At 45.6% G+C, this 57,671-nt stretch carries 38 protein-coding genes and 2 pseudogenes (1 of these 40 running past the window's edge); 20 read left to right on the top strand and 20 right to left on the bottom strand.

The genetic code is table 11. From position 1 onward, the window contains the following. From H6F56_RS17125 to H6F56_RS17110, 4 genes are all read left to right on the top strand, one after another. Positions 1 to 592, top strand: partial view of a vWA domain-containing protein gene (locus H6F56_RS17125; protein ID WP_190670439.1) — the 3' portion only. It extends 14 nt beyond the left edge of the window; 592 of the gene's 606 nt are visible here — the last part of the coding sequence; its start codon lies beyond the left edge, outside the window; it ends in the stop codon at positions 590 to 592. 196 nt (positions 593 to 788) lie between these two features. Continuing rightward, entirely contained in the window at positions 789 to 1,403 is a 615-nt protein-coding gene (locus tag H6F56_RS17120; protein ID WP_190670435.1) for a salt stress protein, Slr1339 family, read from the top strand. A 128-nt stretch (positions 1,404 to 1,531) separates the two neighbouring features. Then, entirely contained in the window at positions 1,532 to 2,134 is a 603-nt protein-coding gene (locus H6F56_RS17115) for a vWA domain-containing protein (RefSeq protein ID WP_190670432.1), read from the top strand. A 181-nt stretch (positions 2,135 to 2,315) separates the two neighbouring features. Further along, complete coding sequence (locus H6F56_RS17110) at positions 2,316 to 2,924, top strand: vWA domain-containing protein (RefSeq protein ID WP_190670428.1); 609 nt, start codon at positions 2,316 to 2,318, stop codon at positions 2,922 to 2,924. A 226-nt stretch (positions 2,925 to 3,150) separates the two neighbouring features. On the opposite strand, the gene H6F56_RS17105 is transcribed toward H6F56_RS17110, so the two are convergent. Beyond that, positions 3,151 to 3,342, bottom strand: coding sequence for a hypothetical protein (locus tag H6F56_RS17105; protein WP_190670425.1), 192 nt, complete (start codon positions 3,340 to 3,342; stop codon positions 3,151 to 3,153). A 260-nt stretch (positions 3,343 to 3,602) separates the two neighbouring features. Between H6F56_RS17105 and H6F56_RS17100 the strand changes: the two genes are divergently transcribed. The 7 genes from H6F56_RS17100 to H6F56_RS17070 all read left to right on the top strand — a co-directional run bounded on the left by H6F56_RS17100 (position 3,603) and on the right by H6F56_RS17070 (position 19,160). Further along, positions 3,603 to 10,400: a HAMP domain-containing protein gene (locus H6F56_RS17100; RefSeq protein WP_190670422.1), complete on the top strand. Its 6,798-nt coding sequence runs from the start codon at positions 3,603 to 3,605 to the stop codon at positions 10,398 to 10,400. Between the two features lie 96 nt (positions 10,401 to 10,496). Next, positions 10,497 to 10,886, top strand: a complete 390-nt coding sequence (locus tag H6F56_RS17095; RefSeq protein WP_190670415.1) for a response regulator transcription factor — start codon at positions 10,497 to 10,499, stop codon at positions 10,884 to 10,886. Positions 10,887 to 11,261: 375 nt separating this feature from the next. Next, positions 11,262 to 12,563: a sensor histidine kinase gene (locus H6F56_RS17090; protein WP_242032057.1), complete on the top strand. Its 1,302-nt coding sequence runs from the start codon at positions 11,262 to 11,264 to the stop codon at positions 12,561 to 12,563. Positions 12,564 to 12,755: 192 nt separating this feature from the next. Beyond that, entirely contained in the window at positions 12,756 to 14,435 is a 1,680-nt protein-coding gene (locus H6F56_RS17085) for an ATP-binding protein (protein ID WP_190670411.1), read from the top strand. Between the two features lie 707 nt (positions 14,436 to 15,142). Next, positions 15,143 to 16,009: a ferredoxin:protochlorophyllide reductase (ATP-dependent) iron-sulfur ATP-binding protein gene (gene bchL / locus H6F56_RS17080; RefSeq protein ID WP_190670407.1), complete on the top strand. Its 867-nt coding sequence runs from the start codon at positions 15,143 to 15,145 to the stop codon at positions 16,007 to 16,009. Positions 16,010 to 16,148: 139 nt separating this feature from the next. Beyond that, positions 16,149 to 17,705 carry a DUF5331 domain-containing protein gene (locus tag H6F56_RS17075; protein ID WP_190670403.1) on the top strand — a complete coding sequence of 519 codons (1,557 nt, stop codon included), beginning with the start codon at positions 16,149 to 16,151 and terminating at the stop codon, positions 17,703 to 17,705. Between the two features lie 54 nt (positions 17,706 to 17,759). Beyond that, on the top strand, positions 17,760 to 19,160 hold the full coding sequence (locus tag H6F56_RS17070) for a ferredoxin:protochlorophyllide reductase (ATP-dependent) subunit N (protein WP_190670399.1): 1,401 nt from the start codon (positions 17,760 to 17,762) through the stop codon (positions 19,158 to 19,160). Between the two features lie 216 nt (positions 19,161 to 19,376). Here H6F56_RS17070 and H6F56_RS17065 read toward each other — a convergent pair whose 3' ends face one another. Both H6F56_RS17065 and cobU read right to left on the bottom strand, forming a co-directional pair. After that, positions 19,377 to 19,910 carry a hypothetical protein gene (locus H6F56_RS17065; protein WP_190670395.1) on the bottom strand — a complete coding sequence of 178 codons (534 nt, stop codon included), beginning with the start codon at positions 19,908 to 19,910 and terminating at the stop codon, positions 19,377 to 19,379. 444 nt (positions 19,911 to 20,354) lie between these two features. Beyond that, entirely contained in the window at positions 20,355 to 20,942 is a 588-nt protein-coding gene (gene cobU / locus H6F56_RS17060; protein WP_190670392.1) for a bifunctional adenosylcobinamide kinase/adenosylcobinamide-phosphate guanylyltransferase, read from the bottom strand. Between the two features lie 186 nt (positions 20,943 to 21,128). Here cobU and H6F56_RS17055 point away from each other — a divergent pair, with 186 nt between their 5' ends. From H6F56_RS17055 to hpsU, 3 genes are all read left to right on the top strand, one after another. Continuing rightward, positions 21,129 to 22,067 (top strand): glycosyltransferase, encoded by a 939-nt coding sequence (locus tag H6F56_RS17055; RefSeq protein ID WP_190670389.1) that lies wholly within the window; start codon positions 21,129 to 21,131, stop codon positions 22,065 to 22,067. Between the two features lie 143 nt (positions 22,068 to 22,210). Beyond that, complete coding sequence (locus H6F56_RS17050) at positions 22,211 to 23,149, top strand: glycosyltransferase family 2 protein (RefSeq protein ID WP_190670387.1); 939 nt, start codon at positions 22,211 to 22,213, stop codon at positions 23,147 to 23,149. A 210-nt stretch (positions 23,150 to 23,359) separates the two neighbouring features. After that, positions 23,360 to 23,944 carry a hormogonium polysaccharide biosynthesis acetyltransferase HpsU gene (gene hpsU / locus H6F56_RS17045; RefSeq protein WP_199313007.1) on the top strand — a complete coding sequence of 195 codons (585 nt, stop codon included), beginning with the start codon at positions 23,360 to 23,362 and terminating at the stop codon, positions 23,942 to 23,944. 132 nt (positions 23,945 to 24,076) lie between these two features. Here hpsU and H6F56_RS17040 read toward each other — a convergent pair whose 3' ends face one another. Beyond that, positions 24,077 to 25,468, bottom strand: coding sequence for a proton extrusion protein PcxA (locus tag H6F56_RS17040; protein WP_190670384.1), 1,392 nt, complete (start codon positions 25,466 to 25,468; stop codon positions 24,077 to 24,079). A 276-nt stretch (positions 25,469 to 25,744) separates the two neighbouring features. Between H6F56_RS17040 and H6F56_RS17035 the strand changes: the two genes are divergently transcribed. After that, positions 25,745 to 28,012, top strand: coding sequence for a recombinase family protein (locus H6F56_RS17035; RefSeq protein ID WP_199312999.1), 2,268 nt, complete (start codon positions 25,745 to 25,747; stop codon positions 28,010 to 28,012). Here the strand turns inward: H6F56_RS17035 and H6F56_RS17030 are convergent. The 4 genes from H6F56_RS17030 to H6F56_RS17015 form a co-directional block, all read right to left on the bottom strand. Continuing rightward, positions 28,005 to 29,375, bottom strand: a complete 1,371-nt coding sequence (locus H6F56_RS17030) for a serine/threonine protein kinase (protein ID WP_190670380.1) — start codon at positions 29,373 to 29,375, stop codon at positions 28,005 to 28,007. The two genes, H6F56_RS17035 and H6F56_RS17030, sit on opposite strands and share 8 nt — an antisense overlap. A gap of 275 nt (positions 29,376 to 29,650) precedes the next feature. After that, complete coding sequence (locus H6F56_RS17025) at positions 29,651 to 30,844, bottom strand: serine/threonine protein kinase (RefSeq protein ID WP_190670376.1); 1,194 nt, start codon at positions 30,842 to 30,844, stop codon at positions 29,651 to 29,653. A gap of 60 nt (positions 30,845 to 30,904) precedes the next feature. Continuing rightward, positions 30,905 to 32,245 carry a type IV pilin-like G/H family protein gene (locus H6F56_RS17020; protein ID WP_190670373.1) on the bottom strand — a complete coding sequence of 447 codons (1,341 nt, stop codon included), beginning with the start codon at positions 32,243 to 32,245 and terminating at the stop codon, positions 30,905 to 30,907. Positions 32,246 to 32,316: 71 nt separating this feature from the next. Beyond that, positions 32,317 to 33,756: a serine/threonine protein kinase gene (locus H6F56_RS17015; RefSeq protein ID WP_190670371.1), complete on the bottom strand. Its 1,440-nt coding sequence runs from the start codon at positions 33,754 to 33,756 to the stop codon at positions 32,317 to 32,319. 228 nt (positions 33,757 to 33,984) lie between these two features. Between H6F56_RS17015 and H6F56_RS17010 the strand changes: the two genes are divergently transcribed. After that, positions 33,985 to 34,638 (top strand): class I SAM-dependent methyltransferase, encoded by a 654-nt coding sequence (locus H6F56_RS17010; protein ID WP_190670368.1) that lies wholly within the window; start codon positions 33,985 to 33,987, stop codon positions 34,636 to 34,638. Between the two features lie 56 nt (positions 34,639 to 34,694). Here the strand turns inward: H6F56_RS17010 and H6F56_RS17005 are convergent, their stop codons facing one another. After that, positions 34,695 to 36,740, bottom strand: coding sequence for an FAD-dependent oxidoreductase (locus H6F56_RS17005; RefSeq protein WP_190670366.1), 2,046 nt, complete (start codon positions 36,738 to 36,740; stop codon positions 34,695 to 34,697). A 624-nt stretch (positions 36,741 to 37,364) separates the two neighbouring features. On the opposite strand from H6F56_RS17005, the gene H6F56_RS17000 reads away from it, so the two are divergent. Further along, entirely contained in the window at positions 37,365 to 42,815 is a 5,451-nt protein-coding gene (locus H6F56_RS17000; protein ID WP_190670364.1) for an ATP-binding sensor histidine kinase, read from the top strand. 128 nt (positions 42,816 to 42,943) lie between these two features. Here H6F56_RS17000 and H6F56_RS16995 read toward each other — a convergent pair whose 3' ends face one another. Further along, complete coding sequence (locus H6F56_RS16995) at positions 42,944 to 43,624, bottom strand: Uma2 family endonuclease (RefSeq protein WP_190670361.1); 681 nt, start codon at positions 43,622 to 43,624, stop codon at positions 42,944 to 42,946. A gap of 194 nt (positions 43,625 to 43,818) precedes the next feature. Between H6F56_RS16995 and H6F56_RS16990 the strand changes: the two genes are divergently transcribed. Beyond that, the gene (locus tag H6F56_RS16990; RefSeq protein WP_190670358.1) at positions 43,819 to 44,580 is read left to right on the top strand and encodes an HpcH/HpaI aldolase family protein; all 762 of its coding nucleotides are present in this window, start codon (positions 43,819 to 43,821) and stop codon (positions 44,578 to 44,580) included. 202 nt (positions 44,581 to 44,782) lie between these two features. Beyond that, positions 44,783 to 45,454 carry a 2OG-Fe dioxygenase family protein gene (locus H6F56_RS16985; RefSeq protein WP_190670354.1) on the top strand — a complete coding sequence of 224 codons (672 nt, stop codon included), beginning with the start codon at positions 44,783 to 44,785 and terminating at the stop codon, positions 45,452 to 45,454. A 32-nt stretch (positions 45,455 to 45,486) separates the two neighbouring features. On the opposite strand, the gene H6F56_RS16980 is transcribed toward H6F56_RS16985, so the two are convergent. Beyond that, positions 45,487 to 46,650: a DUF711 family protein gene (locus H6F56_RS16980; protein ID WP_323798859.1), complete on the bottom strand. Its 1,164-nt coding sequence runs from the start codon at positions 46,648 to 46,650 to the stop codon at positions 45,487 to 45,489. A gap of 47 nt (positions 46,651 to 46,697) precedes the next feature. Beyond that, the gene (locus tag H6F56_RS16975) at positions 46,698 to 48,281 is read right to left on the bottom strand and encodes a peptide ligase PGM1-related protein (protein WP_190670350.1); all 1,584 of its coding nucleotides are present in this window, start codon (positions 48,279 to 48,281) and stop codon (positions 46,698 to 46,700) included. A 193-nt stretch (positions 48,282 to 48,474) separates the two neighbouring features. Here H6F56_RS16975 and H6F56_RS16970 point away from each other — a divergent pair. Further along, positions 48,475 to 49,062 (top strand): annotated as a pseudogene (locus H6F56_RS16970) (Uma2 family endonuclease). Between the two features lie 112 nt (positions 49,063 to 49,174). On the opposite strand, the gene H6F56_RS16965 reads toward H6F56_RS16970, so the two are convergent. The 8 genes and pseudogenes from H6F56_RS16965 to galE all read right to left on the bottom strand — a co-directional run bounded on the left by H6F56_RS16965 (position 49,175) and on the right by galE (position 57,307). Continuing rightward, positions 49,175 to 49,597, bottom strand: a complete 423-nt coding sequence (locus H6F56_RS16965) for a hypothetical protein (protein WP_190670347.1) — start codon at positions 49,595 to 49,597, stop codon at positions 49,175 to 49,177. Between the two features lie 47 nt (positions 49,598 to 49,644). After that, a complete protein-coding gene (secF, locus tag H6F56_RS16960) occupies positions 49,645 to 50,670 on the bottom strand; it encodes a protein translocase subunit SecF (RefSeq protein ID WP_190670344.1) in 1,026 nt (341 codons plus the stop codon). Next, the gene (gene secD, locus H6F56_RS16955) at positions 50,667 to 52,097 is read right to left on the bottom strand and encodes a protein translocase subunit SecD (protein ID WP_190670342.1); all 1,431 of its coding nucleotides are present in this window, start codon (positions 52,095 to 52,097) and stop codon (positions 50,667 to 50,669) included. The genes secF and secD overlap by 4 nt, the downstream gene beginning before the upstream one ends. Positions 52,098 to 52,182: 85 nt before the next feature. Then, a complete protein-coding gene (locus H6F56_RS16950) occupies positions 52,183 to 53,166 on the bottom strand; it encodes an alpha-ketoacid dehydrogenase subunit beta (protein ID WP_190670340.1) in 984 nt (327 codons plus the stop codon). Positions 53,167 to 53,296: 130 nt separating this feature from the next. After that, on the bottom strand, positions 53,297 to 53,422 hold the full coding sequence (locus H6F56_RS26925) for a hypothetical protein (RefSeq protein WP_255513735.1): 126 nt from the start codon (positions 53,420 to 53,422) through the stop codon (positions 53,297 to 53,299). A 335-nt stretch (positions 53,423 to 53,757) separates the two neighbouring features. After that, the gene (locus H6F56_RS16945; protein ID WP_190670337.1) at positions 53,758 to 54,732 is read right to left on the bottom strand and encodes a WD40 repeat domain-containing protein; all 975 of its coding nucleotides are present in this window, start codon (positions 54,730 to 54,732) and stop codon (positions 53,758 to 53,760) included. Positions 54,733 to 55,070: 338 nt separating this feature from the next. After that, positions 55,071 to 56,012: a hypothetical protein gene (locus H6F56_RS16940; RefSeq protein WP_190670334.1), complete on the bottom strand. Its 942-nt coding sequence runs from the start codon at positions 56,010 to 56,012 to the stop codon at positions 55,071 to 55,073. A gap of 296 nt (positions 56,013 to 56,308) precedes the next feature. Continuing rightward, positions 56,309 to 57,307, bottom strand: a pseudogene (gene galE, locus H6F56_RS16935) (UDP-glucose 4-epimerase GalE). Positions 57,308 to 57,671 lie beyond the last annotated feature (364 nt).

Here is a 57,671-nt window from a genome sequence, read left to right as displayed (position 1 = left end):
TGACTATACCTTAATTATTGATAAAAGCGGGAGTATGTCCACGAAAGATCAACAGGGAGGTAAAAGTCGCTGGGTTGCGATGCAGGAGTCTGCCCTTGCTTTAGCGAGTAAATGTGAGGAATTTGACCCCGATGGATTGACAGTTTACCTGTTCTCAGGCCGATTTAAACGCTACGACAACGTTACATCCAACAGAGTCTCCCAGATATTTCAAGAAAATGAGCCTTCTGGAAGAACTGATTTAGCCGGCGTCTTGGTTGATGCGCTTAACAGTTATTTTCAACGCAAAGCAGCCCGCCAGACTAAATCGAATGGGGAGACAATTTTGGTGGTGACAGACGGGGAACCGGATGATCGCAAAGCCGTGATGAAAGTCATCATTGAAGCGTCTCGCCGGCTGGATCGCGATGAAGAATTGGCAATTTCGTTCGTGCAAGTCGGTACAGATGCCACTGCGACTCAGTTTCTCAAAGCGCTGGATGACGATCTGCAAGGTGCCGGCGCGAAGTTTGACATTGTCGATACTATCACAATGGATGATATGGAAGATCTGACCCTGACAGAAGTATTGCTCAATGCCATTATTGATTAAGGGAACCGACTAAAGGAAGCATTCAGCCGGCAACCACTGAAAACCGTGCCGGCAGAAGACGTGAAACTGGGGAATGATTCTGAAGCGCCAGAAACCCTCCAGTTTTCACCCCTAACAGTTGATCCCTAATAGCTGAATGCTCGCTTATCAATATCATTGTTGCAACGGTTGTTAAAAACCTTTAGGGGTTAAATGTATGGAATCGATAGAGCGCTTATTAGCTGACGTTAAAACAGAATATCAGAGTTCTGTGGAGCCAGCAGAACCAAAACCACTCACTGACTTAACTGCAAAACCCGCGACAGCATCGGCTGCAAGCGAAAACGTATTGCTCAGTAATTTCGCTACTTTACCGGAAAATAACTTATTAGCAGAACTTAAGCGCGAGTATGAAGAGACAAATGCTCTAAGTTCTGTGAAGGCGGCAAAAGTAAACGGACTGCCTAACTTAACTGAGGAAATTTCTGTATTTCCGCAACTCACATCATCTACTATACACGAAAACGGGTTGCTGAACAATTTTGTTTCCTTACCAGAAAATAACTTATTAGCGGAACTTAAAGGTGAGTACGAGGAGGAAGCCAAAGCTGAGGAACAGAAAAGACAGCAACAGCTTAAAGAAGAACAGATCCGCCAGGAAAAGCTAAAACAGCAACAGCGGGAAGCAATCAGCAAACAAGCGCAAGCTTGGTTAAAAACTTTAGATCCTCTGTCAGATGAAGGACTCTGGTTTGAAGAGTTTGCTTATAAATATCCTTCAAAACAAGAGGCGGCGATTGATTATTTGCAAGCTTTGCAAGAAACCCCGTAAAAGCGATTTTAGAAAATTGAAATTGAAAAATTTAAAATTGCTTCGGGATTGCTGGGAAAGTGGGATAGGCTAGATCCACAAGCCATAATAGCACAGGAGGTTTTCTCTTGGTCAAAGGAGGTAATACTTTGGAAGCTCGTGATTACACCTTAATCATCGATAAAAGCGGTAGTATGTCTACGCCAGAACCGGCAACTGGCAGAAGTCGTTGGGATACGGCACAAGAATCTACTCTGGCACTCGCACGGAAATGCGAGCAATTTGACCCGGATGGGATTACAGTTTACCTGTTTTCAGGCAAGTTTAAACGCTATGAAAATGTAACTTCTAGTAAAGTTGCACAGATTTTTCAAGAAAACGATCCATCAGGTACAACAAACCTGGCTGCTGTTTTACAAGATGCCACCAGTAATTACTTAAAGCGTAAAGCAGGAGGTCAAACAAAAGCCAATGGCGAAACAATTTTAGTCATAACAGATGGAGAACCCGATGATCGCAGGGCGGTGATGAAGGTAATTATTGATACCTCCCGTCAAATGGAGCGAGATGAAGAATTGGCGATCTCATTTATTCAGGTTGGCAATGATCAAACAGCAACCCGGTTTCTGAAAGCTTTGGATGATGAATTGCAAGGTGCCGGCGCAAAATTTGATATTGTCGATACAGTTACCCTGGATGACATGGAAGGGTTGACTTTAACAGAAGTGCTGCTGAATGCGATTGCAGACTAACGAGCCATGAATTCTTTGATTAATTCTCCAAATCAATAATTTAGACAAGGACGGGTTTTAAACAAAATAGACTTTCAACGAGAAAGCTAATTTCCTAAACCCGTCCTTACCGGCAGCTAGATTATGATTTTGGAGAATCCCCTTCACTCCTTGCTAACAACTAACATCTGAAAGGTCAATTATGGCAGTAGAAAATCGGGATTTTACATTAATTATTGATAAAAGCGGCAGTATGTCTACCCCAGATCAGGCAGGTGGCAGAAGTCGTTGGGAAGCAGCGCAAGAGTCTACTTTGGCACTCGCGCGCAAATGTGAGCAATTTGACCCGGATGGGATTACAGTTTACCTATTTTCCAGCCGATTTAAACGCTACGAAAATGTAACTTCTAGTAAAGTTGGACAGATTTTTCAAGAAAACGATCCTGCCGGCACAACCAACCTCGCCGCTGTGTTGCAAGATGCAACCAATCAGTATTTTCAGCGTAAAGCAGCGGGACAGATAAAAGCCGGCGGCGAAACCATTTTAGTGGTGACAGATGGGGAACCCGATGATCGCAAAGCCGTGATGAAAGCAATTATTGAAGCATCTCGCCGCATGGATCGCGATGAAGAACTCGGCATTTCTATCATACAAGTCGGATCGGACGCCACCGCCAGCCGATTTTTAAAGGCATTGGATGATGAATTGCAAGGTGCCGGCGCGAAATTCGATATTTGTGACACGATTACCATCGATGATATGGCAGATGTCACCCTAGCAGAAGTGCTGCTCAGTGCCATTAATGATTAATAAATATGCAATCAACTTGCATACTTTGTGGGAGAGAACCAGAAAAACTTTACCCAAAAGTTAAAAGCTATTTCCCCTTAAATTGTAAAAAGTGACGAACCCGAATGCAAGCTCGTCACTTTTTGCTGTCTTTTACCTTTTACCTTCATCTCCACCGCACCCGCAGCACTCCCATAGATCATCCAATTGAATATGCAAGATAAATGATTGAAAGCTTAAAAACGGCTCATCTTGCCGCTAAGCTTTTAACTTTTACACTGCACTTAACTTTTATCATCCTCCTTCCGGCAGAGATGTCTAGGTACATTTTTGCCAGATAATGAGCAGAGAAGTCACCGGCATTATCTTCCTTAAAGCCTAAGATTTCGCCAGCAATCACCGGCAGCCGGTATCCAAAGACGTAAATACAGGGTTGCAAAAAAACAGCCGTTTCCTTTCTCTAGGGTCAAGGCTATATACCACTAGACACAAGCAGAGAAGGGAAGATGGGAAAAGCCTCTATAACCCATTAACAGGCAACTCGAATCAAGACTAACTAGCAGGTTAACTGCGGTTAGTTATTCGCTTACTTAGGAGAATCATATCAAGTTTTCCTGTTAAATCGCTACGCGTAATAAGTAAATCTAATAATTATTCGCCCACCACTGCTCACTCATCAACCGGCAAAAGGAATCAGCTATGTCAAGCAATCAAGCAGTCCAAGATCGTACAGACGATTTAGATGAAAAACAGCTATTAAGAATACTCGCCGCTGTCAAGAAAGGTGATTTTTCTGTGCGGATGCCCCTCGATCAGACCGGCACGGCGGGTAAAATTGCGGATACGCTCAACGATATCATCGAACTCAATGAAAGGATGGCCGCTGAATTAGAGCGGATTGGCACCGTTGTTGGGAAAGAAGGTAAAATTACCCAGCGGGCATCACTAGGAAACGCCGGCGGTTCTTGGACAGCAAGCGTTAATTCTGTCAATACCCTCATCACAGATTTAGTCCAGCCCACAGCCGAAACTGCCAGAGTCATTCGGGCGGTTGCAAATGGTGATTTATCGCAAAAGATCGCACCCGAAATAGAAGGCCGACCCCTAAAAGGAGAATTCCTTCAAACCGCCAAAATTGTCAACACAATGGTTGATCAACTGAGTTCCTTCGCCTCAGAAGTAACACGGGTGGCGCGAGAAGTCGGTTCGGAAGGGAAATTAGGCGTGCAAGCCGAAGTTCAAGGCGTCGCCGGCACCTGGAAAGATTTAACGGATAGCGTTAATTCAATGGCCGGTAACTTAACCGCCCAAGTTCGGAATATTGCGGAAGTCACGACAGCAGTTGCAAACGGCGACCTTTCTAAGAAAATTACCGTAGATGTAAAAGGCGAAATTTTAGAGCTGAAAAACACGATCAACATCATGGTGGATCAGCTCAACTCTTTTGCCTCAGAAGTAACACGGGTAGCGAGAGAAGTCGGAACCGAAGGCAAATTAGGTGTGCAGGCAGATGTGCGCGGAGTCGCCGGCACCTGGAAAGATTTAACAGATAGCGTTAACTCAATGGCCGGTAACTTAACCGCCCAAGTTCGGAACATCGCGGAAGTGACGACGGCTGTAGCTAATGGGGATTTGTCTAAGAAAATTACGGTTGACGTAAAAGGTGAAATTTTAGAGCTGAAAAATACCGTCAACATCATGGTGGATCAGCTCAACTCCTTTGCCTCAGAAGTGACACGGGTGGCGCGAGAAGTCGGTTCGGAAGGGAAATTAGGTGTACAAGCGGAAGTTCGAGGCGTTGCCGGCACCTGGAAAGATTTAACAGATAGCGTAAATTTCATGGCCGGCTCATTAACCGCCCAAGTGCGGAATATTGCCGAAGTCACGACAGCTGTAGCTAATGGCGACCTTTCCAAGAAAATCACCGTTGACGTTAGAGGTGAAATTTTAGAGCTGAAAAACACCATCAACATCATGGTGGATCAGCTCAACTCCTTTGCCTCAGAAGTCACGCGGGTGGCGCGAGAGGTGGGAACCGAAGGCAAATTAGGCGTACAAGCGGAAGTGCGAGGGGTTGCCGGCACCTGGAAAGACTTAACGGATAGCGTTAACTCAATGGCCGGCAATCTAACCGCCCAAGTGCGGAATATTGCAGAGGTGACGACGGCTGTAGCGAACGGAGACCTTTCCAAGAAAATTACGGTTGACGTAAAAGGTGAAATTTTAGAGCTGAAAAACACCATCAACATCATGGTCGATCAGCTCAACTCCTTCGCCTCAGAAGTCACGCGGGTGGCGCGAGAGGTGGGTTCGGAAGGGAAATTAGGCGGTCAAGCAGATGTTAAGGGGGTTGCCGGCACCTGGAAAGATTTAACGGATAGCGTTAATTTCATGGCCGGCTCATTAACCGCCCAAGTGCGGAATATTGCGGAAGTGACGACGGCTGTAGCGAACGGGGATCTCTCGAAGAAAATTACGGTTGACGTTAAAGGGGAAATTTTAGAGCTGAAAAACACCATAAACATCATGGTGGATCAGCTCAACTCCTTCGCCTCAGAAGTAACACGGGTGGCGCGAGAGGTGGGAACTGAGGGGAAATTGGGTGTGCAAGCGGAAGTGCGAGGGGTTGCCGGCACCTGGAAAGACTTAACCGACAACGTGAACTCAATGGCCGGCAATCTAACCGCCCAAGTGCGGAACATTGCCGAAGTGGCAACCGCGATTGCAAATGGCGACCTCTCCAAGAAAATTACGGTTGACGTTAAAGGTGAAATTTTAGAGCTGAAAAACACGATCAACGTCATGGTGGATCAGCTTAGCTCGTTTGCCTCGGAAGTAACACGGGTGGCGCGAGAGGTGGGAACCGAAGGGAAATTAGGCGTGCAAGCGGAAGTCCGAGGCGTCGCCGGCACCTGGAAAGACTTAACCGACAACGTGAACTCAATGGCCGGTAACCTGACAGCCCAGGTGCGGAACATTGCGGAGGTGGCAACCGCAATCGCAAATGGCGACCTCTCCAAGAAAATTACCGTACAGGTGAAAGGTGAAATTTTAGAGCTGAAAAACACGATCAACGTCATGGTGGATCAGCTCAGCTCGTTTGCCTCGGAAGTAACACGGGTGGCGCGAGAGGTGGGTTCGGAAGGGAAATTAGGCGGTCAGGCAGATGTGCGCGGAGTCGCCGGCACCTGGAAAGATTTAACCGATAGCGTGAATTTCATGGCCGGCTCATTAACCGCGCAAGTGCGAAACATTGCGGCTGTAACGACGGCTGTAGCTAACGGCGACCTTTCTAAGAAGATTACGGTTGATGTTAAAGGGGAAATTTTAGAGCTGAAAAACACCGTCAACGTTATGGTGGATCAGCTCAACTCCTTCGCTTCAGAAGTCACGCGGGTGGCGCGAGAGGTGGGAACCGAAGGGAAATTAGGCGTACAAGCGGAAGTTCGAGGGGTAGCCGGCACCTGGAAAGACTTAACCGACAGCGTTAACTCAATGGCCGGTAATCTCACAGCCCAGGTGCGGAATATTGCGGAAGTGACGACGGCTGTAGCAAACGGGGATCTGTCTAAGAAAATTACGGTTGACGTTAAAGGTGAAATTTTAGAGCTGAAAAACACCATAAACATCATGGTGGATCAGCTCAGCTCGTTTGCCTCGGAAGTCACGCGGGTGGCGCGAGAGGTGGGAACCGAGGGCAAATTGGGTGTGCAGGCGTATGTTAAGGGCGTTGCCGGCACCTGGAAAGACTTAACCGACAACGTGAACTCGATGGCCGGTAACCTCACAGCCCAGGTGCGGAATATTGCCGAAGTAACCAAAGCGGTGGCAAACGGCGACCTTTCTAAGAAGATTACCGTTGATGTCAAAGGCGAGATTTTGGATCTGAAGAACACCATTAACGTTATGGTGGATCAGCTCAGCTCGTTTGCTTCAGAAGTTACACGGGTGGCGCGAGAAGTTGGTTCGGAAGGGAAATTAGGCGGTCAGGCAGATGTCAAGGGCGTCGCCGGCACCTGGAAAGACCTTACCGACAACGTGAACTCAATGGCCGGCAATCTGACAGCCCAAGTGCGAGGCATTGCCCGCGTGGTCACGGCAGTTGCTAATGGTGACTTGAAGCGGAAACTGATGCTAGAGGCAAAGGGGGAAATTGAAACCTTAGCCGACACGATCAACGAGATGATCGACACGCTGGCGACGTTTGCCGATCAAGTTACTACAGTAGCGCGAGAAGTGGGCATTGAAGGCAAACTGGGTGGTCAGGCCAAAGTGCCGGGTGCTGCGGGAACCTGGAGGGCGCTGACAGACAACGTGAACGAACTGGCAGCGAATTTAACCACCCAGATCCGAACGATTGCTGAAATTGCAACCGCCGTGACGAAGGGCGATTTGACCCGAACCATTAACGTCCAAGCCGAAGGCGAGGTGGCCGTCCTTAAAGACAACATCAACCAGATGATTGCCAACCTGCGAGAAACAACGCAGAAAAACACTGAGCAAGACTGGTTGAAGACCAATTTGGCTAAGTTTACCCGGATGCTACAGGGTCAGCGAGACTTGGAGACGGTTTCCAAACTCATCCTCTCAGAATTGGCTCCTTTGGTTTCCGCTCAACATGGGGTGTTCTACCTCATGGAAGCCGGGATCACGCATCAACCCTTTTTGAAACTCCTCAGCACTTATGCTTATCGTGAGCGCAAGCATCTGGCAAATCAGTTCCACTTGGGTGAAGGGTTAGTCGGACAGTGTGCTTTGGAGCGGGAACGAATTCTGCTAACTGAGGTGCCGAACGACTATATCAAGATCAGCTCTGGTTTAGGGGAATCGACGCCGCTTAATGCCGTTGTGCTGCCGGTGTTGTTTGAGGGGCAAGTGACGGCGGTGATTGAATTAGCCTCGTTCCGCCGCTTTAGTGAGATTCACCTGACGTTCTTCGATCAGCTCACGGAAAGTATTGCCATCGTGCTCAATACAATCGCCGCCAGTATGCGGACTGAGGAATTACTCAAACAGTCCACAGCACTGGCAGAAGAACTGCAAACCCAGCAGAAAGAACTGACAGAGACGAACAAGCGATTAGAACAGCAAGCTCAATCATTGAAAGCTTCTGAGGAACTGCTGAAAAACCAGCAGGAACAGTTGCAGCAAACCAACGAAGAACTCGAAGAAAAGGCGCGGTTGCTGTCCGATCAAAACCGGGAAGTTGAACGCAAGAATGGTGAGATTGAACAGGCGAGGCAGTCTGTGGAGGAGAAAGCCGAACAGTTGGCGCTTACTTCTAAATACAAGTCAGAGTTTTTGGCGAATATGTCGCACGAGTTGCGGACGCCGCTCAATAGCTTGTTAATTTTAGCCCGACTGCTTTCAGATAACGCCGATGGCAATCTTAGCCCCAAGCAGGTGGAATACACCCGCACCATTCATTCTGCCGGCACCGATCTGCTGGGCTTGATTAATGACATCCTCGATTTGGCCAAAATTGAATCCGGAACCATGTCAGTGGAAATTGATCCGCTGCTGTTTACAGATTTGTCCAACCAGATGGAGCGCACGTTCCGTCAAGTCGCCCAGGATAAGGGCTTGAGCTTCAGCCTTGTTTTTGATGAGAAGCTGCCGAGGGCGATCTATACCGACTCGAAACGCTTGCAGCAAGTGCTGAAAAATTTGCTCTCCAACGCCTTTAAATTTACAGACTCTGGAGAGGTGCGGTTGCGAGTAGAGCAAGCTATCCAGGGATGGAGTCCTGAGCAGGAAACATTAAATCGCGCCCAGACTGTCGTCGCTTTCGCCGTGATGGACACCGGCATCGGCATCGCCCCCGAAAAACAAAAAGTCATTTTTGAAGCGTTCCAGCAGGCAGATGGCACCACCAGCCGCAAATATGGCGGCACCGGCTTGGGCTTGTCCATCAGCCGCGAAATCGCCCGACTCCTCGGCGGAGAAATTGTCTTAGTTAGCAGCCTCGGCCACGGCAGTACCTTCACCCTCTACTTGCCCCAAACCTATATGCCGCCGGTGAACCCTCCCAAGCCTGAAGACTTGCACTACCTATCGCTGGAGCGGCGCGATTCCGACGGAGGGCGTAGCAGCAATCTCGCACAATTCCGGCAATGGAATCCAGATAAGCGTAAGGAGGAAGCCCCGTTGCTTCGCGCCCCGAGTAAAGAGAATTCTACCTCTAACGGCGCTCCTGACTCAGAATCCCTGCAAGGCTTCAACAACGATCCTTCCTCCTTCGCGATCTCGCAGCAACTAAGTGACGATCGCGATAATATTCAACCCGGCGATCAGATGCTGTTGATTGTGGAGGACGACATGAACTTCGCCCGTATCCTCTTAGATCTGGCACGACAGGTCGGCTTTAAAGGGCTTGTGGCATTGCGTAGCGAAAGCGGCTTGACGATGGCCCAGGAACTTCAACCCCACGCCATCATGCTCGATATCCGGCTGCCAGGAATGGACGGCTGGACGGTTCTTGATCGTTTAAAGCATAACCCGGCAACTCGTCATATCCCGGTTCATATCCTCACGGTTGAGGCGGCGCGGCAGCGGGGGTTGAAAATGGGAGCGCTGGCTTATCTGCAAAAGCCTGTTAGCAGCGAGGCGCTGGTTGAGGGGTTGGTGAATATCAAACGTTTTGTTGAGCGTCCGGTGAAGAACTTGCTGGTGGTGGTTGTTAACGAAAATCAGCGTCAAAATATTGTCGAATTGATCGGCAACAGCGACGTCGTCACCACTGTAGCGGGAACGGGTGAGGAGGCGCTCTCAGCTCTAAAAGTCGGGACGGATGATGCTGTAGGCCGGCCCTACGATTGTGTGGTCATCGATTTGGATCTACCTGATATGAACGGGTTGGAACTGATTGAGCAGATCACTCAGGAGTTGACCGCCGGCTCAGGCGCTGGTGTCCCTCTGCCCATTATCGTTTACACCGAGAAAACCTTAACTGAACAGCAAGCATTGGAACTCAAGCGGATTTCTGAAAGCATCATCATTAAAGTCTTGAGTTCGCCAGAAAGTCTGTTTAATGAAACGGCTTTGTTCCTACACCGGGTTCAAGAGAATTTGCCCGAACCCAAACGGCAAATGATTGAAAAGCTGTATCAAATAGACCCGCTTCTGGTCGGCAAAAAAGTCTTGATCGTAGATGACGATGTCCGCAATATCTTCGCGCTAACCAGTATGTTAGAGCGCCATCAAATGCACGTCTTAAATGCCGAAAGCGGGGCTGATGGCATTTCTAAGTTGCAAACAATACCGGACATTGATGTTGTCTTGATGGATGTGATGATGCCAACAATGGATGGGTATGAAGCCATGCGCCATATCCGCCAAATTTCTAAATTCCGCTCTCTCCCGATGATCGCCCTCACGGCTAAAGCCATGAAAGGTGATCGGGAAAAAAGCTTGGAAGCCGGTGCGTCTGACTATATTACCAAGCCGGTTGATACTGAGCAGTTGCTCTCGCTACTGCGAGTCTGGCTCTATCAGTAAACAGGGAGAAGGAAGAATTGAGAGGCTTAAAACTTTTCAATTCTTCATTTTCCAAATTTCAAAGCTCAATGTTGGAATATTAATTTTAAATCCGCCATGTATCACGTTTTATTAGTTGATGATGAAGAACCACTTCGGGCGAGTCTCACGTTTTCTTTAGTGCAAGAAGGCTATAAAGTGATGACAGCAGGAGATGGACTAACTGCACTAGAAATGGTGAAACAAAAAGTGCCAGATATTATTATTTTGGACTTAATGTTACCGGGAATGGATGGAATGGAACTTTGCTGGCGCATTCGCGCTTTCTCGGATGTTCCGATCCTGATTTTGACTGCCAAAGATCACGATGCAGACAAAGTTTGGGGGTTAAAAGCCGGGGCAGATGATTATCTCACCAAACCTTTTAACACTCGTGAGCTGCTGGCCCGAATCGAAGCTATCTTGCGCCGGTGTACCCGTAGCTCAAATTCTTCACAAATAAAATAACAATGTGATTACGATAAATGGATAAAATCGTTCATAATATTTGACGTTGAGATGTCCGCCGGCAGTAAAAACAGAAAGCTAGCTTTCGCTTTAATAAATAGTTGGTTATTAGGTTTTTACTTTGTTTGTCTGCCACAACAAAAAGCCGCAATTAATAAATTTTTAGCTGGTTGAAATCGGAAGCTGAAGGCCACAATTCAGCTTCACGATTTCATAATAAATCATCACTGACGAATCGCCTTAAGGAGGTGAGTTACCATTCGGATTAAATGGAATTCCATTCACGCCAAACTTTTAGCCACTTACCTAGGGCTAACTGCACTCGGTACATCGCTCCTAGCCGGCTACCTTTTGTGGGCTTTCCACGCCTCTTTCATGAAAACAAAACAGGCAGAATTAGAGACCTGGTCTACCCCTTTGAGCGAAAGCGTAGCCGATGCGCTTGAAGACAACGATTTGAGGCAAGTAGAATTGCTTGTAAAACGCTACGGTGCACCCGAAACCATCAATCTGCGAATCTTTGGGCCAGAAGGCCGCCTCTTGTCTACCTCCTCTCCACAAATAGATTGGCAAATAAAAGACTGGTTAAAGATTCCAGGCGTTAGAAAAGGACTTCAAAACAAGCGGGTGCTAGGCTTTGGCAAAGGTGTTCTTTCAAATGATGACAGAGTGTTCGTCGCGCAGCCACTAAACCGCAATGGTCGGCTGATCGGTCTTTTGCGGATGTCCCTAACCCTCACTCAGTTCCAGCGCCAGTTTAGAACGATCATTTCTACGGTTCTGGGAACCCTGATCTTAACGTTCTTGCTCTGTGCTGCGATTAGTTTATGGCTCGCCCGCAGCATGGCAACGCCGATCCAAGCCATGTCCCGGTTTGCCGTGCGCCTTGGCAGTGGTCATTTAGGAGAGAAGCTCAACATCTTGGGCAACGATGAACTAGGGCAATTAGCCATTGAATTGAACCGGATGAGCGAACGGCTGGCTTCACTCGATAATGAACGGCGAGCCTTCCTGGCAAATGTATCTCACGAACTCCGCACTCCCGTTAGCAATGTTACAGTGACCCTGGAAGCTCTAGAAAGAGGAGCTGCTGAAGAACCGGAGTTACGCGCCCGGTTTATCCGAACTGCACAGGATGAGACAGTGCGCCTGTCACGGCTGATCCAAGATTTGCTGGATTTAGGCCGGCTCGAAGCCGGTGTTGTTCATTTGGAGAAGCAACCTTTGAGTCTTCAATATCTCATCAACCGAGCTGAGAGTGCAATGGAACTGCGGATGCAAACCAAAGGAATGAGTATCCAGCAAGATATGCCCGACGTGCAGATCCAAGGCGATCCAGAACGGTTACTGCAAGCTTTTTTAAACATCCTAGATAATGCGATTAAGTATTCCGTGTCAAACTCTAGAATATTTGTTTCTGGGCGAGTAGAAGGCTCTAAAGTTGCTGTCCAAATCCAAGATCAGGGAGCAGGGATCAGCGAAACTGATCTCCCCCATATTTTTGAAGAGTTTTATACAGCCGATTCCTCTCGCAAGAAAGGTGGAACGGGCTTGGGACTAGCCATTGCTCGGCGTATTGTTGTAGCCCACGGAGGAAACATTAGCGTTCACAGTAAAGCGCCTGAAGGAGCGGTATTTACGATTTTTCTGCCCCTCACTTCTAAAAAGCTTGAGTGAAGCGCTTTGAATTTTTTTTTTTTATAAATTATGATTTAGCTTAAATTAAAAAAGTAGGCTTACTTTCACCCAATTTGTTTATTAACAGCAATCTTTTTCACATCCCTTTAATTAATTTAAGGTACAATTTGAAATTGAAAGTTTAACCTTATTGTTCATTTTACCTGTTTAACTATTTATCCGCTAGACAATATGCAAGCCGAACCAAAAGCTAACATTCTCCTCGTTGACGACCATCCCAAAAACTTGCTGGCCTTAGAGGCCATCCTAGAAGGACTCGGTCAGAATTTAGTCAAAGCCCAATCTGGCGAAGAAGCCTTAAGATGTCTGCTGCATCAAGATTTTGCTGTTATCCTGCTTGATGTCCAAATGCCAGGGATAGATGGATTTGAGACAGCAACGCTGATTAGAGAAAGACAGCGGACGCGGCTCACCCCGATTATTTTTCTAACAGCATTTAGCAAAAGCGATTCATTTGTATTTCAAGGTTACTCTCTGGGGGCGGTGGATTACCTGTTTAAACCCATTGAACCAGAAATCTTAATCTCTAAAGTTTCAGTATTTGTTGATCTGTTCAAGAAGACAGCAGAAGTTAAAAGACAAGCCGAAGAAATTTCCAGCCTAAATAGAGACCTAGAACAACGAGTCTTGGAGCGAACCGCCCAATTAGAAGCGGCAAACCGGCTCAAAGATCAATTGTTAAAAAGCGAGCAAACAGCACGGGGGCAAGCTGAATCTGCAGAACAGCGGTTTCGCGATTTAGTCAATGGTTTAGGTCACGCAATCTTTTGGGAAGCCGATCCCTTCACTGAGAAATTTACATTTGTCAGCCAAAGTGCTGAACAAATTCTGGGCTATCCTCTAGACAAATGGACAGAGGAACCAGATTTCTGGCTTAGCCTTTTCCATCCCGATGATCGCGACTGGGCGCAAGCTTTTGCACGAACGGAAACCCTCGCCGGCAGAGATCATCAGTTTGAGTATAGATGTGTGGCCGCAGATGGTCAGCTACTGTGGTTGCGAAACAGAGCTTATATTGTCCACGATCACGAAGGCGCTGTCGTGAAGGTGCGAGGACTGATGATTGACATCACTGAAGCCAAACAAGCACAGGAAACACTTTCATCACGCGCAGAGGAACTAGCCCGCTTGACGATTGTGCTGACGCAGACGAACACAGCTTTGGAGAAACGCAACCAAGAACTCGATCAGTTTGCTTATGTGATCTCCCACGATTTGAAAGCGCCACTGCGGGCAATTGCTAACCTCTCAATGTGGCTGGAAGAAGACTTGGAGGACAAGCTGAGTGAGGATACGCAACACCAAATGAATCTACTGCGAGGGCGCGTGCATCGCATGGAAAATTTAATTAATGGTATCCTCGAATACTCCCGTGTGGGGCGGTTGAAGACGGAATTAGAAACGGTCTCTGTTGAGGCAATCCTCAAAGATGTGATCGATTCTCTCGCCCCGCCACCCGCGTTTACGGTTGAAGTTTGCCCTGGAATGCCAACGTTAAAAACCTCGCGGTTGCTTTTAGAACAAGTCTTTTCTAATTTGCTCAGTAATGCCATAAAGCACCATGATCGCCCTGATGGTTGTGTGAAGGTTACGGTTGAAGAGAAAAAAGATTTCTATGAGTTTTCTGTAGCTGATGATGGGCCGGGGATTGCGCCGCAATATCACGAACGAGTGTTTGTCATTTTTCAAACGTTACAATCACGCGATACGACAGAGAACACCGGCATTGGGTTGTCTTTGGTCAAAAAAATTGTTGAAAGTGAAGGCGGCATGATCTCTATAGACTCTGAAGAAGGTGAAGGGACAGCCTTTCGCTTTACTTGGCCAAAGATCGGCAAGAAAACCGAATAAGCCGTAAAGGGTGCTAGCTCCATTGGGATCGGCTCATAATCAGCTGATCAGCCTAACCAGGGATTTTTGAGGGTTCCAGATGGGCCAATTCAGGATAAATTGCTCAGAATTTGCCCAGAAAGTTGTTGCCTAGACCTACGCCTCTGAAGGGTTTTCATAGATATCTTAAACATTTAAATATTCTTAACAAAAATCTCAAATAAATTGCTTAGCCCCTAAATCCGGTAGTTTCACTTGACTCGTTGCAAGGAATGTCCCCAGAGAATCGGGCTGGGATCGATAGGGATTACTGAGCCAAAATGCTTCCCCACAGGCTCTTTGAGGTGAAAATATCGCACCGGCTCGCTTGATCAGAGCAAGCCGGCTAGAGGTTGTTTGTCCTTACTTAGTAAAATTTTTGCTTTTTGTTCGTATTTTTATAAAAATTAATACATCAACTATATTTAAAATCTTTAATAAAGCTTAAAAAAGAATAGAAAGAAGATTAAGCGGTATTATGACCTGTAAGAACGGTACAAAGAGCTTTTAAGCCCTGATCTATCGATTTAACCCCTTTCTTTTCAGGGGAATATGGACAATAATGCTTTCAACAACCAGAACAGACGAAAGCAAGGCTGAACTGGAAGAGCAGCGCCAAAGTGCCGGCTAAACGTGGCATTCATAGACATTAAAGATTTGAGACGCAACTATTTAAGGAGATTACGAGAGTGAAACTAGCAGTTTACGGAAAAGGCGGAATCGGTAAATCTACAACCAGCTGTAATATCTCCGTGGCTCTAGCAAGACGCGGTAAAAAAGTGTTGCAAATCGGCTGCGATCCGAAGCACGACAGCACATTTACCCTCACCGGCTTCCTGATTCCCACGATTATTGACACGCTGCAAGAAAAGGATTATCACTACGAAGACGTTTGGCCAGAAGACGTTATTTACAAAGGCTATGGCGGCGTTGATTGCGTAGAAGCCGGCGGGCCTCCTGCGGGTGCCGGTTGTGGCGGTTACGTCGTGGGCGAAACCGTGAAACTGCTCAAAGAACTTAACGCCTTCGACGAATACGACGTAATTTTGTTTGACGTTCTCGGAGACGTGGTTTGCGGTGGATTTGCAGCCCCCCTCAACTATGCTGACTACTGCATAATTGTCACCGACAACGGATTTGACGCCTTGTTTGCCGCCAACCGAATTGCCGCATCCGTACGGGAAAAAGCCCGTACCCACCCCTTGCGCCTCGCCGGCTTAATTGGTAACCGCACCTCCAAGCGCGATTTAATCGAAAAATATATCGAAGCCGTGCCGATGCCGGTGTTAGAAGTCCTGCCGCTGATTGAAGATATTCGCGTCTCTCGCGTCAAAGGCAAAACTTTGTTTGAAATGGCAGAGACAGACCCTTCCCTCAACTACGTCTGCGACTACTACCTCAACATCGCCGACCAAATCCTAGCTCGTCCAGAAGGTGTCGTGCCCAACGATGCCCCAGATCGGGAGTTGTTCTCCTTGCTGTCTGACTTCTACCTCAACCCGACTCAGCCCAAAGCCACCAGCGAAGAAGAAAAATTAGACCTGATGATGGTATAGCTCACAGCAGTACACACCCAAACAACCAGGATAAGAGGGAGCGAGGGTAGCTGATTGGCTAGTATGATTCAGTACAAGACTGCGGTTCTTGAAACACAAAAAATCATACTTTGTTGCAGCAAGACGGGGGATAGCAACTATGGCTTTTTTCGATGACTTCTCAAGTGCTTTAAAACAAAAGTGGTTGCAATATTACCAAGCCAATCATGACTGGCTGAGCCTGCATATCAAAGTGGCAGCCGTTAAAACCCCCGATGGTGGTAGACGCCCCACTTCTTACTTCATCCTGGGCGCGATGAATGCGCTAGAACCCAAGCTAGCACAGTTAATGCTGCCCTTTTCTAAGCTAAATCCAGATGCAGAAACCCTGATAGAAGTGTTGGGGTTGAATTTCGATCCAGACATCGCACTCGGTAATAGCCCAACCGGCGAACCGGCGGTTTATGAAGAGCAACTGACAACGACATCCATCTCGGCATCGGCACCTATTAGCTCAGCTACCGAAAACTTAGATGAGTTAACGGGTGTAAACATGGGCATACCTTTGGCAGCGGTTGCCGGTGTTGGCGTGCTCGGTGTAGCTGCCGCAGTAGCAATGATGGAAGACACCACCGATGACTTTGATGAAGACTTACCCGATGATGAATTGGGAGGGATAGGTCTCAGTGGCTTGTCAGAGTCTACCCCTGACTTTGATGAAGAGTCTTCCGACGATGACGATCTGGTGGATATGGGGCTTGATCCGCTCGATGAAGAATCTTCTGCTAACTTCGGGGCGGTGGCTGTTGCTGACTTCGATGAAGATATATCCGATGATGAGCTAGGTGGCATCGGCCTTGATGAGCTTGATGAAGACTCTTCGGATGATTTTGATGCAGTGGCTCCCGCCGGCTTTGATGATGATACATCCGACGATCTCGATGATATGGGCTTGGGCACTCTAGATGACGATTCTACCGATGCCTTTGGAGTAGCCGTTGCCGATGATCTCGATGACGATATGGGCTTGGGCGCTCTCGATGACGATTCTACCGATGCGTTTGGAGTAGCCGTTGCCGACGATCTCGATGATGATATGGGCTTGGGCGCTCTCGATGACGATGCCACCGATGCCTTTGGAACCGGCGTTGCCGACGATCTCGATGATGATATGGGCTTGGGCGCTCTCGATGACGATTCTACCGATGCCTTTGGAACCGGCGTTGCCGACGATCTCGATGACGATATGGGCTTGGGCGCTCTCGATGACGATGCCACCGATGCGTTTGGAGTAGCCGTTGCCGACGATCTCGATGACGATATGGGCTTGGGCGCTCTCGATGACGATGCCACTGATGCATTTGGAGTAGCCGTTGCCGATGATCTCGATGACGATATGGGCTTGGGCGCTCTCGATGACGATGCCACTGATGCATTTGGAGCCGGCGTTTCCGACGATCTCGATGATGATATGGGCTTGGGCGCTCTCGATGACGATGCCACTGATGCCTTTGGGGACATGGATCTAGGCGATCTTGGTGATGATATGTCTTCTCTGGGCGATGAAAGTTCAGAGGATGACTTGGGTGATATGAATTTTGGCGATTTAGGTGAAGATTCCTCAGACTTGGATGAAGCGGATCTGGATGCGCTGGCGCGGGACGAATGGGATTCGGACGATGATCCAGAAATGAAAGATTTGCTGTCGGGTTTGTAAGGTCTTGTTCAACCTTCATTTTCAGCAATCCTATACGGAGAAAAGCGTTATTTTATGACTGTTGCTCAACCAGAAGCACTCAATTTTGAGTGTGAAACCGGCAATTACCATACCTTTTGTCCCATTAGCTGCGTGGCGTGGCTGTACCAAAAGATTGAAGATAGTTTCTTTTTAGTCATTGGCACGAAAACTTGCGGCTATTTTCTCCAAAACGCGATGGGGGTGATGATTTTTGCAGAACCCCGTTATGCAATGGCGGAATTGGAAGAAGGGGATATTTCAGCTCAGCTGAATGATTATGATGAGCTGAAGCGACTGTGCTTGCAAATTAAGCGAGATCGCAACCCCAGTGTGATCGTTTGGATCGGCACCTGCACGACTGAAATTATCAAGATGGATTTGGAAGGCTTGGCTCCTAAGTTGGAAGCTGAGATTGGAATTCCGATTGTGACGGCTCGTGCGAATGGGCTAGACTACGCTTTCACCCAAGGGGAAGATACGGTGCTGGCAGCAATGGCGGCTCGTTGCCCAGAAAAAGCGCCGGCGGGAGAAACCCAAAAAAATGAGGGGAATGCAATTCAAAAACTGCTCAACTTTGGCAAAAAGAAGGAAGAAGTAGCAGCAGATGAAGCAGAATATGTCAACCATACGCCGCTGGTTCTTTTTGGTTCTCTGCCTGATCCAGTAGTAACGCAGCTGACGTTGGAGCTGAAGAAGCAAGGCATTAAAGTCTCTGGGTGGCTGCCTTCCAAGCGTTATACCGAACTGCCGGTGATTGAAGAGGGCTATTTTGTCAGTGGGGTTAATCCTTTCCTCAGCCGCACCGCAACGACTTTGATGCGCCGGCGCAAGTGCAAACTAATCGGCTCTCCTTTCCCCATTGGGCCAGATGGCACCCGTGCTTGGATTGAGAAAATCTGCTCGGTACTAGGCATTGAACCGAAGGGTTTGGATGAGCGGGAAGCTAACATTTGGGCAAATCTGGAAGACTACCTCCAGATCATTCGCGGCAAGTCTGTCTTCTTTATGGGTGACAACCTGCTGGAAATTTCTCTGGCACGCTTCCTGATTCGCTGTGGCATGACTTGCCCTGAAATTGGGATTCCTTACATGGATAAGCGCTATCAGGCTGCTGAGCTGGCTTTGTTAGAGAAGACTTGCCATGAAATGGGTGTGCCACTACCTAGGATTGTCGAGAAACCGGATAATTACAACCAAATTCAGCGGATTAAAGAAATTGGTGTGGATCTGGTAATCACCGGCATGGCGCACGCCAACCCCCTAGAAGCACGCGGAATCAACACTAAGTGGTCGGTTGAGTTCACATTCGCTCAAATTCACGGCTTTACGAATGCGCGTGACATTTTGGAATTGGTAACTCGTCCGCTTCGCCGCAACAACAGTCTCAAGGATTTGGGTTGGGATAAGTTGGTTAGGGAAGAAGCTAAAATTTAAGCCTTAGCTTCGATCAAATTGCTGCTGGGGTGCGGGATGCCGCGCCCCTCTTTTTTTTGGAAATAGGGCCAGGATGGGAAGATTGGGGCGCGATCACCGTGTCAAGAAAAAATTGAAGGTTAGGGATTTCTTGAGAGGGCGTGTTTGCTACTTTTGTTTGATTCGCCTATTCGCATTCTGGGTGATTTTAATCTGCAAATTAATGCCCCGATGGCATCATTTAGAGATGTTTAGGGTCTTGTCGGGGCAATTACAAACGGGCATATCTAAAGGGAGCTTTAAAGCTGGGGATTCAGTTTCAGTAGCCTCATTCTGTTTATCTTCTTCCACGAGAGAATTGGCTTTAATTAAGCGACTACGAATGGAATTTAGATGATTTTGAGAGTTAACAGCTTCTCGTGGAACTGGAACCTCGTTGTTTGGCCAATTAGATAGATCATTACAAGGACAGGCTTCGGGTGGCATTCCCATCGTTGCCATAGGAATTGGCATAGTGCAGCGTGCACACTGCATCAGCTCCCATGTCGGTCTTAGCAACTGCGCGATGGTTTCATGTGTGCCTTGCAAATAGCAGTCTCCTGAACTGGGGGCAATAATTTTCTGCCAGCACTCTTCAAATTCATTACTGTATTGGTTGCCATTGAAAACTTGTTTGGGTTGCAAAGCTTCTTGGCCGTTGCGAATCAAAACCTTCTTACCCAACTGAAACCAATATGCAAGATATTGTCTGACGTGATTTTCGGATGCCATAAGTAATTTTTGTTAAGTTGCTCGACAAAAAAACGAAAGCCCCTGCCTATTCTGTACAAATACGAAGTCTCTCAATTATAAGCGTAAAGCCCTTTCCCTATTCTTACTTCAAATTTTTAATTTTGCAATCCTCCATAAGGTGTATTTAAATAATCGTACTTAAAAAATTATTGTTTGATGAGGTTTAGTAAAAATCTTTTCACCGGCTCACTTAAGGCTTTCTGCTGTCTGAAGCTATATTTTCTTACTTTAATATTCAATTTATGGCTTATATTGACCTTTAACGGGGAGAAAAAAGATTATTGATTAACAATCAATTTAATTTAACTAGCTCCAACAATAAGGTACGAGCTACATTCAATTTCTTTTTAAAGGTTGTCGTTATTAACGATTGTAAAAGACAATCCCCTTAGCTTCATACCTTGAGATAAAACAGAAAATTTCTTAATACTGCGGCGGGAGGTTTTTCGACACCGGCAGTGGGGAACCAAGGACGCATAAATTTAAAACATGACCGCCTGTAACCAGATAAACAGGATTAGCAATTGCACCCAATCGGCGAACTAACTGGCCAAGCCGATCACGAAAGGTGCGACCGAGGGGGTATGCCGGCACCACACCCCAACCCGTTTCCTCTGCAACAAAAATCACTTCACCGGCAACATCATCTAAACTGGTCAGCAAATCTTGTAACGTTTTCTCCCAACCGGCAACATCTTGATCCAAAAGGTTTGCCACCCAAGTTCCCAGGGAATCAACCAGCAGACAAGTGTCGGTTTGGGAGAATGAGCGAATCGTTGCCGGCAACTCCATCGGCACTTCTAAAGTCCTCCAGCCGGCAGGACGGCGGCATTGGTGCTGTTCAATGCGAGTCTGCCACTCCACATCACTGGGGTCACGCTGCGCTGTGGCCAAATAAATTACGGATGTGCCGGTTTGTGCCGCTAGAGTTTCGGCCCACTCACTTTTGCCAGATCGGGCTGGGCCAGTAACTAGGGTGACTCGCCTTGGCAATGTAGCTTCTGTGTTCATCAAAGATAAACTAGGGATTGATTTTATCAGGGTAATTTGTCAGTCGTCATTATATGGGGTTAATCGCTAAGGGTTCATCTAGGCAGACGATTATCTTTTGCCTGAGGGCCATTCGTAACAACCAACTCCTGACATCCGGCAACAACTTACAATTGGCTGCTAACTAACAATTACTTGTTTGACTTTATGCCTGTCCCCCTGGTTTCTGCGATTATCTGCACCCACAATCGAGACACCTATTTAGGCGCTGCTATTGATAGTTTACTGCAGCAGGATTTCCCAAGTTTTGAAGTGGTGGTTGTGGATAATGCGTCGATTGATCGAACCTCGGAAGTTGTGGCACAACGACTTTCTCACTCAATTTTGAAATATGTTTATGAACCTGTCGTGGGCCTTTCGGTGGCACGGAACACGGGCGCAAGCGTGGCTGTCGGCGAGATTTTAGCTTACCTCGATGATGATGCCATTGCCGGCCCTAACTGGTTAAGCGTGCTTTATTCAGCCTATCAAAGCAATGAAAAATTAGCCGTTGCCGGTGGGAAAGTTACCTTGCTTTGGCCGGCTGCTGTGACTGCCCCTAATTGGCTTTCCCCAGGACTTGCCGGCAACTTAGGCGCTTATGATCTGGGAGATGATGTTATTTATATCAACAATCCAGGCATGACCCCAAGGGGGTTAAACTACTCAATTCGCCGGTCATTTCTGGCACAAATTGGCGGCTTCGATCTTAATCTAGGTCGCGTTGGTAAAAAGTTATTATCAAATGAAGAACTGCACATGACAGAACTCGCCCTCCAGCAGGGTTGGCAAGTCGCCTATCTCCCGGATGCTTTAGTTGCTCACAACGTCGCACCCGATCGTATTAACCCTTCTTGGTTTTTGCAGCGAGGCTGGTGGCAGGGAATTAGCGAGTGCTATCGGGAACGCCTAGCCGGTGATGCCGGTGTGCGCCAACTAGGGCGTGGGGGAGAGCGATTTGTGCGAGGGTTGTACAAATCGTTGAAATACTTTAACGATCCAGCCCAACGCTTTGACAATATAGTGTATAGCTACGGACAAATTGGTTATTTAAGTGCCACCATTCAGGGCTTGCTGTTCGCTCCCAAAGAGACTAAACGGCAATAACTTGATTTTTGAGTTTGTAGAGCCAGGTTTATAGAACCCACGCGACCTTTATCTCAACATCCTAGTTAATTTACCCCTAAAGAGTTTTCAATTAAAGAAAGAACTTCTAATTTATATCTCATAACTCGTTACAATTCTCTATCATGACCCACCCACCCACTAAAATTCCAGTATCGGTTCTCATTCCCGCCAAAAACGAAGAGATCAATTTGCCGGCTTGTCTGTCCAGCGTTGCTAGGGCCGATGAAGTGTTTTTGGTGGATTCCCAAAGCACGGATCGCACCTGCGAAATTGCAGAAAATTATGGGGCAAAAGTTGTACAGTTCTATTTTAATCATCGGTGGCCCAAAAAGAAAAACTGGTCATTGGAGAATTTGCAATTTCAAAATGACTGGGTGCTGATTGTTGATTGTGATGAGCGGATTCCTGAGGAACTTTGGGATGAAATCTCTCAGGCAATTCTTAACCCAAACTACAACGGTTATTATTTAAACCGACGCGTGTTTTTTTTGGGGACTTGGATTCGTCACGGCGGTAAATATCCAGACTGGAATCTGCGTTTATTTAAGCATGGAAAAGGACGATACGAAAATTTAGGCACGGAAGAAGTTCCCAACACCGGCGACAATGAAGTTCACGAACACGTTGTTTTAAAAGGCCAAGTTGGGTATTTAACAACTGATATGATCCATGAAGACTTTCGGGACATTTATCAGTGGATAGAGCGACACAATCGTTACTCAAACTGGGAAGCTAGAGTTTATTATAATTTGATAGCCGGTCAAGATGACTCTGGCACAATTGGGGCGAATTTTTTTGGGGATGCTGTGCAGCGCAAGCGGTTTCTCAAAAGAATGTGGGTACGACTTCCTTTTAAACCCATCCTGCGGTTTATTGTATTTTATATTATTCAATTGGGGTTCTTGGATGGTCGAGCCGGCTACATTTATGCACGGCTGATCAGTCAGTATGAATATCAAATTGGGATAAAACTTTATGAGTTACGCCAATTTGGAGGTCAGTTAAATGTTGCAGTACCATCGGCTGCCAAACAGAAATCTATTCACAGTTCGGATTCTTAAAAAATATGAAATAAAAATCAAGAACTATAAGTTATAATGTGTCATTACTAATTTTTGCAATTGCTTTTCAGGGGCATCTATTAGTTTTTTTATTAGGTTTCTATGAATTCTGCCACTCCCGATCCAGAAACTGAAATTAATCCACCGGCAGCGTTAGAAAACTTGGATATAATACCTGATGCCGGCTTACCCAATCAGAGGGAAGAATTGATGCCGGTGTTGGATGCACAACCTTGGATGGATTTGCGCAAATATGATCAATCTTGGTTTGATCGAGGACGTCCCGGTTGGTTTATTTTGCTGTGGTGGTTTGTGCAAGCCGTCGTTTTTCCCCTGACGCCTCACTTTTTACACGGGGTTCGCCGGCAGTTGTTACGCTTGTTTGGTGCTCGCATCGGTGCCGGTGTTTTAATTCGCCCAACTGCTCGATTTACCTATCCTTGGAAACTCGAAATAGGTGATTTTAGTTGGATAGGAGATGATGTGGTTTTCTACAGTCTTGATGGCATCAAAATCGGTTCCCATTGTGTAATTTCTCAAGAATGCTATTTATGCACGGGCAGCCACAATATTCAAGATCCAGCTTTTGGTTTAATGACAGCGCCGATCACAATTGGAAATGGCGTTTGGGTGGCGGCAGATTGTTTTATTGGTGCCGGCGTTAAAATAGGAGCAAATTCGGTGATTGGGGTTCGCAGTAGCGTGTTTAATGATCTGCCGGCGGGACAGGTTTGCTGGGGAAGTCCTTGCAGGTCTCGGTATCCGAGAAAGATGAACAATCTGTCTCCACTTTGACCTTACACTTAAAACTTTAGCAATTTCCGCATTCCTCTAGACGTGAGGCTGATAGAGTGCCGGCACGAAAAGTTCTAGCCTATGATTTGCAATAAATAAAATTGCTAAGAAATCCACATTCCACCTAGCAGATTATTCATTCATATTCCTATAAGTTGCCACAGCAGAAGGCGAGATTCGATTGAGATAGCGGAAGATCCAATACTTAAATACAGTATCCAAAATTACGGGGAACGTAGCAATAAACAAAAAGATAAATTGTCGGTTTTCTGGTAACCCCAAATGCCGAGATATACCTTCTAAAATCACTTCCCAGCCATGCGGCGAGTGAAACCCGACGAAAATATCTGTAAACAAAATAATAATAAATGCTTTAGCACTGTCACTCAACCCATATACAATATCGTCCATGAAAGATTTTAAAACTGCAATTTCTCGCTTGCTGGAAAGAATGACAAAGCCAAAAGCAAAAACCGACAGGAGATCGGAGAAAACATTTTTGATAGCACTAGCGCTTTCTTTACGGAATTCTTCAGCTATTTCATGAGCTTTAAGTTTCACTTCCTCTTCCATCTCTTCATCAGAAATTTTTGGAAGCGCCCCAATTAACATTTTAAACTTGAGGTGTTCTTCAAATCGCTGTAACTGAGAGAAAGCTTCTTCTTCCATATCAGCATTTAAGAAAACTTCAGCCGGCTTTTCATCTCGAAATCGATCAATTAACGGCCCGACAATAAAGTTCCTAGAAATTTGATGCGTCAGTAATGGAATTAATAGCAGCAATAAAATAAACTTCATCGAAATGATAGTTTTAGTCTTAGAACTGCGAAAATCCCTAACCACTTCTTCTTCAGCTTTCGGATCTAGCTGTCGTTTCAGCCGGTCTAACGTCCTTAAAATTGATCTGGGTAAGAAACTGGTTTTATCATTAATTGATTCCGCCATTTTGTCAGAGTTGACATCATCAGCTAAAGGCTTTGCCAGATTTATGCTATTGTTGCGGACTGTAGGAGAGAGGCTTTCAGGGGTAGGGGTTTCGTAAATAGTGACTAAAGATGCGGGAGAACCCGTAGAGGAAGTTGCAGACGAAGGCTTCACCGGCTTATAAGTATACTTAGCTAAAACCTCATCAATAAAATTCAGCTTTTCTAAAACAATCGCCGCTTGATCTTTTACCTCTTGCTCATGTAAGTTATGATATTCAACAGAATAATCATTTCTAGCTTTTGTCGTTTTTAAAGGAGAAAGACTTAAAACAGAGCGACTGGTATTAAACGCTGCTAACTTTAATTTTGCTAAATTTAAATATTTGGTTAACTCTCCCTGGAAATAAGTCATGATGCTGTCGCTATAGCGAGCAGATTCCGCAGAAATTTTGCGGCCATTAAAATGTTCATCTTCAATGGCTCTAATCATTAAAGCGGCATCATAAGCTTCGTCTAAATTTCTATCCGGAGTCTCTGAAATCCACTGATTTGCAGAGCGTAAGTATCCTTTGACATTGTTAAAAATCGGAATTTTCATGTCGGCAAAGTTTTGAGAATTTGTGAATTTTGATAAATTAAAATTACATTAGGCTGCTATCGGTTGGGCAGTCAATGGGAACACCGGCACTGAAACTAGGACAGTTTGCCGCTTTAACCGGATCAGGAGTTGGCCAAACAGCACTTGTCATGGTTTAAGGGCCGGTAGCAGGAAAAATGAAATCGATCAAGTTGTGTCTTAGTTTGTAGTATAACGGTGCTGCCATTTCAAGCCCCATTAGATGCATGGGAAGTGGCGGGCAGCCGAGGTTAACCGATGAAGCGGGAGCAAAAGAAAGCTGTGCAAGCTCATTCCATTTGGATTACCGGCCCGACTCGCACGGGCAAAACGACGCGCCTAGTTGAGCATTTGTGCCGATGGGTGGAGGGGAAAGCAGGAGAGAGGGGAAGAAAATCGCCCAATGCCCACAAAATCCAAAATCCAAAAATCCAGAATCCCCCGTTGCCCACCTCGCCGGCAGTGCTTGTCTTTGCCGCCAATGGCTGGGTGGAATTGGCTGATCGCATCGCCACCGCTACCCAAAGCGTTTATCCCGCGCAAACCACAACACCCCTGCGTTTCTTTCGAGATGAAGTCATTTTATTTTGGCCCCTATTAATCCAGCAATTAAACCTGAGAGCACAATTTCCCCTAAGACTGCGGCCAGAAACCGAACAGGAATTGGCCACCCAACTCTGGCGTCCTGAGTTAGACGCAGGAATTCTCAGGCAGGAGGGGGTAAGTGAATCTCGCATCGTTCGCCGGACTTTGGACTTACTGCAGCTAGCAGCTGCTAGCGGGACGCCGGTTGAAGACGTTCCCCGCATCTTGGAAGCAGGAATGCTTGAAGAATGGGAAATGGAAAATGGCAACGCGTTGCAAAATCCAACATCCAAAATCTACCCCTGCATGGGAGAGTTGCTGCTGCGTTGGCGGAGTTGGTGTCTAGAAAGAGGGTTGCTCACCTACGGGATTATTTGCGAACTCTACTGGCGTCATCTGCTGCCAGATGCCACTTACCAGCAGCACTTAACGCGGCGCTATGGGGCAGTTATGGCGGATGATGTGGATGAGTACCCAGCGATTGCGCGTTACTTGTTTGACTTTTTGCTGGATCAGGGAACGTGGGGCGCTTTTACTTGTAATCCCAATGGTTCGGTGAGACTGGGACTGGATGCTGACCCAGATTTTTTAACCGGCCTCGCGTCACGCTGTCAAGTGGAAACCTTAACCCAGCAGCCGGAAGCTTCTCTAGGAAGTAGTTTAGGTCAGCCGGCAGCCGAGTTGGTTCTCAGTACCTTCACCCTTCCACCTTCCGCGTTTATTCTTCCAGAATCGGTGCGCTCGATTCAAACGATTTCCCGTGCTCAACTGTTGCGAGAAACTGCCGAAGTCATTATTGAAGGGGTGAAAACCCAGCAAGTACAACCTCAAGACATTGCGCTGATCACGCCAGGTTTGGATGCGATTGCTCGTTATAGCTTAATTGAAATTCTCAACAGCCAGGGAATTACGGTAGAATCGCTCAACGAGCAGCGACCGTTGGCTAGTTCTCCAACCGTTCGGGCATTGCTGACGCTTTTGGGGCTAGTTTATCCGGGTTTAGGGCGCTTGGTTGATCGAGATTGTGTTGCCGAAATGCTGGTGATTTTGAGCCGGCAGCCGGTGGGCGTTGTTGATCAAGAAGGTATCCCGGAGAATATTCCCACTTCCCTCTTCAGTGTTCAATCTTCATTTTCTACAAACATTGACCCAGTGCGCGCCGGCTTGTTGGTGGATCACTGTTTTTACCCAGATTTAGAGCAACCTCGTCTGCTGCCGGTGACAGCGTTTCCCCGGTGGGATCGCCTGGGATACCGCGCCACCAATGCCTACCAAGAGATTTTGCAGTGGCTGGAAATGCAAAAATCCCAGTTAACACAACGCCTCATTCCTGGGCCGGTTTCCGTTCTTGATCGGGCGATTCAGCAATTTTTGTGGAGAGGCAGCAATCTCCCCTACGATCAGCTAACAGCATTGCGAGAACTGATTGATATCGCTCAGCATTACTGGCAAGTTGATGGCCGGTTGCGGCAAATTCAACCCAACAAACGGTTAGCGCTTCATGAAACTGTTGGCGAGTTTATTCAACTATTGCGGCGCGGTACAATCTCCGCAAATCCTTACCGGCCTTCGCTGTGGCCACCAGGCGGTGCGATTACGCTGGGTACAATCTTTCAGTATCGTTTTAATCGCCGTTCTCATCGGTGGCATTTTTGGCTCGATGCCGGTTCACCTCTATGGTTGAGTAGTGGGGAGGCGCTGCGATTTGGTGCGCCGTTGTTTCTCAAAGATTGGCCAGAACGCCCTTGGACAGCAGAAGATGGAATTCAGGCTGATGAAAGCCGGTTACAGCGGATTTTGTTAGATTTGCTTTCTCGTGCAGGTGAGCGTCTGTTTCTGTGTCACAGTGAACTCGCGGTTAATGGTCAAGAACAAACCGGGCCGGTGTTATCTTTAGTCAATGCTTGCGTGCCTTTAAATGCAGAGGTTGCACTTACTTAAAATTCAGCCAAGTTTGAATTTCTTGAGCTAACCAAGCGCACTCAACTTCACTCAATTGCCGGCCAAATGAGTATTGTTTGCCGGTTTTTTCTCTCAAGAAAACTTGAGAAATGTTGCCCTTAACCTTGCAGTAAGTATAAATTATCTCAGAAAGGTTCCCTTTTCTTGAAAACACTTTGTGTCCCAACCACCGCCATTCTACGACAAAGTACCTAGAGTTGGTTTCAAAAGCAACCCGTGTAGACTCAAAAAATTCCCGAATAATTGCTAAAACAACTAAACTCGGAGAAATTACCTGTATAATTACTTTTAACCAAAAAGGAATATAGAGATAAATCATTAATAACAGATAATTCATCCAAGCTAAACAGGATAAGAAAATTGTTAAAATAACGAAAAACTTGAGTAATTTTAAGCCGCTAATTCCCTGTGTCGGCATCATAATTTCTAGACTCCCTGAAGATTTTTTTACTACAACACGAGTATTGCTAGGTTTGCAAATATCGGCAGGAAGAAAAGAGGTAGCAGAACTTATTCTCTCACTTTTCCCTTCGTTCGTTGCCTTACGCACTTTTAGCGCCATCAGCACTTCACGAGCCGTACTAAATCGTTTTTCTAAAGCCGGTTCTGTAAGTTGCTCTAACCAATCAACAAAATTAGAATTAATCGTTATCTTATCCTTAAATTGAATGCGTAAATCCTTCTGTGGTAAATCTGCGGGGGCGATGCCGGTTAATAAATGAATTAAAGTTGCGCCTAAAGCATAAAGATCCGATGCCGGTACCGCACGTCCTCCAAATTGTTCCAGCGGTGCATAACCATAAGTGCCCACAACAGTAAACGTTGCCCCTTCTGCCGCCGCCCGATCTTGTACTGCCCCAAAATCCACTAAATAAATTTGATTATCTTCGCCCCAAATTAAATTACTTGGTTTAATATCTCGATGCAGTAAGGCGGGATTTAACTCGTGTAAATAAATCAGAATGTTTAACACTTCAATCGCCAGTTTTCTAACTTCCTGAGCGCTAAATTTTCTCCCTTGCGTGAGTTGGTCTTTCAGAGAGTCTCCAGGGATATATTCTTGTACCAACCCAAACCACAGCGTTCGATCATCTATCGAAAAATAGTCTCGGTATTTTGGAATTCTAGGATGATTGAGCTGTTTGAGAACCTGGGCTTCTCGCTCAAATAATTTAAGGTCATCCCAGTGAACATCCCCGCCAAATGTTAGCAGTTTAACGACAACCAGCTCTTTGGTTGGTGTTGCTAAATCTTCGGCTAGCCAAGTTTGACGACCGGCATTGTGTCCTAACTTTTTCTTGAGCTGATAATGATCGTGTAATATTTGCTCAGCTTGCACCATGATCTCGCCCGTCCTCTGAAATTTTTATTGAGTTTTCTGTGGCCTTAAAATTTTTAGCTTTGTCTAGTATTCCCAAAAATATGAAAAAACCTAACTCACGTCGTTATCCATAAGTAAGCTCTTAAGATTTATTTTGATTTTTTACGATTCTTGAAAAGATTTTATAGCCGGTTTAACAAATATTAAACTGCTATGTATTGGCAATATTTTTTGTGCCCATACAGATGTATTGCAGTGAATTAAAAATCAGTATATAACTCTCCCTACTTTATGTTTTAAAATAAATAGGTCATAATACAATAAGCGGCACCCCAAAGTATCAGCGTTATGGGAATACCCATCATGATGCCGGCAATTGCCCAGCCTCTTTGATGAGCTTTAAAATTCTCAATACTGCGCCATTTCCGGCTTTTCCACGCCCATTCATTACCCTTAACACCCAGAGTAATGGCCATCAAGAAGCCAACATTGGGAACCCACGCCAAAAGTCCAATCCCAACATGATTACTTAAAGGCCAAAAACCAGAAAGTAAAAATGCTCCCCAATTCCAACCTTTAATTTCATCTGGCACCGGCACTGAGGAATCAAATAAGCCACCGCAACCCGAATTATTCTCGATTTTCGGTGAGACTCTTGGCAGCACTTCGATTTTTGGGGTGGTGGATGCTTTGCGGACTTTTAGTGCCTCTAGCGCTTCGCGGGCTGAGCTAAATCGTTTTTCTAAAGCCGGCTCTGTAAGTTGCTCCAACCACGTTAAAAAGTTAGAATTTAGGGTAACTTTATCTTTAAATTGAATGCGTAAATCCTTTTGAGGTAAATCTGCGGGTGCGGTGCCGGTTAGTAAATGAATTAAAGTCGCGCCTAACGCATAAAGATCCGATGCCGGTACCGCACGTCCCCCAAATTGTTCCAGCGGTGCATAACCATAACTTCCCACAACAGTAAACGTTGCTCCTTCCGCTGCCGCCCGATCTTGCACTGCGCCAAAATCCACTAAATAAACCTGATTATTTTCACCCCAAATTAAATTGCTCGGTTTGATATCTCGATGGAGTAATGCCGGGCTAAGCTGATGCAAATAAGTCAGAATGCTTAGCACTTCTAAAGCAATTTTACGAATTTCTTGAGGGCTAAACTTTTTCCCTTGATCTAGCTGTTCTTTCAGCGATGCACCCGGAATATATTCCTGAACCAAGCCAAACCATAGAGTTCGATCATCTATCGAAAAGTAATCTCGATATTTGGGAATTTTTGGATGATTTAGTTGTTTAAGAACCTGGGCTTCCCGCTCAAATAGTTTGAGATCATCCCATTGAACATCGCCGCCAAATGCTAGCAGTTTAACAACCACCGGCTCTTTAGTTGATGTTGTTAAATCCTCAGCCAGCCAAGTTTGACGACCGGCATTATTCCCCAACTTGTTTTTGAGCTGATAGCGCTCATTTAAGACTTGTTTGGCTTGCAGCATAGTTTCGCAATTCCTTCAGCCTCAATTTAGTTGAATTAATCCTGATGAAGTAAACGGATGTTAGTTTTTTACCTCCGTTGTACCAGAGCTACAGCGTCTGTCGCCATTAGTAGTAATGATGGGGGGTGGCGATTGAGCTTTGCCGGTAGAATTTGCTTCACACAAAATAGCTTGGGTCGTCATTTTTGTAACACCTTGCTCCACAGCCTTTACTTGGAAGACACCCCCAACATAGCTCTTAAGATTATCCTTCCGGGCTATTGCATAATTAAATGAAGCATTGCCAGTTTTACGCGTTGAATATTCGTAATTTTCTGTTTGAGTTTTTATGCTCATTCCTAATTTATCAACTGACTCAGAAAAGGTTTTATTTTCCAGATAATAGGCTTGCTGAGCGCGGTTCATGGAACCAATTTTTTCTTTTGCTTCTGAAGGACGAGGCTGAGATGTTTTATAGCTCAGGAAAGCTGGTACAATCACATACGCAATCCCAACGAGCAACAGTTGGAGAACAGCTAAACTTCCTAAACGAAGATAACTCACTGAATTGCTAGGGCGGCGGGGCGAGTTAGTTGCCCTCAATTCATCTGAGAACCGGCCTGTTTTAAGAGCGTTTAGGGCTTGGCGGGCTGTGCTAAATCGCTGTTCTAAAGCTGGATTGGTAAGCGTTTCAACCCAGCGAGAAAATGTAGGGTTAAGGTTAACTACATCGTTAAATTGAATGCGTAAATTTTGCTGCGGTAAATCAGCCGGTGCGGTGCCGGTTAACAAATGAATTAAAGTAGCACCCAGTGCATAAAGATCCGATGCCGGCACTGCCCGTCCCCAAAATTGCTCCATTGGTGCATAGCCGCCGGTGCCAACGACTGTAAAAGTTACACCTTCTGCGGTAGCTTTGTCTTGCACAGCCCCAAAATCAACCAGATAAATTTGATTGTTTTTGCCTAAAATCAAATTGCTGGGCTTGATATCGCGGTGGAGAACCGGCGGACTTAATTCATGCAAGTAAATCAAAATTTCTAGAACGCCGGTGGCAAAGGATCGTACCTGGGATTCTGTAAACTGTTTGCCCTCATCTAAAAGCTGGTTTAAAGACTTGCCTGGAATGTATTCTTGCACTAAGCCAAACCAAGGCAAACCAGCGCCGGTGTTTTTATCAATGGAAAAATAATCGAGATACTGGGGAATTCGGGGGTGATGAAGCTGTTTTAAGACTTTAGCTTCTCTTTCAAACAGCTTGACTTCGTCCCACTGCATCTGAGGGCTAAACGCCAGTAACTTAACAATCACCGGCTCTTTTAATTCTAAATCTTCTGCTAGCCAAGTCTGACGGTTGGCATTGTGTCCTAATTGTTGTTTAAGTTGATAGCGTTTCTGGAGAACCTGATCTTTTTGCAGCATAATAAATGAATTTCAGTGATTAGGTATCAAGGCGAAATAAATTTTTCCTTTTTGCTGTTTCAACCCTCGCTTCACGCTTGCCTTTCTTTGGCTCGCTGAACCCACTCTTCAATTTCTTGAGCTAGCCAAAGCACTTCAGGTTTACTCAAATGCTTTCCAAATAAATATTGCTCGTTCTGGGTTTCAATGATAACTCCTTGAGAAAAAATGGGTGTAATCTTTTTAATCTCTGAAATTTTCCCTATTTCCGACCGATTTTTGCCATAACCGAACAGCTGCTCCTCAATTTTAAATTGGTTTTTATGAAAATCAAGATTTTGCTGCCCCCAGTAGGTTAGCAAGGTGGTATTAAAATCATTTTGTAAGTTCGCAATTTCTTGAGTAGTGTCTATCCAGACTTTAACCGCCAATAAAATTGGTAAAGCAACTAAACATGATAAAGTAATAGAAAATAAACCAGAAGCAAATAAAGAAATTAAACCAAAAAATACCAGAGAACCGAGAAGTAGCTGAAAAGGGAGAAACCCGACAGTCAGAATTAATTGAAATAAGATTTTGATCAGACCATAAAATGACAGGGCCGATTTAGGAATTTGAACGCCTAAATGAAGGGAAGATTTGCTCAGCTTCACACGGCTGCCGGCAGGCTGAGGAATCGTTGGCAGAGGTAGGTGCAGAGATTTGCCAGTTTTAAGCGCTTCTAATGCTTGGCTAGCTGTGCTAAATCGTCGAGTTAAATCAGGTTCAGTCAGGGTTTCAATCCAGCTAATAAACTTGGGATTTAGGCTGACGTGATCTCGAAATTGAATGCGTAAATTATTTTGGGGTAAGTCAGCAGGTGAAGTGCCGGTGAGCAAATGAATTAGAGTGGCACCGGCAGCATACAGATCCGATGCCGGCACCGCGCGTCCCCAAAACTGTTCTAGAGGCGCATAGCCGGCACTTCCCACAACCGTAAAAGTCACACCTTCGGCAGCAACAGGATCTTGCACAGCCCCAAAATCAACGAGATAAATTTGCTTGTCTTTTCCCCAGATCAGATTGCTGGGTTTAATATCGCGATGGAGTACCGGCGGATTCAATTCATGCAAGTACATTAAAATTTCTAAGATGCCGGTGGCAATTGAGCGCACTTGAGACTCGGTAAAGCGCTCACCCCGATCTAGGATCTGTTGCAAGGAAAAGCCAGGGATGTAGTCGTGTACCAGTGCAAACCAATGTAAACCGGCTCCCATTTCCTTGTCTATGGAAAAATAGTCACGATATTGGGGAATCCTGACATGATTTAGCTGCTTAAGAACTTGAGCTTCCCGTTCAAAGAGTTTAAGTTCCTCCCACTGCATCTGCGGACTAAACGCCAGCAATTTAACAATGACAGGCGCGCCGTTAAGGGATACCTCTGGAGATGGGGCGTTTAAATCCTTTGCCAGCCATGTTTGACGACCGGCATGATTTCCTAATTGCCGATGGAGTTGATAACGTCCCTGTAAGATTTGTTGTGCTTGCAGCATTTTGTGCCTATTCCCGGCAGCGATCTATACTTTAATCTACCCTTCCCCAGCCGTGCCGTCCTTAAAATTTTGCTAAAATTTTTTGTTGAGTCATTGTGGCTGATGCTGCCGGCTTTGCGGCGGTCTGGATAAGCAAGTTGCCAGAGTTGCCGACTTTAGTAAAACTCTGGATAAAATAAAGTGCGCCAGCTCAATAAATTTTGACTGTTTCCCACAACCAATTGAATTATGCGGCTCACTCCCTCTCAAATCGCTAATCTAGAAAATTTCCTGCAAAAAACAAGAGATGATATTTATCCAGAACCACCAAGTCCGGAACACACCCGATTAACTTATAAACTGTTTAACTATTGTTTAAATAAAATTGATTTACCTCCCAAAGCCAAAATTTTAGATGTGGGGTGCGGGCAAGGAATTGCCTTAGAAATGTTTAAAGAGAAAGGATATTTACCAGTTGGAATTACCTTGGGTCAAGAAGACCTCAATGCCTGTCGTGCCCAGGGATATGAGGTTTACGAAATGGATCAATCTTTTTTAGAATTTGGGGATGCTGAGTTTGATTTCATTTGGTGCCGGCATTGTATCGAACATAGCATTTTTCCTTATTACACTTTATCTGAATTCTATCGGGTATTAAAACCTGAAGCTTATTTATATATAGAAGTGCCGGCACCCGATACCTGTACAACACACCAAAGTAACCCAAATCATTACAGTGTTTTAGGGAAAAGTATGTGGTATCAGTTAATTAAACGTGCGGGATTTAAAATGATTGACAACGCAGATATTAAATTTCCCATTCAAGTCAAAAGTAGAGAAACGGGAGAAATTATAGACGGCATTGATAATTACTGGGCATTTATCAGCAAAAAAAATAACTAAAGTTAGGAAAAAAGAGAGCCGGCACTCAGAATTTAAGTCTGAGTGCCGGCTTTTACTTATTTCCAATTTTCCCAAGAACGGTTGAAAATTGAAGTATCTGGAAAAGCAACTGGGTTGCCATTCAACTGAAGGCGCTGTTGCAGTGCGTACAGCGTCGGATCAAAGATCGGAATTCGCTCCACCAGCTTGTAAGGCATGAGTCCATTTTCCAAGGCAAAATCAGCCGTGACACCGGCAGCCGCGCCGGCAGACCATTCAAAAGAATGCACCCGATAAGCAGCGGCGGCAATGTGAGTGGTGGCAATACTTTTACCGGCAACCAGCATATTGTCAATTTTCTGGGGAATCATCGCCCGCAGAGGAATTTGGAAGGGATAAGCCGTGCCGGCACCTCGACGCTCACCCTCACGCTCAGTATTGCCTGGAGTTTCAGGAGGGCTTTGCGTCATGCAAGGGTGGAAGTCGATGGCGTAGTGACCAATTCCCACAGAATCGGGGAAGATACTCGAACGCGTTCTCGGCTTCGCTTCCTCAACCGGCTTCTTATCTGTAATGATATTTGGCGCATCTAAGCCGGCAAGGGCTGTCCACAAGTTGCGATACTCTTCTGGCAACAAATTCAGGCGATAGTAATCTTCCCGATAATCCTTGCGAGAAATATCAACTTCCGACACCATAAAACCTTGAGGATGCGCCAAACTAGGCCGGCCAATAATGCGACGTCCTTCTCGCATATAAGGATATTTAGATAAGCCATGCGCCGTTCCCATTGGGGAATTTAAACCCGATACAAAACGGTTATTTGGATATGGCTTTTTCACCCCATCTCCGAGTTGAGAATCCGTTGTTCCCGCTACCAACCAGTGAAAGTAACCCAGGGCGTTTTCTTCACCCTTTCGCAAAGCTTCTGTTCGCAGTCCACCCAGCCATCCCCCCGATTCCAATTGACCACTTTCTTCCAATTGTTCGCGGGTATAAATCAGATTATCCACCTCGGTTCCGGGCCGGTAATCGTTGCCCCATGTCCAGTTTTGCATGGAAATATCACCGGCATCGATGGGGAAATCTTTCGGGTTTGGGGGTTGTTTGCGATCCGGGTTGGTGCTCAAAATGCGCCGATAGGTGAAAACAAGCGGAAAACTGGCTAAGCGGGGCAATTCATAGCTGTAATAGGGCGCATATTGAGAATAAAAAGCCGGTTCTTTATGCTCTTGGGGCTTCTCCGTGGCTTGCATTGCAAAGGTATAGGTGAAGCCTTGAGTGCAGAATGGATCACCCTCTGCGCTAGAAGAAGAAGGTTCTAAGGCAGAACGAGGATCAATACCCAGCCGGTAGGGAACGTCTGCAAGGGCAATCAATTCGCCGGTTTCTGTGGCGTCTACAACGTACCACGGAGCAGGGGCTGGGGATTTCGATTTAGAATTAGTGGCTGCCGGAACGAAGCGGATAATGGTTTTATCAAACCGGCGTGAATTCTCGTAACGATACGCGTCTTCAATTGTTTGAGAAAGGGGTTCTGTATTCAGTGGCGCAGTGCCGGCAGCCGGTTCATGTTGAATCGCAACTGCGCCAGTAATTAAGTTGCCAGAGGCGTTTGTTTGCACCTCTTTTACAACAGTATTGGGATACCATTTAAGCTTGCCTTTTCCCCGTTTAGCAGCGTCTTTAAGCAAACCAAATAGCAGTTCGTGGCCGTCGGAGGGCAGAAAACACGATTCACTCACCCAACAAGCACCGGGATTCAGTCTGCCGTACTCGTTCTTGATTCGCTGTCTAAATTCCAAATAGCCGCGAGGATAATATAGCTGTTGCCGCTGTGTCGGGCGTTCATCGAGTGCAGAGGTGCCTTGGGCAGAAATTTGACCTCCCACCCAGTCGGTGATTTCGGTGAGGCAAACTGTTCTGCCGGCAAGTAAACCTTCGTAAGCAGTCGCCGCGCCGGCAAGTCCGCCGCCAGTGACTAAAATTTCACAGGATTCTTCTTTATCCGGGCTTCTGGGGGGTGCGGCAATGCCGGTGGGGATGAGGGATACTAGCCAAGTCAAGCCTAGGGTTAAGCTAATCAGTGATTGTCTTTTGCTAATGCTTTGTGATCGCTGCATGGTAGAAAGTCTGTTAGTTGCGTACATCCAGGTTGAGACAAGGTTTATCGCGTCTGTAGCAGACGCTACCTGCACCCAAAAAATCATTCTGTACTATTCGGGCATCTTTTTGTACGTTCAGGGTAATTAAAGGGTGAAATTGCTTTGGTTAAACTTCAGGCCGCTCTATAAACAGTTTTTTTTAACCTCAACTCTCTGACTTTAGCCAAACCTTTGAGATGCCGGCATATATCCCTATACATCAAAACAAAACCATCCATTTTTTTTGTAAAAAGGAAGATTAAAATCTTGCAAGCAGTATCCTAATTATCTATATAAACTTCAATAAAACTCAAGCCATCATTAAAAACGTTATTTTTTTTAAAAATAGAATAAATTTTTTAAAATTATTTTTAAGCTCTATCTTCTAAAGATTGCCGTTTGGGTTGAGTTATAAAATAAACCGTTTAGTCTAAAATTTTTATTTTCGCATTGCAAAATATAAGAGAAAAACTGCTCGGTAAATTTGTTAAGTTATATTATTAAGTTTTATTAACAAAAATATAAATTCATGAATAACAACTGAGCGAACGGGAATAGTAATTTTAACAGTCTTCAGGCTCAAGAGAAGCAGTAAGGGTAATTATGGGTAACGCGACGATAAATCTTTTGGGTTACAGCGTAATTGAGCAAATATACTCAGGAACTCGAACTCTGGTTTATCGGGGTATCCGAGAAACAGACCGACAACCTGTTGTTATCAAAGTGCTTCGCAATGAGTTTCCTCCCTTTAATGAACTCGTTCACTTCCGCAACCAGTACATCATTGGCAAAAATCTCGATCTTCCTGGCATCATCAAAACCTACAGCCTGGAAAGGTACTATAACAGCTTCGCTTTAATTCTGGAAGATTTTGGTGGCATTTCCTTGTGTAGCTACCTCACTTCTGTCGCAGAAACCAGCAACCAAGCCTCTAAAACTTCTGGCTTACCCATATCCTTGTTTTTCTCCATCGCGATTCAAGTTGCCCATACCCTTGACGCACTGTGCCGGCATCGTGTCATCCACAAAGACCTCAAACCCGCAAATATTGTAATTAATCCTATTAGTAAAGAGGTAAAACTGATTGACTTCAGCATTGCCTCCTTATTGCCACGCGAAACCCAAGAAATTCAAAATCCTAATATTCTTGAAGGCACCCTACCTTATATATCTCCCGAACAAACAGGGCGCATGAATCGGGGAATTGATTACCGCACAGATTTCTACTCTCTCGGAGTCACTTTCTACGAATTGCTAACGGGACAGTTGCCTTTTCAAACGGATGACCCGATGGACTTGGTCCATTGTCACCTTGCTAAGCAGGCGATTCCAGTTCATCACCTTAATGAAAACGTTCCGCCAGTATTGTCGGAAATTGTTAGCAAACTGATGGCAAAGAATGCAGAACATCGCTATCAAAGTGCATTGGGACTAGAGTACGATTTGCAAAGTTGTTTATCCCAGTGGAAAGATGCCGGTGAAACAGCTAACTTTGATTTAGCAACACGAGATTTGTGCGATCGCTTCATCATCCCAGAAAAGCTGTACGGTCGGGAAAACGAAGTGTTAGCCTTACTAGCGGCATTTGAGCGAGTCAGTGCAGGAAGTGCCGAAATGATGCTCGTTGCCGGGTTTTCCGGCATTGGCAAAACCGCTGTCGTCAACGAAGTTCACAAACCAATTGTGAGACAGCGAGGCTACTTCATTAAAGGCAAGTTCGACCAATTTCAGCGCAACCTTCCTTTCAGTGCTTTTGTACAGGCTTTTCGAGATTTGATGGCGCAATTGCTGAGCGAAACGGACGCTAAAGTTGAGCAGTGGAAGACTCAAATCCTGACAGCATTGGGCGAGAATGCTCAAGTAATTGTTGACGTGATTCCCGAACTAGAGCGGATTATTGGAGAGCAAACCCCCGCACCAGAACTGACTGGGACTGCTGCCCAAAATCGATTCAATCGGTTATTCGAGAACTTCATCTCTGTCTTCACCACCCAAGAACATCCCCTCGTTATTTTCTTGGACGACTTGCAATGGGTTGATTTAGCCTCATTGAACTTGATTCAACTACGGACAAGCGATCACGAGCGCCGCTATCTTTTCTTAATGGGAGCTTATCGAGATAACGAAGTTAGTCCAGTACACCCTTTAATGCTGACATTATCCGACATTCAAAAAGCCGGAGCAACGGTAAACACCATTACTCTAGAGCCGCTTGGAGTCTCGGATTTGAATTCTTTAATTGCCGATACCCTAGCTTGTTCTACAGCGTTAGCTTTGCCTCTAACCGACCTGGTTTATCAAAAAACCAAAGGAAATCCATTTTTTAGTACGCAATTTCTCAAATTTTTGTATAAAGATGGGCTGATTGCGTTTAATTTTGAGGCTCGGTATTGGCAGTGCGATATAGTCCAAGTGCGGACATTGGCACTAACGGATGATGTAGTGGAGTTCATGGCACTTCAGTTGCGAAAGTTGCCGGATCCAACGCAAGAAATTTTAAAGTTAGCTGCCTGCATCGGGAACCAATTCGATTTGGCAACATTAGGAATTGTTAATGAAAAATCGCCTATAGGAACAGCAAATATATTGTGGAAAGCGCTACAAGAAGGGCTGATTATACCCGTAAGCGAGGTTTATAAATTTTACCAGGGAGAAGAAAATGGGGAATTAGCAATCGGTCAGAAAAAATCAGACCCCTTACCAACCTACAAATTTTTACATGATCGCGTTCAACAAGCAGCCTATTCACTGATTCCTGAAAACGAAAAGCAAGCAACTCATCTCAAAATTGGACAATTGCTACTTCACAATTCCTCGGAGATTCAAAGAGAGGAAAAACTGTTTGATATTGTCGGACATTTGAATTTAGGACAAGAATTAATTACTCTATCGAGCGACCGGGAAGCGTTAGCCCAACTCAACATCAAAGCCGGAGGTAAAGCCAGAGATTCTACCGCCTACGCTGCGGGAATGCTTTATCTGCAAACAGGCATTGATCTACTGACCGCGAACTGTTGGCAAAGTCAGTATGAATTGACCCTGAACCTCTATGTGGCGGCAGCCGAAGCTGCCTATTTGAATGGTGACTTTGACAGCATGGAACAGATCGCAGCACTGGTGTTGCAAAAAGCCCAGACAATCTTAGACAAAGTTAAAATTTACGAAATTCAAATCGCCGCTCAGACAGCACAAAGCAAGACATTGGAAGCCATTGCAATAGCAAGAGATGCCCTGGGGCAATTGGGAGTTGAATTTCCTACTGCACCTGACGAAGCTAAGATTGGCAAAGCGCTACAAGACCTTGCCACCCAACTCCAGGATAGACAGATTGAAGAAATGGCTAATCTTCCTCTGATGAGCGATCCTCAGATTCAGGCAGCTATGCCACTGTTAGGAATGTTATTTGCACCCATTCTCCAGGGAATTCCGGGCTTAGTGCCTATACTTAGCTCGACGATGGTGAGTTTATCGCTCGAGTTTGGGAATGCACCCGCATCGACAGTAGGTTATGCGATTCACGGCATGGTGTTATGTGCCTTTTTGGGAGAGGTAGAAACAGGCTATAGCTTTGGTAAATTGGCGCTGAATTTGCTTGCTCAGTTCAATACACGAGAATTTAAGTGCATTACTCATAATATGTTTGGGGCTTTTATTCAGCATCATCAAGATGCTATGAGGGCAGGGATACCAACGCTGAAAGAGGGCTATCTGGCTGGCATGGAAACTGGCGATTTTCTCAACGCTGGTTACAACATAGCTACTTACAGCTACATCAACTTTTTCGGTGGGGTAGAGCTGGATACTTGGGAACCCGAACTAGCAGGCTACAGCGCTGCCTTAGCTAAGGTAAAGCAATATTCTGCTCAGACTTATTTGCATATGGAGCAGCAGATGTTGAAGAATCTGAGGGAAGTTGTGAGTCAACCAGATTGCTTAATGGGAACTGCTTACGATGAAAGAGTAATGATTCCTAAGCACTATCAGGATCATGAATTTAGTGCGATCGCCCTTGTCTACATCTACAAACAGGTGCTTGCTTACTCTTTTGGTAATTATCCCGCTGCCCTCGACTACACTAACCAAGCCAAACAGTATTCGATGGCAGTATCAGGATTAATTCTTGTTTCCATTTTCCATTTCTATGCAGCCCTGACGCACCTGGCATTGTTCCCTACACAACCAGAGCAAGCGCAAGCTGGAATTCTTGCTCAGGTGGAAACCCATCAAAGCATTCTGTACCAGGCGGCGCAAAAGGCTCCCATGAATCATCTGCATAAGTGGTATTTAGTGGAGGCAGAACGGCAACGGGTTTTGGGTCATAAGGCGAATGCACTTGAAATGTATGATCTCGCCATTTCTGGAGCCAAAAACAACGAATACGTGAATGAAGAAGCCCTTGCCAACGAATTGGCTGCTAAATTCTACCTGGAATGGGGAAAAGAAAAAATCGCTCAGGTGTATCTGGTAGATGCTTATTATGGCTACGCTCGTTGGGGAGCTAAAGCGAAGGTTGACGATCTAGAAGACCGCTATCCTCAACTGCTGGTTTCTATTTTGCAACAGAATAGAACTGATCCATTCGAGGCCGGCACTATCTCTAAGGGCACCTTCTCCATCTCTAGTACGCACCAAACACTTGCTGGAAGTACCAGTACTACTGTCATAGATTTACCAACAGTAATCAAAGCTTCTCAAGTTCTTTCTAGTGAAATACAGATCGACCAGCTGCTCACGACTCTCATGCAAGTGGTGGTGAAAAATGCCGGTGCTCAAACAGGAGTCTTAATTTTAAACGAAGAGGGAGGCTGGAAAATCGCTGTACACTGTCTCAATCGTCAAGGCTGTTTTCTCCAAGATATTTTGATTGAGCAAAGCCAAGAAATTCCCCAGACTCTCATTAATTACGTTAAACGCACCCAGAAACCTCTAGTTTTTGATGATGCCGGCACTCACTTAACATTTGCTTCTGACCCCTACATGAAGCAGCATCAACCAAAAAGTATTCTATGTACTCCTATTCTCCATCAAGGCAAAATGATGGCAATTCTATATCTAGAGAATAATCTGGCTACAGGGGCATTCACCGGCGATCGCGTTGCTATCCTTAATATTCTATGTTCTCAAGCAGCAATTTCTTTACAAAATGCTCGTTTGTATCAGCAATCCCAGGAATATGCCCAAAAACTAGAACTGTATCTCAACAATCTCAAACAGATGCAACTACAACTGGTGCAAAGCGAAAAAATGTCTGCGCTTGGCAATCTAGTAGCTGGAGTTGCTCACGAAATTAATAATCCCGTCGGCTTCCTTTTAGGAAACTTGCAGCCGGCTCAAGATTACCTGCGAGATTTATTTAACCTGCTCGACCTCTATCAAGACAAATTTGCCAATCCGGGAGCAGAAATTGAAGCAGAAATTGAAGCAATCGATTTAGAGTATTTGCGAGAAGATTTGCCCAAACTGATTAACTCGATGAATGAGGGTGTTGATCGCATTCGTAATATCAGTACGAGTCTAAGAACTTTTTCGAGGGCAGATAGTGATCGTCCCGTTCCTTTTAATATTCACGAGGGAATAGACAGCACTCTCTTGATTCTCAAGCACCGATTAAAAGCGAGCGAGCGCCGGCCTGCTATTGAAATCGTGAAAGAGTATGGCAACTTGCCCCTCGTGGAGTGCTTCCCCGGACAGTTGAATCAGGTATTTATGAATATCTTGGCGAATGCCATTGATGCTTTGGAGGATTCCAATAAGGGACGTAGCTTTAAGGAAATTCAAAACTTCCCTAATTTGATTACGATTCAAACAGCTCAAGACAAAGAAAGCGAACGGGTTTTGATTAGAATTAAGGATAATGGAGCGGGAATGTCGGATGAAGTGCAGGAAAAAATCTTTGATCATCTCTTCACAACAAAGCCAGTGGGTGAAGGAACCGGCTTAGGACTATCGATTGCCCGTCAAATTGTTTTGGAGAAACATAGAGGAACGTTGGAAGTAAATTCTTCTATTGGGCAGGGTTCCGAGTTGATTATTTCTATTCCGCTTAAGGGATAAAATTATCGAATTTAGAAACATTATCAGCCTCTAAAAGTGTTTTAACCCAGCCGCCGGCAGATTTATGCGATGATGGCGGTGAGCGCAAAGCTCAAATCGCCATTGCCTAACGATTTGAGCTTTGCCCTTTAAGAATCACCGGCATCTGGATCTATACCAAGCGCTCTTAATTGCGCGGCTAATCTTTCAGCGCGTTGTTCCGCTTGCACAATGCGTTCTTCTGGCGTTAGAAATCTCGTTTCTTGCTGATCGTACCAATACAGCCATTCCCGTGTGATTCCCTGGTAGGTTCCCCGTTCTGCGCCAATCCCTAAACCAATTTCTGGCAACCAAACGGGATTACCTTGTTGCAATATATATTGTCCATCTACTAAAAAATACACTTCTAAGGGCGGTTTCTTGCGCCGGCGCGGGTTATAAACCACATAGTAGGGCACTTCCATTTCGGCATAGAATTCTTTCTTTTTGCTGTATTCTCCCCGGCGTTTATGGGAGACGACTTCTAAGACTAAAGTAGGAACGCGATTTTCTTCCCAAAGTAGATAACTCAGGCGCAAGTCTTCATGAAAAAACCGCTCAACTCCTATGCTAAGAAAACCATCTGGCACGATTGCCAGTTCATTGGGTTCGTAGTAAATTCCCATGTCAACGCCAAAGAACCAATCCCAGCGATTGGCCCACAGCAAGGCTAGGATTGCTTTGAGCAAACCTGGGATTAAATCTTGTAGTTCGTTATCCACCGGCGTATCATCTGAGTCTGGTAGATCTTCGGAGGAGGGTAAGCAATCTAGCGGGTTGTACTTTAACATGATTGAAGTAGGGACAACTCACAATTACTATGGTAACTGTCTATAATTGTTTTATTGCAAGAATCTAGAATGTGTTTTTTTTTAACCACAGATGGACATAGATAAACCCAGATAGTTTATCAAGATTGTTGGCTTTTGACAGGGATTTGATGTTTGAATAGGTTTGTAAGATTATAGTTTTTTAAGCAAAAGTTATGCGGAAAAATCAACTGAAAAGAAAGCTAAAACAGGGGGAATTTACCTTGGGTTTATTTGTTAATTGTGCGTATCCAGCGTTTATGGAAATTTGTGGGCACGCCGGCTTTGATTTTGCGATTATTGATATGGAACATGGCCCCTTGCATACGCTGGGTGCGGAGGATCTTTGCCGCGCCGCAGATTGTGTGGGACTTGCGCCGGTTATTCGGATTCGCAAAAATGATGGGCCGCAAATTCAACGGGCACTCGATATCGGAAGCGCCGGCATCCAAGTGCCTCAAATTGAAACGAAGGCCGATGCAGAAGCGGTTGTGCGGGGTGCGAAATACTCTCCGATTGGTTCGCGGGGTCTTTCTTTTAACACGCGGGCCGGCAACTATACGGCGGCGGGGACAAATATCACTGATCGGCTGAATGAGGAATCTTTGGTTGTGGTTCACGTTGAAGGGACTCGCGGCATAGAAAACCTGGAAGAAATTGTTAGCGTTCCCCACATTGATGTGATTTTTCTCGGCCCTTACGATTTATCGCAGTCCCTAGGAATTCCCGGACAAGTGCGTGATCCGCGTGTAATTGACCTGATGAAAAGTGCGGTACAAACAATTCGGAATGCGGGGAAAGCTGCCGGCACTTTCGCGGATAATCCGGAAACAGCTAAGCAATGGCGTGATGCCGGTGTTCAATATGTGGCGCTTGGAGTTGATGTTGCTATCTTTTTGCGGGCGTGTGAGGCGTTAGTAAAAGCGGTCAGGAGTTAATCTAGTAACCCTGATGCCGGTAAAGTAGTGTCTGCTTTATCTATTGTGGAATTTACTGAGAGCTTTGAAAAAAACTTTATGATAACTTTGCATTTTTTGTAGCCTATCTAGCGACATTAAAATTTTGCTGTTCTATACTGAAGATATAGCCCTCATGAAACGAAGACAATGAGAGGGAGCAAGACAAACAGAGGTAAATCCTATGATAACTGTATTGGGATCGCCGAATTTGGATTATGCTATCAGTTTTGCACTAGAAAGTATAAATTCTATCAAGCTAGAGGCTTTTAAGCGATTTTTTGTGGATATGCCGGTTGATCCTTATATCAAAGGCAAATATCGCTCTCGTAGATTATCTCGGTTTAAAATATCTGGAAACGAGTTAATTAAGCTGCCTCATGGATACTTCTACCAAAGCAAAGCTTACAACCCGCTATTGGGAGATATCAAGAGAGAGTTTGCTGAACTTGATGATCAACTCATTACACTAGATGAATTGAAAAAGCTGGTTTTTGAGTTTAGCGCTTATTGCAAACTTCCGCCGGATGTTGATATCGCTGTTCATCAAATTAGAATCTCTTGTTCACCGAGTAATTTTGGCAATCCTGCGCCGGAAGGGATTCATCGAGATGGCTGTAACTTTCTTGGCATTTTCGCGGTTGACCGGCACAATATAATAGGCGGTGAAACCCATCTTTATAAAGCCAAGAAGGAAAAGCCGCTTTTTAATAAAGTTTTGAATCCCGGCGAACTTCTTTTGGTGAATGACAACGAGTTTTTTCACTTCACTACTCCCATCAAACCCATAGCGGATGGTGAGGGGACGAGAGATGTATTTGTTCTAACTGCGCCAAGCTTATTTACTGAAGAATAGCGCCGGCATCTGCAATTTGCAGTTATACAAATTCACTCAACTTTAAAGATTTTACAATCCACAAGATAAGGGGAATTGAAAGCAGTCATTTCCCCTTCTTTTTTGCCTAAAATTGGAAATAATCTTGCAGATAGCGGTTTATCTAGCTTAATCGCTAAAGCCGCCATATCAATTAAAATTGCTTCTAGTCTTTCAATGGTTATATTACCCGCCACCGGCACCGTATCTAAACCACAACCACAAACGGCAGAATATAATAGTAAGTTTGTTAAATTATAAGTTCCTTCATTCACTCTTTGGGCTAAACCGGCATCTTCACAAACCGGCAACATTAAACCTGAGTAACCGCAAAGTTTTACAGAGAGACTTTTCAACACCCGAGTAATCATCGCAGAAATTGCCAGCGTTCCTTGATCCCCAAATTTTTCTAAACCAAGGGCTTCATAAGAAAAAGCAATGCTGGCAGTTTTGTCAAGAGATGGGGCAAGGGATGAATCGATTCCCCCATATTCAATGTTAAATTTATCGAAAATTTGTTCCGCAATGGCTTCAACTTTAGGAAGTTTCTCTTCAAGTATTCGTTTAAAATTCGCCTCCGCTTCTGGCAGATTTTGAGACTGGCTAAAGGCTGCCATTACCAAATCCCCGGACTCTAAACCAATCGCAAAAGAGGGGTTACCTTGATGGTAAGATATAGGAAAGAACGGAATTCCAGGCCGGCAGTTTGCCCCAGCACAAAATCTAAAATTTCCAAAACCCTCTTCTGTCTCTTCAGAAATGCGCTTAATAACTTTTGCCGATTCCCTAGCATTTTCAAAGTGAATGCCGGCATCAACATCACCAATTTTACTAGAACAGTAAATTACCGATGAATTTTTAATATTTTCTGGAATAACAGCAATCTGTTCTGGATTACCCACACAGCCAATACTCAAAAAGTTAATATTCAAGTTATGGCAAATTTGCTCAAGTCCTTGAATTTCCTTAACACTTTCTGTACCGGATAAAGCCGGCAAATATTCCGCCCAGGAATTTGTTGCAATTCGGGTTGTTTGAACTTGATACCCCTGCCTCTCAAAAAAAGCCTTTGCTTGCTGATTAAATTCAGCCGCTTGGGTAATCCTTTCTTCTTCTATGGGAGATTGCAGGGAGATGCCGATTGTAATCGTTCTAATTTTCATAAAATTACATTTGATAATCTCTCCTTAATTCTTCCGATATTTACTGCTTTCTTCCTCGCCCCTTATCCCCGTCCATTCCATTTAATCGGATGGCTAGGCGGCGACACCCAGCCGGCATCATCAGCAGAACCCGTTTCCTCATCCAGCGCCTTCACAACCTTATTGTAAATTTCTTCTGCCTGTTGGGGAGAATTACCAATACTCGTCAGTCCCAATTTGCCAAATTGAGACAAGCAACCCATTAAATGAAAAACCGTTCCTGTCTCCGTACTACTATCAAAATGCAACTGGTTGTGAGCGATAATATCCATCAAATCATTTGGCAACAAGCCCTGATATCGGTCTTTTTGCAAATTATCAGTTGCCGTGTAAAATTTTGGACGCCCTTGCTGACTGTAAAATAAACCCGTAGATCGCTCATACCGGCCATTTGTTAGCAGCTTAAGCGTCATAAACGGATGGGTTGTGCCGCCCTTACGCAAGTTAATTTCAATTGCCTGCATATCCCATTGGCCATTATCTTGACGCACTGCAATAAAATCAACCCCAAAACGCTCTAAAGCGCCTTTTTCCGCCAAATTCTGACCCACTCGCACCCCTAATTCTTGCAAGCGCAGGCGATAAACCTCATCGGCGGGAAATCGGCATCCCAAGAAAATCTGGCCATCAGGACCGCCTAAAATTTGGTCGTGGGTGGAAAGAATTTCAACCTCGCCATTGGGCATAATCCGCCCCTGCACACTGGGCGATCGCTTCTCTTCCCCTTCAATAAACGCCTCTGCGATCGCCCCCAATTCTGGAATGCGACTGCTAAAGTTTTCCCAGGTTTCGTTAACGGCTTGGAAGCGGAGTGAGGAAAACTGTTCGCGGATCGCTTGCACTCGGTTTGCCGGCGCGACATCCTGCAACGGCTTCAAGTCTAGCAGGGCGTTGCCTTCTCCCGAAAACCCTTCGTTTAGCTTAATCACCATCCGTTGCAATTGCGGTTCTTTTGCCCACAATTCACCGGCTGCTTCTGCCAGATCGTCAGCCGTGTGAACTAATTGGCTGCCGGCTGGAAGGGGGACATTACATTCGGTAAAGATTTGCCGGCTGCCGCTTTTCGTACCCCAATACAGCAAATCCGGCGCAGCCGCTAGTAAAGGGATGCCCAACTGCACTGACAAAGCCTCCTCTAGCGGCGTCGAGTTGTAGCAAATCATGTAAGATTTCAGCGGATCTAATGCCTGCCGAATCCGTTGCATTAACCGAGGGCGTTCTAAAATCTTCTCACTCAGTGGCTTGGGAGAAGTATCGTAGGTGGAGAATAACAGCAAACGATCGCGGGCGTGAGAAAACGGAATTCCCGGTAACAGCTGCAAATAGTAATCGATGACGCTAGGGTGCAGCGGCTGGGATGTGACGTAAATTAGCCGAGTAAAAGGGTTACGGAGGCGGATGAGCGAAAATAGCAGCCGTTCTTCATAGTGATGCACCCCTTCAATCTTCAACATTTCTCGTTGATCGAGGCTCAGAGAGGGGACGACTAAAATATCGTAGTCGCCGGTGTCAAACAAATCCACACTTTGCCAGCGAGTGCGTAAATCAGTCTGAAGTTGTCGGAACTTGTCCGCCTGATCAATGGATGATAAATTTTGAGATTGCATGACCCCAGACCCACCTTTAACCCGATACCAGCGATTTTACAGAGATTACAGGCAAATGTGGTTCCCCCGTCACATTTGGCAATATTTTTTTAATCTTGGCTGACTCGATGCGAGTGTTCTTTGCTTTTCCCCACAGCGTTAAACTAGGAAAGCCAGGACAAAGCATTTGCGTGGAGTGTTGTGAGAAAGAACTATGCAAGTTAAGGAACAGCGCTACTACTCCCCCGAAGAATATTTAGAGTTAGAAACGACTGCTGAATCCAGAAGCGAATATTTTGAGGGTCAAATATTTCCTATGCCTGGTGGACTACCGAATCACAATCAAATTGCCGGCAATCTTTATGCCTCACTAAATTTTGCTTTCAAAAGACAGAATTATCGCGTCTTTATCAGCGATATGCGTTTGTGAATACCTGAAGTGCGACTCTATACTTATCCAGATGCAATGATTGTTTCGGGTGCTATAGAGTTTGCTGAGGGGCGCAGAGATACGATTACTAACCCGATAGCAATTGCAGAAGTTTTATCAGAATCTACAAAAAACTATGATCGAGGTGAAAAGTTTAAACTGTATCGGCGTATTCCAAGTTTAAGAGAATATATTTTAATTGAGCAATCTGAAAATTCGGTTGAGCAGTTTTTTAATAATGAAAATAATCAATGGTTAGTTTCTGAATATCAAGATGAAGAGGCAGTGCTAAGTTTAAGTTCTGTTGAATTGAAAATTGCGTTTTCAGACCTGTATCATAATGTTGAGTTTGAATCTGTGGATGAGATTTAGGCAAAAGATTTTTTAACCACAGATGCACACAAATAAACACAGATGGGTTAACTGTTGTGTGGTAGAGAATTGGGTGAGGGAGAATTTTTGCCGGCAATTTAATCTTTAAGGTTCACCGGCAGCAAATCCATTTCCACAATGGATGGGTGCTTCCTTGCCGGCGAATGTGCAATACGCGATCTTCCAAGTGCTTTTGTTCCTTACCGGGCATTCCTAGCAGAATATTTCGACTTTGCCAAACGAGAACTGATAAAGTCATGCCGATACAAATAGAAAGTCCCAATGCCGGCAAGGGATTATAAGCCAAGCTATAGCGCACTGCTACCCAAGTAAAATGATCTTGCCACAGGGCAATTTCTGAGCGTAAAGTCCAGAGGCTCAAACTACCCACATTAGCCCACAATAACCCCACAACTAGCCACCGGCTATAAACAGTGAGCCGGTGGAGTCGTTGCACTTGAGACTGAAAGGTGGAGTCAGAATTAGCCGACGTGGCAGGCGTCTCGCGATCTTGCCGATCTTCTGGATAAGCCATAGCAGATTCAATTTGCCTGGTTGAGAAGATGCACTCTGGGGGCGTATCTAACGATCTGGGCTGGCAGATATTTCAGGGTTTTCTGTCCCGGGTGCCGGCCCTGCTATCGCTTTACCCGTGCGCTCTCTCCACCAAGCAAGCAAGGAACTTGCAATGAAGATACTTGAATAAGCACCGGCAGTAAAGCCAATAATTAACGCAAGGGCAAAATATTTCAGTGTTTCGCCGCCAAACAGAAAGATGGAAAACAGCGTCAGCAGCACGGTTAATGTTGTATTAATTGACCGTGTCAGCGTTTGATTAACGGCATCGTCCACGATTTGGTTGATATGCTGGTCAGGATGGAGAGCGATCACCTCTCGCACCCGATCGTAAATCACCACCGTATCATTCACCGAGAAACCGATAATCGTTAGCAGCGCCACGATAAATAAACTGTCCGCTTCCACCCCCAGCACTAAGCCGAGAATCGAGAAGATGCCTATAGTGATCAAAACATCGTGGAACAATGCCACGAAGGCAAAAAAGGCATAGTCTAACTGGAAACGGAAAGTCAGGTAAATCGTGATGCCGGCAAAGGAGATCAGCAGTGCCAGTAAGCCGGAAGAAAAAATCTGGCGTCCTAAAGTCGGGCCAACGGTGTCGATCCTAACGGCTTGAGGGTCAAAGGCACCGATTTTCGACTCTAGAGTGGATCGCAGTTGAGTGCGATCCTGCTCTTTCAATTCCTTTGTCCGAATGGAGATTACCTGCTGATCTTTTACTTTTGGATCTTTATCCAAAATTTGGATCGTACTGCCGCCCAAACCCTGCTGTGTCAAGAGATCCCGGACGGTGCCAATTTCGATCCGGCGGGGTTTTGAAGGATCGGCTTCGCTAACGCAATTGTTCGGTTTGGTACAGTCGAGTTCAAACTGCAACCGCGTTCCCCCAACGAAATCTAGGCTAGGACGAAGGGGGGCACGGATGTCTGGCCGAGTCCAAGAGATGACCATTGCGATCAGACCGCTGAGAATGATGGCGATAGAAATTGTCCACCAAAGCGATCGGCGTTTGATAACGTTGAGTTTCATGCACTCCCTGCCTTAGATTTCAATGACATGGGCAGATTGGGACAAAACCATTGTGGTTTCCGCAATTGCGGAAAGCTGATGGCAAAAAACAGCAGAGTGCGACTGCAAGTGAGGGCGGTAAACATACTCACCAACACCCCTAAGCCGAGGGTTAGAGCAAAGCCTCGCACCAAGCCGCTTCCCAACCAAAACAGGGCCGCACAGGCAATCACTGTTGTGACGTTGCCATCTAAAATACTGGAAAAAGCACGATAAAAACCTGATTCTACAGAGCGATACAAACTTTTACCGGCTCGCAATTCTTCTCGCGTGCGCTCAAAAATCAGCACGTTGGCGTCAACAGCCATCCCAATACTGAGAATAAACCCGGCAATTCCAGGCAAGCTTAAGGTGACGCCGAGTAACACAAAGCTAGCCAACGTCAGCAAAGAATAGATCACCAGGGAGATATCGGCAATGACTCCGGGCAGCCGGTAGTATACGCCCATGAAAATCAGAACTAAAGTCAGACCCCCTAGGCCGGCATAAATACTGCGCTGAATGCTATCGCGTCCTAGTGTGGCACCCACTGTGCGGTTTTCGACAATTTCTACCGGCACCGGCAAAGAACCACCTCGCAACTGCACTGCTAGTTCATTCGCGGCTTCTGCTGTAAAGCGTCCCGTAATCACCGCATTGCCGCCGGTGATGCCGGATTGGGCAAATTCTGGCCCGACAACCGGAGCACTAATTAGCCGTTCATCAAGGAAAATGCCGATGCTGCGTCCAGTGCCGGCTAGATTTTTGGTCAGTTCCGCAAATTTCTCACCTCCCACCTGATCAAAGCCGATGCCAACATTCCAGTTGTTCCCGCTTTGCTCTGGTTGAGCGTAGGCTTCTTTGAGATTTTTGCCGCCTAAACCAATGCGTTCGTAAAGTTTATCGAACAGCCCGTTTATTTGCTCATTTTTTTGCGCGAGCGCGGCTTGATTTTGGGCAATTGCAGCCTGATCTCCCCCGTTCTCCAGCTCAACCTGTTTCGTTAATAATTGCCGCAGTTCTTGCTGTCTAACATTTAATTCTGCGGTGACTTCCTGATTATTGTTTTCTCGCCGAAACTCTAGTTGAGCGGTTCCACCGAGAACGCGTTCTGCCTGTTCAGGGTCATTCACCCCTGGCAATTGCACAACGATTTGATCCTGCCCAACGGTTTGCACCAACGGTTCAGAAACGCCGAGTGCGTCAACTCGGTTTCTCACCACGCTCTCAACATCTTCTAACATTTGAGGCGTGATTTCTTTGATCTCATCAGTGGTTTTCACCTGAATGGTCAGTTGTGCGCCACCTTGTAGGTCTAATCCCAGACGGATTGGCACCCGATAAAGCACCGTAATGGCACCAATTATCAGAACTAAAATGAGAGCCAACCATGAAGTTTGTTTTTGCATACTTTTACCCGCTGCTACAATTTTAGATTTTAGATTTTAGATTTTTGATCGGAGATTCTATCCAAAATCCAAAATCCAAAATTGACTAGACTCGCAAGCCCACCATTTTTTGTACGGCTTCTACAATTTGCTCTGGTTGAACGATCGTCAGACGTTCCAGCGCACCATTGTAAGGTGTGGGAATATCTTGGGAAGACAACCGCAACACCGGCGCATCCAATTCATCAAACAAGCGATCACTGATTGAGGCAATTAATTCAGCGCCAATGCCACCGGTTTTCATGCACTCTTCAACAATAATCACGCGATGAGTTTTGCGGATGGAGGCACCAATGGTGTCAAAGTCAAGGGGTTTGAGTGAAATCAGGTCGATCACTTCCGGATCTAACCCTTCTTTTTCCAAACTTTTCACGGCTTGCATGACATGGTGACGCATCCGGGAATAGGTGAGGATGGTGACATCTTTGCCTTGACGCACGACTTCTGCCTTGTCGAGGGGCAGCAAATATTCCTCTGTCGGCAAGTCCTCTTTGAGATTGTAGAGGAGGACGTGTTCAAAGAATAAAACCGGATTGTCGTTGCGAATGGCTGATTTCAGCAGACCTTTAGCATTATAAGGAGTCGAGCAGGTGACGATCTTTAGACCTGGAACTGCCTGGAAATAAGCTTCGAGTCGTTGGGAGTGTTCTGCGCCTAACTGCCGGCCAACGCCTCCTGGACCCCGAATCACCATTGGGATTTTGAAGTTGCCGCCAGAGGTGTAGCGCAACATCCCGGCGTTGTTAGAAATTTGGTTGAAGGCGAGCAGCAAAAAGCCCATGTTCATGCCTTCAATAATAGGCCGCAGACCGCTCATTGCGGCTCCCACGGCCATGCCGGTGAAGCTATTTTCCGCAATGGGGGTATCTAAAACCCGCAGATCGCCATATTTTTTGTATAGGTCTTTTGTGACTTTATAGGAGCCACCATAGTGACCCACGTCTTCACCGAGGACAAACACCGAGGGGTCACGCGCCATTTCTTCGTCAATGGCTTCCCGGAGGGCGTTAAAGAAAAGCGTCTCTGCCATCTTATAGAGAATTTAATGGGTCAAACATTAATTTTAATCGCTTATGGTTGCACTTTGAGGATGAGAGCGGTAGAGATGGGCGGGGGCTTTCCTGATGTTCGTCCCGACCGCTTTTTGGTGAAACAGTGGGTTAAAAAATAATCCCTAGCTGAGTCACCTCATTGTCTACCACCAATTGCAGGTTGCCCTTGCTGTAAGTGGTGTCTGTTGCGCTGATCGTCTGGGTAAATCCAAATCCAGAGAGATTAGCACTCACCGCATCATCGGCATCACCGACGACCGTTAATCGGTTGTAATACCAAATCCGGTTATGACAGACACCCTACAAATTGCCCAAATCCTCTTGGAACACAGGTTTTGGCTTGGGTGAAAGGAGTTATACCAAAAAGGATTTGGTATAACCGCCACTTGCGCCCGTTTCAGACAGCAAATTCAGCAGCGATGCGTAATTTAAGGTGAGGGTATTATTTCCAATGCCGGTTAAATCGATACGCTCAATGCGGTAATTTTGGTATTGTCAGCAGCACCGACAGCTAAATCCAAAGCGTCTTCTATTCGTTAGCTTGCTGATTACAATTCGTGAAAAATATTTTAGCTGGCCTGCCAAATCTTGATGGTGCCATCTCCGCTGCCGGTGGCTAGCTTCTGGCCATCGGGGCTAAAAACAACGGACATCACTGAGTTTAAATTCTGAGAATAGCCGGTGAGAGAACACAGTCGTTTGCCGGTGATCATCTGCCAAATTGTAATCGTGCCATCCCCGCTACCACTCGCCAGCAGTTGCCCATCTGGACTTATCGCCACTGTATAAACTGCATCTGCATGACCGATGAGCGTGGTAGAACTATGGCCGTTCGCTAGCTGCCACAGCTTGATCGTTTTATCTCCACTGCCGCTAGCCATAGTTAGCCCATTTGAGCTAATGGCAACTGCATAAACGGCATCTTGATGACCGTTAAGCGTGTGTGAGGGCAGAGACCGGCTGCTTCTGTGCCAAATGTTGATGCTGCCATCACGATGTCCACTAATTAAGCTTTTGCCGTCCGGACTGATAGAAAGCGCATTCACCGGCACCGATGGATCGCAGAGGTTGTAGAGCAGTTTGCCGGTGCTTAAATGCCAAATGTTGATACTGCCGGCATGACTCTCGCCGGCATCAGCGTTACCTTTGTTAGCCGGTGTTGCAAAGACGGTGTCAGAAAATGAGTTATCGTTACCAGAAACAAGGGTTTTCCCATCTGGACTAAAGACGATTGCCATAACCCGACCTTGTCCGCAGAGTGTACGGAGTCGTTTGCCGGTTTCCATGTCCCACAAGTCAACGGTTCCGTCTGGAGCACCAATTGCCAGCATTGTGCCATCAGAATTAATCGCGACGGCATTAACGCCTAAGGGATAGCCAAACAGACTGCGGTGCCGATCGCCGGTTTCCAAATTCCATAGCTTTACAGTGCTGTCGCAGCTACCACTTGCCAAAATTAAACCATCTGGACTGAAGGCAAGGTCTGCGACTGGGCCTGAACGCTCCGAAAGGGTGCGGATGAGTTGGGCGTTTTGCCAAGACATGGAGGATAAATTAAGCGCGAATTTTGCAAACACGGTCATGGAGCTGGGAAGCTTTACCTTCCGAGCAATGCACCCTGTTGATAATTTAATTTTAGTACAACTTTTTTAAATGCCGGCATAACTTAACGATGCAACATCTAGAATCAGGCTATTTAAAATTTTACATTTTATGCAAAAGCAGTTTAAAGCAAAAATCTAATTTTTGCTTTAAACGCCGTAGCCTAATCAATTGTGGCTTTTTAAGATTTCTGCTAATTGTCGGTCGTTAATCAATTTTTACAATGACGACAGACAATTAACTTTTAGAAAGTATCTGTCCTGAAAATCAGAGTATTTCTCTATTTTTTGCTCGCTGCCAATCGGCGGCGCAATTTGCCTTTGTAAACGTTGAGAAAACGCTGAAAATCTTCTAATTGTAGTGAGAGTTCCGCCGGCAAGCCGGTAAGACCTTCTGCTTCACTCAGGTACTTCCGCCGAAAGAAACTCATCGGATCTGCATACACTTTGGAAGTAGCCAACGTCGGTTTTGGCCCGCACCAGTGAATTGCTGTTGCCGTTTCATCCTCCAAAATCGGCCCTGATGTTTCCATCGGAAAGCGCTTTCTGATTTCCTGTTGCTCAAAGTCTGGAACAAGCAATTGCAAATCTTCTTGTCCTACTTTAATTCTGCCTTGTTGAACCGCACGGAAAATCATGAAATTTAAAAATCCCATTTCTCCATATTTAAAAATTTCAGGATGCTTTTCTGTGAAATCCAAAATTTCCACATATTCATCTAGCGTGAAAATATCCCGCGTTCCAAAGAAAGCACCTGTACAGTAATAATTATTTCGATACTTTTGCCAATCAAAATCGGGAAAGTGTTGCTCAACTCCTTGAATATCAAAGAAGAATTTAGCAACGTCTTTGTCAGTATACGAGTAACAGGGCCGGTCAATAATCATGTCATAGTCCTTAAAATTTGCGTATTTAAGGACATTTCCCCAAACCATCGTATCTGCATCCAGCATCATAAAATGCTTCCAGGGGCTTTCCCAAAACCCGATCATTTTGGTTTTTCCCCAGCCAAAGCTTCTCTCCCTGAGAACCTTGTTGCTGATGTTAAGGCGATTGACGACTTTAACCCCATACGCCTTTTCCATAGAATCGACTGGAAAGGTTCCGTCAATCAGCAAAGCGAGGGGAACATCACCCAGGAAATGCCGGATGCTGGCACAGCAACCCTTGGCAAATAAGTAATCTGAGGCACAACAAGCTACAATGATGCCAAAATCTTCCATAATCGCTCACTACATCCTTGCTGGGTGATCGGTCATTAAGAGCTTTTGATGAGGACGCCTTTGAGCAACTTCCCGCAATCAACTGCTTTACATTTAATTAAGCTAGCGTCTGAGCTGAATCTTCCCAACGATAGATTTACAGCCGGCAACTTCATTCAATGCTAGCTGATCAGGCAGCTATTTTAAACGCAGCAGTGGCTTCTCGCCGGCTAGGAAAATCCAGGAGTTTGACTCAATCATAAATTTAGCAACTTCTGGCTATTTTGACATGGCTCGCCGCTTGATATCAGGCGCAATTATTGGTGACGCTGCTGGTGCCACTGCCATGCGTGGCTCAAAATATCACTTAAGTTTGAGTATTCAGGACACCAACCGAGAATTTTTCTGGCTTTGTTGCTACTGCCAACGAGAGCCGGCGGATCACCCGCACGGTGATCGCACTTAACTGCTTTAATTTCTTTTTCGGTTATAGCCTTGGCTGTTTCAATCACTTCTGTAACTGAGAAACCTTTGCCATTGCCTAAGTTAAATACGTCACTCTTGCCACCCTCTAACAAATACTGTAAGCCCAAAACATGAGCCGATGCTAAATCACTGACGTGAATATAGTCGCGAATGCAAGTACCATATGGGGTGGGATAATCGGTTCCATAAATTGAGATGGATTCACGTTAGCCTAGTGCGGTTAGCAACACAAGTGGAATGAGGTGAGTTTCTGGGTTATGATCTTCGCCCAGCAATCCGCCCGGATCAGCACCGGCAGCATTAAAATAACGGAACCAAACTGATTTGAAGTCATAGGCGACATCAAAATCAGAGAGCACTCGCTCTACCATTAATTTACTTGCCCCATAAGGATTGATCGGATTTTGATCGTGTTCCTCTGGGATGGGAATTGTGTGGGGGACGCCATAGGTGGCGCAAGTGGAAGAAAAAACAAATTTCTTAACAGACGCTGCCTGCATCGCTTCTAGCAGGGTCAGAGTGCCGGTAAAGTTGTTGCGGTAGTATTTGTCTGGAGCCGTTACCGACTCACCCACATAAGCGTAGACGGCAAAGTGCATAACCGCTGCAATTTCGTGTGTCGCAAACAGGTGATCCAAAAGGGCGCGATCATTTGTATCACCGGCAATAAGTTCAACTTGCAGTATCTTTTCTACAATTTCCCGATGTCCGTACACTAGGTTATCGAGAACAATCGGATCATAACCGGCACGTTGCAGCGCCAGCACCGCATGAGAGCCAATATATCCCGCTCCACCCGTTACCAGAACTGTTTGTTTAACTTGGGACACTGTTAAAATATTCCTATTTATTGGAGCCTGAATTATAGCGAGTTGTGTGGGGTGCCGGCTATAACTTGCTTTGGGTGCATCTGGGATTTGCCAAAATATTGGAGTGCGAGCATCTTGCTGCCACAGATGAGGACAAGCGAACAAGATGCCGACACGACAAGTTTAGAAAAAGGTGAGGCTCCCCTTGCTTTACTTTTTACCCGCTTTTACAAGATTTCCTAGTTTTTTACGAATCTTTTTATTGTAGACATATACAGCGCTTTTGAGAGATATGAGGTACACTCAAGGGAACATTAAAGGTATTGAGAATCATAATGAAACCGTACTCAGTAGATTTGCGAGAAAAAATAGTCAATGCTTACGA

This window comes from Microcoleus sp. FACHB-672 (genome assembly GCF_014695725.1).
GTDB lineage: Bacteria > Cyanobacteriota > Cyanobacteriia > Cyanobacteriales > Oscillatoriaceae > FACHB-68.
This window is presented reverse-complemented; position numbering and strand designations above follow the sequence as displayed.

Excerpts from the sequence above, each read along its gene's own strand:
- H6F56_RS16950 (WP_190670340.1), bottom strand. The coding sequence starts at position 53,166 with ATGGCAGAGACGCTTTTCTTTAACGCCCTCCGGGAAGCCATTGACGAA.
- H6F56_RS17035 (WP_199312999.1), top strand. The coding sequence starts at position 25,745 with ATGAAGCGGGAGCAAAAGAAAGCTGTGCAAGCTCATTCCATTTGGATT.
- secF (WP_190670344.1), bottom strand. The coding sequence starts at position 50,670 with ATGAAACTCAACGTTATCAAACGCCGATCGCTTTGGTGGACAATTTCT.
- H6F56_RS16990 (WP_190670358.1), top strand. The coding sequence starts at position 43,819 with ATGCGGAAAAATCAACTGAAAAGAAAGCTAAAACAGGGGGAATTTACC.
- cobU (WP_190670392.1), bottom strand. The coding sequence starts at position 20,942 with ATGAACACAGAAGCTACATTGCCAAGGCGAGTCACCCTAGTTACTGGC.
- H6F56_RS17065 (WP_190670395.1), bottom strand. The coding sequence starts at position 19,910 with ATGGCATCCGAAAATCACGTCAGACAATATCTTGCATATTGGTTTCAG.
- H6F56_RS16945 (WP_190670337.1), bottom strand. The coding sequence starts at position 54,732 with ATGTCTTGGCAAAACGCCCAACTCATCCGCACCCTTTCGGAGCGTTCA.
- H6F56_RS17100 (WP_190670422.1), top strand. The coding sequence starts at position 3,603 with ATGTCAAGCAATCAAGCAGTCCAAGATCGTACAGACGATTTAGATGAA.
- H6F56_RS16995 (WP_190670361.1), bottom strand. The coding sequence starts at position 43,624 with ATGTTAAAGTACAACCCGCTAGATTGCTTACCCTCCTCCGAAGATCTA.
- H6F56_RS17050 (WP_190670387.1), top strand. The coding sequence starts at position 22,211 with ATGACCCACCCACCCACTAAAATTCCAGTATCGGTTCTCATTCCCGCC.
- secD (WP_190670342.1), bottom strand. The coding sequence starts at position 52,097 with ATGCAAAAACAAACTTCATGGTTGGCTCTCATTTTAGTTCTGATAATT.
- H6F56_RS17070 (WP_190670399.1), top strand. The coding sequence starts at position 17,760 with ATGACTGTTGCTCAACCAGAAGCACTCAATTTTGAGTGTGAAACCGGC.
- H6F56_RS17040 (WP_190670384.1), bottom strand. The coding sequence starts at position 25,468 with ATGAAAATTCCGATTTTTAACAATGTCAAAGGATACTTACGCTCTGCA.
- H6F56_RS17095 (WP_190670415.1), top strand. The coding sequence starts at position 10,497 with ATGTATCACGTTTTATTAGTTGATGATGAAGAACCACTTCGGGCGAGT.
- H6F56_RS17025 (WP_190670376.1), bottom strand. The coding sequence starts at position 30,844 with ATGCTGCAAGCCAAACAAGTCTTAAATGAGCGCTATCAGCTCAAAAAC.
- H6F56_RS17000 (WP_190670364.1), top strand. The coding sequence starts at position 37,365 with ATGGGTAACGCGACGATAAATCTTTTGGGTTACAGCGTAATTGAGCAA.
- H6F56_RS17020 (WP_190670373.1), bottom strand. The coding sequence starts at position 32,245 with ATGCTGCAAAAAGATCAGGTTCTCCAGAAACGCTATCAACTTAAACAA.
- H6F56_RS16985 (WP_190670354.1), top strand. The coding sequence starts at position 44,783 with ATGATAACTGTATTGGGATCGCCGAATTTGGATTATGCTATCAGTTTT.
- hpsU (WP_199313007.1), top strand. The coding sequence starts at position 23,360 with ATGCCGGTGTTGGATGCACAACCTTGGATGGATTTGCGCAAATATGAT.
- H6F56_RS17030 (WP_190670380.1), bottom strand. The coding sequence starts at position 29,375 with ATGGTGCAAGCTGAGCAAATATTACACGATCATTATCAGCTCAAGAAA.
- H6F56_RS17005 (WP_190670366.1), bottom strand. The coding sequence starts at position 36,740 with ATGCAGCGATCACAAAGCATTAGCAAAAGACAATCACTGATTAGCTTA.
- H6F56_RS17090 (WP_242032057.1), top strand. The coding sequence starts at position 11,262 with ATGAAAACAAAACAGGCAGAATTAGAGACCTGGTCTACCCCTTTGAGC.
- H6F56_RS17010 (WP_190670368.1), top strand. The coding sequence starts at position 33,985 with ATGCGGCTCACTCCCTCTCAAATCGCTAATCTAGAAAATTTCCTGCAA.
- H6F56_RS17110 (WP_190670428.1), top strand. The coding sequence starts at position 2,316 with ATGGCAGTAGAAAATCGGGATTTTACATTAATTATTGATAAAAGCGGC.
- H6F56_RS16965 (WP_190670347.1), bottom strand. The coding sequence starts at position 49,597 with ATGGCTTATCCAGAAGATCGGCAAGATCGCGAGACGCCTGCCACGTCG.
- H6F56_RS17055 (WP_190670389.1), top strand. The coding sequence starts at position 21,129 with ATGCCTGTCCCCCTGGTTTCTGCGATTATCTGCACCCACAATCGAGAC.
- H6F56_RS17075 (WP_190670403.1), top strand. The coding sequence starts at position 16,149 with ATGGCTTTTTTCGATGACTTCTCAAGTGCTTTAAAACAAAAGTGGTTG.
- H6F56_RS16975 (WP_190670350.1), bottom strand. The coding sequence starts at position 48,281 with ATGCAATCTCAAAATTTATCATCCATTGATCAGGCGGACAAGTTCCGA.
- H6F56_RS16940 (WP_190670334.1), bottom strand. The coding sequence starts at position 56,012 with ATGGAAGATTTTGGCATCATTGTAGCTTGTTGTGCCTCAGATTACTTA.
- H6F56_RS17085 (WP_190670411.1), top strand. The coding sequence starts at position 12,756 with ATGCAAGCCGAACCAAAAGCTAACATTCTCCTCGTTGACGACCATCCC.
- H6F56_RS17120 (WP_190670435.1), top strand. The coding sequence starts at position 789 with ATGGAATCGATAGAGCGCTTATTAGCTGACGTTAAAACAGAATATCAG.
- H6F56_RS17015 (WP_190670371.1), bottom strand. The coding sequence starts at position 33,756 with ATGCTGCAAGCACAACAAATCTTACAGGGACGTTATCAACTCCATCGG.